Origin of the sequence: Vibrio sp. K4 (genome assembly GCF_051122595.1) — a bacterium.
Taxonomy (GTDB): Bacteria; Pseudomonadota; Gammaproteobacteria; order Enterobacterales; family Vibrionaceae; genus Vibrio; species Vibrio owensii.
The window spans coordinates 3,517,038-3,574,708 of the sequence record NZ_CP178577.1 but is presented as its reverse complement, the minus strand read 5'-3'; the positions used below and the strand labels follow the sequence as shown (position 1 = coordinate 3,574,708).

At 44.3% G+C, this 57,671-nt stretch carries 56 protein-coding genes and 2 pseudogenes (2 of these 58 cut by a window edge); 18 read left to right on the top strand and 40 right to left on the bottom strand.

The window, feature by feature from the left end; translation table 11 throughout:
• Positions 1 to 39: the beginning of a DEAD/DEAH box helicase gene (locus ACLIIY_RS16155; protein ID WP_011149151.1), read on the bottom strand. 1,344 nt of this gene lie to the left of the window's left edge; the window shows 39 of its 1,383 coding nt (coding positions 1–39); its start codon is at positions 37 to 39; the stop codon falls past the left edge of the window.
• A complete protein-coding gene (locus ACLIIY_RS16150) occupies positions 33 to 575 on the bottom strand; it encodes a hypothetical protein (protein WP_011149150.1) in 543 nt (180 codons plus the stop codon). Before ACLIIY_RS16150 ends, ACLIIY_RS16155 begins: the two co-directional genes overlap by 7 nt.
• Positions 576 to 667: 92 nt before the next feature.
• Between ACLIIY_RS16150 and ACLIIY_RS16145 the strand changes: the two genes are divergently transcribed.
• Positions 668 to 874 (top strand): helix-turn-helix domain-containing protein, encoded by a 207-nt coding sequence (locus ACLIIY_RS16145; RefSeq protein WP_011149149.1) that lies wholly within the window; start codon positions 668 to 670, stop codon positions 872 to 874.
• 526 nt (positions 875 to 1,400) lie between these two features.
• On the opposite strand, the gene ACLIIY_RS16140 is transcribed toward ACLIIY_RS16145, so the two are convergent.
• The 3 genes and pseudogenes from ACLIIY_RS16140 to ACLIIY_RS16130 all read right to left on the bottom strand — a co-directional run bounded on the left by ACLIIY_RS16140 (position 1,401) and on the right by ACLIIY_RS16130 (position 5,319).
• Entirely contained in the window at positions 1,401 to 3,221 is a 1,821-nt protein-coding gene (locus ACLIIY_RS16140; protein ID WP_039547163.1) for an ATP-binding protein, read from the bottom strand.
• 518 nt (positions 3,222 to 3,739) lie between these two features.
• Positions 3,740 to 4,336, bottom strand: a pseudogene (locus tag ACLIIY_RS16135) (tyrosine-type recombinase/integrase).
• Between the two features lie 302 nt (positions 4,337 to 4,638).
• Entirely contained in the window at positions 4,639 to 5,319 is a 681-nt protein-coding gene (locus ACLIIY_RS16130; RefSeq protein WP_011149146.1) for a potassium channel family protein, read from the bottom strand.
• A gap of 146 nt (positions 5,320 to 5,465) precedes the next feature.
• Here ACLIIY_RS16130 and ACLIIY_RS16125 point away from each other — a divergent pair, with 146 nt between their 5' ends.
• Genes ACLIIY_RS16125 through ACLIIY_RS16115 form a run of 3 tightly spaced genes read left to right on the top strand, consistent with a single transcriptional unit; the run spans position 5,466 to position 8,068 of the window.
• Positions 5,466 to 5,960, top strand: a complete 495-nt coding sequence (locus ACLIIY_RS16125) for a hypothetical protein (protein ID WP_017041459.1) — start codon at positions 5,466 to 5,468, stop codon at positions 5,958 to 5,960.
• Between the two features lie 19 nt (positions 5,961 to 5,979).
• Positions 5,980 to 7,086, top strand: a complete 1,107-nt coding sequence (locus ACLIIY_RS16120) for an HlyD family secretion protein (RefSeq protein ID WP_011149144.1) — start codon at positions 5,980 to 5,982, stop codon at positions 7,084 to 7,086.
• Positions 7,076 to 8,068, top strand: coding sequence for a DUF2955 domain-containing protein (locus tag ACLIIY_RS16115; RefSeq protein WP_039508941.1), 993 nt, complete (start codon positions 7,076 to 7,078; stop codon positions 8,066 to 8,068). The genes ACLIIY_RS16120 and ACLIIY_RS16115 overlap by 11 nt, the downstream gene beginning before the upstream one ends.
• Positions 8,069 to 8,212: 144 nt before the next feature.
• Here the strand turns inward: ACLIIY_RS16115 and ACLIIY_RS16110 are convergent.
• A pseudogene (locus ACLIIY_RS16110) lies at positions 8,213 to 8,809 on the bottom strand (tyrosine-type recombinase/integrase).
• Between the two features lie 376 nt (positions 8,810 to 9,185).
• On the opposite strand from ACLIIY_RS16110, the gene ACLIIY_RS16105 reads away from it, so the two are divergent.
• Both ACLIIY_RS16105 and ACLIIY_RS16100 read left to right on the top strand, forming a co-directional pair.
• A complete protein-coding gene (locus tag ACLIIY_RS16105) occupies positions 9,186 to 10,364 on the top strand; it encodes a MerR family transcriptional regulator (RefSeq protein WP_026130452.1) in 1,179 nt (392 codons plus the stop codon).
• Positions 10,365 to 10,374: 10 nt separating this feature from the next.
• The gene (locus ACLIIY_RS16100; protein WP_026130451.1) at positions 10,375 to 10,917 is read left to right on the top strand and encodes a GNAT family N-acetyltransferase; all 543 of its coding nucleotides are present in this window, start codon (positions 10,375 to 10,377) and stop codon (positions 10,915 to 10,917) included.
• Positions 10,918 to 11,143: 226 nt separating this feature from the next.
• On the opposite strand, the gene ACLIIY_RS16095 is transcribed toward ACLIIY_RS16100, so the two are convergent.
• From ACLIIY_RS16095 to ACLIIY_RS16080, 4 genes are read right to left on the bottom strand one after another with little or no spacing between them, the layout of a single operon-like run.
• The gene (locus ACLIIY_RS16095) at positions 11,144 to 11,689 is read right to left on the bottom strand and encodes a hypothetical protein (RefSeq protein WP_011149140.1); all 546 of its coding nucleotides are present in this window, start codon (positions 11,687 to 11,689) and stop codon (positions 11,144 to 11,146) included.
• A gap of 3 nt (positions 11,690 to 11,692) precedes the next feature.
• On the bottom strand, positions 11,693 to 13,870 hold the full coding sequence (locus tag ACLIIY_RS16090; protein ID WP_011149139.1) for an integrase: 2,178 nt from the start codon (positions 13,868 to 13,870) through the stop codon (positions 11,693 to 11,695).
• A gap of 11 nt (positions 13,871 to 13,881) precedes the next feature.
• On the bottom strand, positions 13,882 to 16,350 hold the full coding sequence (locus ACLIIY_RS16085; protein ID WP_011149138.1) for a hypothetical protein: 2,469 nt from the start codon (positions 16,348 to 16,350) through the stop codon (positions 13,882 to 13,884).
• Positions 16,351 to 16,354: 4 nt separating this feature from the next.
• On the bottom strand, positions 16,355 to 17,761 hold the full coding sequence (locus tag ACLIIY_RS16080; protein WP_011149137.1) for a tyrosine-type recombinase/integrase: 1,407 nt from the start codon (positions 17,759 to 17,761) through the stop codon (positions 16,355 to 16,357).
• A gap of 375 nt (positions 17,762 to 18,136) precedes the next feature.
• On the opposite strand from ACLIIY_RS16080, the gene trmA reads away from it, so the two are divergent.
• Positions 18,137 to 19,246: a tRNA (uridine(54)-C5)-methyltransferase TrmA gene (trmA, locus tag ACLIIY_RS16075; protein ID WP_005438477.1), complete on the top strand. Its 1,110-nt coding sequence runs from the start codon at positions 18,137 to 18,139 to the stop codon at positions 19,244 to 19,246.
• A 64-nt stretch (positions 19,247 to 19,310) separates the two neighbouring features.
• Here the strand turns inward: trmA and ACLIIY_RS16070 are convergent, their stop codons facing one another.
• Both ACLIIY_RS16070 and fabR read right to left on the bottom strand, forming a co-directional pair.
• Positions 19,311 to 19,676, bottom strand: coding sequence for a YijD family membrane protein (locus ACLIIY_RS16070; protein WP_434527907.1), 366 nt, complete (start codon positions 19,674 to 19,676; stop codon positions 19,311 to 19,313).
• Positions 19,676 to 20,317 (bottom strand): HTH-type transcriptional repressor FabR, encoded by a 642-nt coding sequence (fabR, locus tag ACLIIY_RS16065; RefSeq protein ID WP_005430912.1) that lies wholly within the window; start codon positions 20,315 to 20,317, stop codon positions 19,676 to 19,678. Before fabR ends, ACLIIY_RS16070 begins: the two co-directional genes overlap by 1 nt.
• A gap of 261 nt (positions 20,318 to 20,578) precedes the next feature.
• On the opposite strand from fabR, the gene sthA reads away from it, so the two are divergent.
• On the top strand, positions 20,579 to 22,009 hold the full coding sequence (sthA, locus tag ACLIIY_RS16060) for a Si-specific NAD(P)(+) transhydrogenase (protein ID WP_012126563.1): 1,431 nt from the start codon (positions 20,579 to 20,581) through the stop codon (positions 22,007 to 22,009).
• Positions 22,010 to 22,078: 69 nt separating this feature from the next.
• Here the strand turns inward: sthA and dinF are convergent, their stop codons facing one another.
• From dinF to lexA, 3 genes are all read right to left on the bottom strand, one after another.
• Positions 22,079 to 23,422, bottom strand: coding sequence for an MATE family efflux transporter DinF (dinF, locus tag ACLIIY_RS16055; RefSeq protein WP_434527906.1), 1,344 nt, complete (start codon positions 23,420 to 23,422; stop codon positions 22,079 to 22,081).
• Positions 23,423 to 23,477: 55 nt separating this feature from the next.
• Positions 23,478 to 24,272, bottom strand: a complete 795-nt coding sequence (locus ACLIIY_RS16050; RefSeq protein WP_434527905.1) for a class I SAM-dependent methyltransferase — start codon at positions 24,270 to 24,272, stop codon at positions 23,478 to 23,480.
• A 232-nt stretch (positions 24,273 to 24,504) separates the two neighbouring features.
• The gene (gene lexA, locus ACLIIY_RS16045) at positions 24,505 to 25,125 is read right to left on the bottom strand and encodes a transcriptional repressor LexA (protein WP_005438488.1); all 621 of its coding nucleotides are present in this window, start codon (positions 25,123 to 25,125) and stop codon (positions 24,505 to 24,507) included.
• Positions 25,126 to 25,493: 368 nt separating this feature from the next.
• On the opposite strand from lexA, the gene plsB reads away from it, so the two are divergent.
• Positions 25,494 to 27,920 carry a glycerol-3-phosphate 1-O-acyltransferase PlsB gene (gene plsB, locus ACLIIY_RS16040; protein WP_009705151.1) on the top strand — a complete coding sequence of 809 codons (2,427 nt, stop codon included), beginning with the start codon at positions 25,494 to 25,496 and terminating at the stop codon, positions 27,918 to 27,920.
• 89 nt (positions 27,921 to 28,009) lie between these two features.
• Here the strand turns inward: plsB and ubiA are convergent, their stop codons facing one another.
• Positions 28,010 to 28,864, bottom strand: a complete 855-nt coding sequence (gene ubiA, locus ACLIIY_RS16035; protein ID WP_005438493.1) for a 4-hydroxybenzoate octaprenyltransferase — start codon at positions 28,862 to 28,864, stop codon at positions 28,010 to 28,012.
• The gene (locus ACLIIY_RS16030; RefSeq protein WP_078608054.1) at positions 28,865 to 29,404 is read right to left on the bottom strand and encodes a chorismate lyase; all 540 of its coding nucleotides are present in this window, start codon (positions 29,402 to 29,404) and stop codon (positions 28,865 to 28,867) included.
• A 153-nt stretch (positions 29,405 to 29,557) separates the two neighbouring features.
• On the opposite strand from ACLIIY_RS16030, the gene ACLIIY_RS16025 reads away from it, so the two are divergent.
• Positions 29,558 to 29,968, top strand: a complete 411-nt coding sequence (locus ACLIIY_RS16025; RefSeq protein WP_005438495.1) for a flagellar basal body-associated protein FliL — start codon at positions 29,558 to 29,560, stop codon at positions 29,966 to 29,968.
• 104 nt (positions 29,969 to 30,072) lie between these two features.
• Here ACLIIY_RS16025 and glpG read toward each other — a convergent pair whose 3' ends face one another.
• From glpG to ftsY, 6 genes are all read right to left on the bottom strand, one after another.
• A complete protein-coding gene (gene glpG, locus ACLIIY_RS16020; RefSeq protein WP_434527904.1) occupies positions 30,073 to 30,915 on the bottom strand; it encodes a rhomboid family intramembrane serine protease GlpG in 843 nt (280 codons plus the stop codon).
• Positions 30,915 to 31,235, bottom strand: a complete 321-nt coding sequence (gene glpE, locus ACLIIY_RS16015; RefSeq protein WP_009701354.1) for a thiosulfate sulfurtransferase GlpE — start codon at positions 31,233 to 31,235, stop codon at positions 30,915 to 30,917. The genes glpG and glpE overlap by 1 nt, the downstream gene beginning before the upstream one ends.
• A gap of 412 nt (positions 31,236 to 31,647) precedes the next feature.
• A complete protein-coding gene (gene rpoH, locus ACLIIY_RS16010; protein ID WP_005438499.1) occupies positions 31,648 to 32,505 on the bottom strand; it encodes an RNA polymerase sigma factor RpoH in 858 nt (285 codons plus the stop codon).
• 175 nt (positions 32,506 to 32,680) lie between these two features.
• Positions 32,681 to 33,649, bottom strand: coding sequence for a permease-like cell division protein FtsX (gene ftsX / locus ACLIIY_RS16005; protein WP_009705153.1), 969 nt, complete (start codon positions 33,647 to 33,649; stop codon positions 32,681 to 32,683).
• Entirely contained in the window at positions 33,639 to 34,313 is a 675-nt protein-coding gene (ftsE, locus tag ACLIIY_RS16000) for a cell division ATP-binding protein FtsE (RefSeq protein ID WP_005438501.1), read from the bottom strand. The genes ftsX and ftsE overlap by 11 nt, the downstream gene beginning before the upstream one ends.
• 22 nt (positions 34,314 to 34,335) lie before the next feature.
• Entirely contained in the window at positions 34,336 to 35,556 is a 1,221-nt protein-coding gene (ftsY, locus tag ACLIIY_RS15995) for a signal recognition particle-docking protein FtsY (RefSeq protein ID WP_264403958.1), read from the bottom strand.
• Positions 35,557 to 35,779: 223 nt separating this feature from the next.
• Here ftsY and rsmD point away from each other — a divergent pair, with 223 nt between their 5' ends.
• Together rsmD and ACLIIY_RS15985 are read left to right on the top strand one after the other, a co-directional pair.
• Positions 35,780 to 36,379: a 16S rRNA (guanine(966)-N(2))-methyltransferase RsmD gene (rsmD, locus tag ACLIIY_RS15990; RefSeq protein ID WP_078608053.1), complete on the top strand. Its 600-nt coding sequence runs from the start codon at positions 35,780 to 35,782 to the stop codon at positions 36,377 to 36,379.
• A 25-nt stretch (positions 36,380 to 36,404) separates the two neighbouring features.
• Entirely contained in the window at positions 36,405 to 36,671 is a 267-nt protein-coding gene (locus tag ACLIIY_RS15985; RefSeq protein WP_005438504.1) for a DUF1145 domain-containing protein, read from the top strand.
• A gap of 57 nt (positions 36,672 to 36,728) precedes the next feature.
• Here ACLIIY_RS15985 and ACLIIY_RS15980 read toward each other — a convergent pair whose 3' ends face one another.
• From ACLIIY_RS15980 to ACLIIY_RS15965, 4 genes are all read right to left on the bottom strand, one after another.
• Positions 36,729 to 37,313 carry a YhgN family NAAT transporter gene (locus tag ACLIIY_RS15980; RefSeq protein ID WP_005438505.1) on the bottom strand — a complete coding sequence of 195 codons (585 nt, stop codon included), beginning with the start codon at positions 37,311 to 37,313 and terminating at the stop codon, positions 36,729 to 36,731.
• 109 nt (positions 37,314 to 37,422) lie between these two features.
• On the bottom strand, positions 37,423 to 37,644 hold the full coding sequence (locus ACLIIY_RS15975) for a YecH family metal-binding protein (protein ID WP_005438506.1): 222 nt from the start codon (positions 37,642 to 37,644) through the stop codon (positions 37,423 to 37,425).
• A gap of 69 nt (positions 37,645 to 37,713) precedes the next feature.
• Positions 37,714 to 38,334, bottom strand: coding sequence for a lysoplasmalogenase (locus ACLIIY_RS15970; protein ID WP_020197731.1), 621 nt, complete (start codon positions 38,332 to 38,334; stop codon positions 37,714 to 37,716).
• 1,020 nt (positions 38,335 to 39,354) lie between these two features.
• Positions 39,355 to 39,720 carry a hypothetical protein gene (locus tag ACLIIY_RS15965; RefSeq protein WP_005430355.1) on the bottom strand — a complete coding sequence of 122 codons (366 nt, stop codon included), beginning with the start codon at positions 39,718 to 39,720 and terminating at the stop codon, positions 39,355 to 39,357.
• A 240-nt stretch (positions 39,721 to 39,960) separates the two neighbouring features.
• Here ACLIIY_RS15965 and ACLIIY_RS15960 point away from each other — a divergent pair, with 240 nt between their 5' ends.
• Positions 39,961 to 40,290: a DUF2500 domain-containing protein gene (locus ACLIIY_RS15960; RefSeq protein ID WP_005438509.1), complete on the top strand. Its 330-nt coding sequence runs from the start codon at positions 39,961 to 39,963 to the stop codon at positions 40,288 to 40,290.
• Position 40,291: 1 nt separating this feature from the next.
• Here the strand turns inward: ACLIIY_RS15960 and ACLIIY_RS15955 are convergent, their stop codons facing one another.
• Positions 40,292 to 41,305, bottom strand: a complete 1,014-nt coding sequence (locus ACLIIY_RS15955; RefSeq protein ID WP_020197733.1) for an acyltransferase — start codon at positions 41,303 to 41,305, stop codon at positions 40,292 to 40,294.
• 250 nt (positions 41,306 to 41,555) lie between these two features.
• Here ACLIIY_RS15955 and ACLIIY_RS15950 point away from each other — a divergent pair, with 250 nt between their 5' ends.
• On the top strand, positions 41,556 to 41,936 hold the full coding sequence (locus tag ACLIIY_RS15950; protein WP_038896757.1) for a cystatin domain-containing protein: 381 nt from the start codon (positions 41,556 to 41,558) through the stop codon (positions 41,934 to 41,936).
• Positions 41,937 to 42,026: 90 nt separating this feature from the next.
• Here the strand turns inward: ACLIIY_RS15950 and arsJ are convergent, their stop codons facing one another.
• The 6 genes from arsJ to rhtB form a co-directional block, all read right to left on the bottom strand.
• Positions 42,027 to 43,244: an organoarsenical effux MFS transporter ArsJ gene (gene arsJ, locus ACLIIY_RS15945; RefSeq protein ID WP_020197735.1), complete on the bottom strand. Its 1,218-nt coding sequence runs from the start codon at positions 43,242 to 43,244 to the stop codon at positions 42,027 to 42,029.
• Between the two features lie 258 nt (positions 43,245 to 43,502).
• Positions 43,503 to 43,997, bottom strand: a complete 495-nt coding sequence (locus tag ACLIIY_RS15940; protein ID WP_038881516.1) for a cyclin-dependent kinase inhibitor 3 family protein — start codon at positions 43,995 to 43,997, stop codon at positions 43,503 to 43,505.
• 11 nt (positions 43,998 to 44,008) lie between these two features.
• Entirely contained in the window at positions 44,009 to 45,010 is a 1,002-nt protein-coding gene (locus ACLIIY_RS15935) for an ArsJ-associated glyceraldehyde-3-phosphate dehydrogenase (protein ID WP_434527903.1), read from the bottom strand.
• A gap of 27 nt (positions 45,011 to 45,037) precedes the next feature.
• Positions 45,038 to 45,373, bottom strand: a complete 336-nt coding sequence (locus ACLIIY_RS15930; RefSeq protein WP_009705162.1) for a metalloregulator ArsR/SmtB family transcription factor — start codon at positions 45,371 to 45,373, stop codon at positions 45,038 to 45,040.
• Between the two features lie 102 nt (positions 45,374 to 45,475).
• Positions 45,476 to 46,699, bottom strand: coding sequence for an EAL and HDOD domain-containing protein (locus ACLIIY_RS15925; protein ID WP_005438532.1), 1,224 nt, complete (start codon positions 46,697 to 46,699; stop codon positions 45,476 to 45,478).
• Between the two features lie 28 nt (positions 46,700 to 46,727).
• Positions 46,728 to 47,342 carry a homoserine/homoserine lactone efflux protein gene (gene rhtB, locus ACLIIY_RS15920; RefSeq protein ID WP_005430372.1) on the bottom strand — a complete coding sequence of 205 codons (615 nt, stop codon included), beginning with the start codon at positions 47,340 to 47,342 and terminating at the stop codon, positions 46,728 to 46,730.
• Positions 47,343 to 47,407: 65 nt separating this feature from the next.
• On the opposite strand from rhtB, the gene ACLIIY_RS15915 reads away from it, so the two are divergent.
• Positions 47,408 to 48,397, top strand: a complete 990-nt coding sequence (locus ACLIIY_RS15915) for an alpha/beta fold hydrolase (RefSeq protein ID WP_122068628.1) — start codon at positions 47,408 to 47,410, stop codon at positions 48,395 to 48,397.
• A gap of 171 nt (positions 48,398 to 48,568) precedes the next feature.
• A complete protein-coding gene (locus tag ACLIIY_RS15910) occupies positions 48,569 to 49,393 on the top strand; it encodes a Cof-type HAD-IIB family hydrolase (RefSeq protein WP_005438534.1) in 825 nt (274 codons plus the stop codon).
• A 70-nt stretch (positions 49,394 to 49,463) separates the two neighbouring features.
• Here ACLIIY_RS15910 and ACLIIY_RS15905 read toward each other — a convergent pair whose 3' ends face one another.
• Positions 49,464 to 49,934, bottom strand: a complete 471-nt coding sequence (locus ACLIIY_RS15905) for an EVE domain-containing protein (protein ID WP_033005830.1) — start codon at positions 49,932 to 49,934, stop codon at positions 49,464 to 49,466.
• Positions 49,935 to 49,975: 41 nt separating this feature from the next.
• Between ACLIIY_RS15905 and ACLIIY_RS15900 the strand changes: the two genes are divergently transcribed.
• Positions 49,976 to 51,526, top strand: coding sequence for a COG3650 family protein (locus ACLIIY_RS15900; RefSeq protein WP_434527902.1), 1,551 nt, complete (start codon positions 49,976 to 49,978; stop codon positions 51,524 to 51,526).
• Positions 51,526 to 52,122: a tRNA-uridine aminocarboxypropyltransferase gene (locus ACLIIY_RS15895; protein ID WP_434527901.1), complete on the top strand. Its 597-nt coding sequence runs from the start codon at positions 51,526 to 51,528 to the stop codon at positions 52,120 to 52,122. The genes ACLIIY_RS15900 and ACLIIY_RS15895 overlap by 1 nt, the downstream gene beginning before the upstream one ends.
• A 108-nt stretch (positions 52,123 to 52,230) precedes the next feature.
• Here ACLIIY_RS15895 and ACLIIY_RS15890 read toward each other — a convergent pair whose 3' ends face one another.
• The 5 genes from ACLIIY_RS15890 to dapF all read right to left on the bottom strand — a co-directional run.
• Positions 52,231 to 54,717, bottom strand: a complete 2,487-nt coding sequence (locus ACLIIY_RS15890) for an EAL domain-containing protein (RefSeq protein ID WP_434527900.1) — start codon at positions 54,715 to 54,717, stop codon at positions 52,231 to 52,233.
• 138 nt (positions 54,718 to 54,855) lie between these two features.
• Positions 54,856 to 55,572 (bottom strand): 5-amino-6-(5-phospho-D-ribitylamino)uracil phosphatase YigB, encoded by a 717-nt coding sequence (gene yigB / locus ACLIIY_RS15885; protein WP_434527899.1) that lies wholly within the window; start codon positions 55,570 to 55,572, stop codon positions 54,856 to 54,858.
• A 12-nt stretch (positions 55,573 to 55,584) separates the two neighbouring features.
• Positions 55,585 to 56,526, bottom strand: a complete 942-nt coding sequence (xerC, locus tag ACLIIY_RS15880; protein WP_434527898.1) for a tyrosine recombinase XerC — start codon at positions 56,524 to 56,526, stop codon at positions 55,585 to 55,587.
• A complete protein-coding gene (locus tag ACLIIY_RS15875) occupies positions 56,492 to 57,196 on the bottom strand; it encodes a DUF484 family protein (RefSeq protein ID WP_434528561.1) in 705 nt (234 codons plus the stop codon). The genes xerC and ACLIIY_RS15875 overlap by 35 nt, the downstream gene beginning before the upstream one ends.
• A 20-nt stretch (positions 57,197 to 57,216) precedes the next feature.
• Positions 57,217 to 57,671: the 3' portion of a diaminopimelate epimerase gene (gene dapF, locus ACLIIY_RS15870; protein WP_005438548.1), read on the bottom strand. 376 nt of this gene lie beyond the right edge of the window; only the last 455 of its 831 coding nucleotides appear in the window; the start codon falls outside the window, past its right edge; its stop codon occupies positions 57,217 to 57,219.

Below are 57,671 nucleotides of genomic sequence, written 5' to 3'. Positions count from 1 at the left end.
AGCCGATCCAACACACTCCTCTTGCCATAGTCTTAACATTTTACTTCCCCACAATTACTAAGCTTTAGGGCGTGATTAAGAACATTTATTTTGGCTAGATATCTAACAGAGCGTTCTCTAGTTTCTTCGGATAGTTTTAACAATGATGATTTCTGTAAAGGTAACCTTTCAGACAATAGTTGAAATTCTTCGATCTCAGCTAAAGCTATCGCAAGTTCAGCTTCATACTTTCGTCGTTCCAAAGTCAGCTCATCAAGGGTAAGTGCTTCATCCGAATTTTTTACGACTGTTTTTAGCTTTTGTTGCTTACGCTTTTTCGGTTTGAATACAGTTTCTTTAAACTGCTCTGATTTGTGGTATGTCCTTGTCCGCCCTTGGCCATTAGTCCAAAGTAGCCCTTTCTTTTCTAAAGGCAATAACTGACGATAAAGAAATTTACGCGCTTCCGTTATATCCTCAAATTCTCCCGTAATCGTTAGTAGTTCGTCCCTTAAGGCAGGAACCGTTAATCCATCAAGTCCTTTCTCGATGAATAAGGTAAAAATATATTCATTAATCGCTGTTTTCTTCGTCATAAGAGCTCAACTACGAATCAAAATGCGGATTATAGTCCGTGGCTATAAAATCCGCAATGAAGGATATTCTTTCATTTTGAGTACCATTAAAAATGAAAGACTTAGCGAAACGGTTTGGGGATAACTTACGTAGAGAGCGTAAGCTTAAAGGTATATCTCAGGATAAATTGGCTATTTCAGCAGACATCGACCGAAGCTATGTCGGTCGAATCGAAAGAGGAGAGGTCAACATCACTCTAGAAAAAGCGTACCAGTTGGCAAGTATACTTGGTTGCGATGTGCGTGATTTGCTGCCATAAGGGAAACCCTAACTATAAAATTTATAAACACCTATGGAAGTAAAATATTATTGGAGAAATCGAGAGATAAGGTTTTGCAAAACTACTGTCAGAGGACAATAAAATTTGATCGGAAACGTGCTTTTTCAAGCGATTCGTAGGCTATAAAAAACTAAAGTTTGATCATTTTTAAGGTACATTGCTACCCGAAACACGATGGAAATGACAATAAAGTCTGATCTATCCTCTAGCAAGGTTTTGGACAGAAATCATTTAGGGTCGATGGTCTAAATAACCCTCAATTCATTACTTTATGTATTCTGAACCAGCCAAGCCCACACTACATGTGAAAATCAGTAATGAATAAATACTAATAGGCAAGGTTCTATGTTTTGCCTTATTCTATTTAAGCTGCATCCCCCCTTCAGACAACAGTTCCGATATTTCCCCTCTACAGACGACGTAAAAAATAGCGCATTCTAGCATTGAGGCTATCTCTTTTACTCAAAGAATCAACTCTTTGATTCAATATGAGTCGGACTGACATCTATTCCAACACGACATGATGATCACGACTCGCATTACAAGCCAGCGTTACGCTGCGTGCTATTAACTCCCCTAAAGAGTCTAATTGTAAGGGCTTTGTTATTACTCCATTGGCACCAGCGTCCACGAATGCTATGGCTGTATCTTTGGTAACATCAGCGGTACATCCAAGAATAATACCCTGAAAAGCATGCTCATTTCGTATTAATTTTGTCGCTTCTATGCCCCCCATTTGTGGCATTTGATGATCCATCAAGATTACGTCAAAAGAACATTCGCGCACCCTTTTAACAGCTTCTATACCATTAGATGCAATATAGGTAGTAAACCCTAACTTTTGACACAATCGTTGAGCAACAAGCTGATTAACACGGTTATCCTCAACGATAAGGACTGACTTACCGGAAAAGTCTTTTTCGCCTGAGAGCGTTCTTTGATCTCGGAGGGTGGTTACTCTTGGGCTTATCACCTTTGCCACAAAGCAGCTTCCTGAACCTAACTCACTTGTAACAGTAATATCCCCCCCCATTGATAAGCATATTTTTTTCACGATGGATAAACCTAACCCTGTACCTCCAAAATCGTGCATCGTTCTAACATCTGCTTGTTCGAACGCATTAAAAATGCCTTTTAAACGATGGGATGGTATGCCAATTCCGGTATCAGATACCTGAATACAAAGCTCATTTTTATCACTTTCATATTTTAAAACAACCTTAACCTGTCCATCAGAGGTGAACTTGATGGCATTACCCACTAAATTGTAAATAACTTGACGTATACGAGTTTTATCACCAACTAAAATTAGATCTTCAGGCAAGCTATTGGTGTCGAATATAAGCTGAAGTTTTTTTTCAGAAGCCTGTGGTTGAAAAGAATTTTTTATAGGGACCAATAGTTTGCTTAGCTCAAATTCTTCCTGAACAAAAACTAAACTTCCTTGTTCTAGATTTGAAAAATCAAGAATTTCGTTTATGACCACCATTAGGTGTTCACCTGACTCCAATAGCGTATCTAAGTGCGTCTGAATACTTGGATCTTTATTATCCGATATGAGTAACTGTGTCATTCCTATAACACCATTCATTGGAGTTCTTATCTCATGACTCATTGTTGCTAAAAACATAGACTTAGCTAAGTTGGCTTCCTCTGCCTTATTTACAGCTACCTGTAATGCTAGCTTGGTCTTCTTCAACTCTATAATGTAATGATTGAGATAAAGAAAAACGGCAGAGAATATTAAAATAATGAATAGTATTAAAGTATAGACGGCTGCTTTACTGGTTAAGAAGATGTTATCCATCAAACGTTCATGAACATGTTCCGCTGCTTCATCCATCTCTTCTGAAAACACCTGCCTCTCTAATTCGATTAATGAAACCTCTGGTACTATCTGTTGTTTTGCTTTAAGCATTTTATCAAGAAATACCAACTGTTTATCCGCAGTTTTTACGTACTCCTCAACTACAGAAGGGAGGGGATTTCCTACCCAAATCATTTGAGGAAATCTAACGTTAATGTCGTTGCTAGCTTCTTTTAAAGTGTTTAACTCAGAGGTTAGCTTTTGTATTTCAGAAAGTAGTTTATTTATCTTGTGGTCACCATCTTCTCTCTGAGTTAAATGTATATAGCTTCTCATGTGGACAAGGCTTGCAGAATGAGCAACGATTGAGCTTTCAGTGGCCTCTAGAAGGGAGTTTTGAGTTTTAAATGAAAAGAAAAAACTGAGAGTTATGCCTATTGCTAGCGCAATTAAAGCTTCCATAACATTGAACTTTTGTGAGTATTTATAATTCACTTGAGTCCTCCAGATGAAATTCATGGATAACAGGTATAAAGCTTTCTTTTTCAATATAATAAAAAAAGCAAGCAACCATCAATAACCAAACAATTAATGTTACCCATACCAATACATTTGTTTTATTCACCTTCCAGCACCTCTTTTTCTCATATGCATAAAGTTTAGAAGAGGATAGCTTTAGTGGCTACTCAAGTTTCGTGACATAAGTCACCGGAGATAAAATGCTATATATGAGATACTTAGTTTTAAAAAGGGTAAAAAACCTAAAAGAGGTACAGCGAAAAGTTGAAGTTTAAAAATTGCTCCAACTACGTAGTAACACATCTCGGAGCACAAATGTTTAAAATAGTTGGAGTAATTCGCTTTTTCCCGAAGCGACCTTACCGATATAGAAAATCATTTTTGCTGCATGAGTCTTGTTGTCGGTACATGAGCATGATTTGGGTAAATTCCGGTTGTCTACGAACGTGAATGTTATAACCGAAAGTGATAATGGGGCACAGGCTTCTCAGAGGTATGAAAAACCTGTATCAGCCCTTCTAGCAGTCAGTTTGCTCTGAAAGCCTCAGAGCGTCTTCCAGTTCAACGCCTAGGTATCGAATAGTGTTATCTAGTTTCGAATGGCCAAGTAGGATTTGCACCGCCCTTATGTTTTTCGTTCTAGCGTAGATCAGAGTAGCTTTAGTACGGCGCATAGAATGCGTGCCGTAATAATCTGCATTCAAACCAAGCTTTGCGGCCCAGTTTCTGATAATCGTACGATAAAAGGAGTAGCTGATGGGTTGGCCTTTACGTCGACAACTTGGAAATAGAAAACTATTTGCCTCTAGGTGCGCTGAGTAGACCCACCGACTGATACTCTGTTGTGTTCTCGGAGTAATCTCGTAATGCACATCAGTACCTGTCTTTTGCTGAATGCATTGAACCCTCTAATAGATCACTCCTTGCGAGGAAACATCATATACATGCAGTTTTAGCAGATCACTCGCCCTTAACTTGCTATCAATAGCTAGGTTTAATAGTGCAAGCTGCATTAAATCGTTTTTAAGCTCTAGCCTAGTTCTAATTCGCCAAATCTCTTCAAGTTTGAATGGTCTTTTAATGCCACTGCATTTTCCCGAAGCTAACTTTCTCATATTGACCTCCTTCTCAAAGTTGTTGGTCAACATAGAGTCTGGCGATCAACTAGAACTGTTCCAGCAGCGATAACGTCCGGTCATCACATTCGGTCAGCATGAACCGAAACATTTGTGGACAGAAATCATTTAGAGCTAAAAAACCATACTGCTTTTTGGCATAACGTTTACTAATCCAAAACTCAAACGGCAAAACTGATTAGAAAGTAAGGTTCGGAACAGCCCTTTATTACATTGTGAAACAGTGTAAATATCGCAATTGTCATTAGCGATAACTTGACCACGCCTTAAGGGGATATCATTTATCTAGGCGTGTTTCTACCTAAATTCGAACTGACTAAACTAGACACCACTACTGCCATATAAAAAACACCAACAACCGACTCTAAATAGACTAACGTTTTCGCAATTGGAGTCACTGGACTGATATCCCCATAACCGAGAGTGGTTAAGGTCACGAAGCTAAAATAAGCGCTATTAGAAAAATTATCTTCCCAAGGAATTGCTTCTAACCCGCGAAATGCGAAAGGGTCTAGCTCAAGTAACAAAAGGTAAGCCACCGCCCACATTAAACCAAGCAATAAGAATAGGGCTACAGAACCAATAAGTTTGTTGGTGTCTATTTGGCCTGAAAACAAGATTTTTCTTACTAAAGATTGGAAAGTGCCATAGAAAAAGACAAAAGTCAGAGAAAGCATCAATATGCTCATTTCTTTGATATGAAAGAGGTGTTTCGCGGCAATAGCAGCTATCCAAACCACGGCTAAACCTCTTAAAAAATGCGTCCACTTTCGATCAAAGCGCAAACTTACAAAGCAAACAATAAAAATCACTACCATAATCCCCTGTATGACGTATTCGATCACATTGTCTTGTAGTAGTTGAACGAGGGCGGCGGCAATTAACAGCATGATTAAAGCTAACGTTAAGTAGATGAAGTTATTCTTCTCGCTAATATTTGACAACGCTTTATCGAGCTTCATGATTGACTCCTTTCCACAGTTATCATGGCGCACAAGTATGCTCTAGCCACAACAGTATCAAAAATGGTCATGTTTGATATGCATTTATTCGAACATTCTCGTTATAATCAGTAAGAGTTTATTGTACAACAGTGAAGGTGCTAGACGTGGATATCAAAGTGAAAGATTCATTGATTGGTGGCGTGATTAACGGCGTTATCAATGGTTATATTGCGAGCCACCATTTCAAAGGAATGGATAGCGTACCGATGTCGCTTAACGTGATCACTAATTCTGAAGTGACTGTGTGGGGACAAGCGGTATCTCTAACTTTTGGTTTAGGGATCATTTTGTCGTTGATCACATCCAAGCTATTTATTCATCAGCTCAACAAATCCCACCCACAACACATTAGTCAACTTCAGAGTGGTTTTTGGTCTCACCTTGTTCCTATTGCAGTCACCCATGCAGCAGCGCTATTTGGCTGGTTTGTGGCTATAGCTGTGATCTGGACTAAGTACGCTGGCGAAGTGATGGTTTCTTCTTCAAGTGCTGTTGCACTGGTTGGCCTATTTGCATTCATCATTACCATTGCCGTCGAAGTACGAACTAAGAAAAGTATCATTTATAAAAAGATAAATTTACTGGAACAACCTCAGTAAACGACAGTAGGAACAGAAAATGTCAGATAACAATGTCCAAACTAGTGCTGAACAAAGCGATAAAAAAATTAGCCAAGCTCGCTCTTTCACTTACTACATTTTTGCCTTAGTTGCTGCTCTTTGGCTTTACACCTTATGGGCGGACAGAATGACGCCAATGACAGATCAAGCTAGAGTAAATGGCCAATTGATCCGCATTAGCCCAGAAGTCTCTGGCCCTATTTCACAAGTACTTATTACTAACAATAGTATTGTCAAGGCAGGAGATGAACTCGTCACGATCGATCCGCGTCCTTTTGAATTAGCCGTTAAGGCCGCCAAATTTGATTTGCAACAAGCAGCTCAGTCTTATGAAGCGGATTCAGCAGCAATCAGTGTCGCTCAAGCAAATGAAGTCGCAGCTCGTGTTAAGGTCAATAATGCTAAGAAGAATGTGGAGCGTAATCGCGTACTTGCCAATAAAGGAACGATAAGTCAAGCGGTAATGGATAACATAATCGCCGAACTAGAGACGGCCCAAGCGGGGTTGGCTCAAGCGTCATCAGCACTAGAAAAAGCGAAACAAGAGTTTGGCCCGAGAGGAATTGATAACCCTGAAATCCAATCGGTATTAAACCGACAAGAGCAGGCTCTACTAAACCTCAATCACACCAAACTGACGGCACCTGCTAATGGTGTTATCACTAATATGGATGTTGCTGTTGGCGATTATGCTGCTGCTGGGCAACCACTTCTTACCTTTATCAATAACAACAACTTATGGCTGACGGCCATGGTGAGAGAGAATTCACTGGCTCATCTAAAGCCTGGCGATAAAGTCAAAATTGTTTTTGATGCAAACCCTGGCGAGGTCTATGAAGGAAAAATTTCTTCAATCGGTTGGGGAAGTAGCGGTAATGGTAGCCTTGCCCAAGATGCCAGTAATGGCCTTATGACGTCACCAACAAGCAGTTCAAAAGCACAGCGTTTCCCTGTCAATATCGAGTTCATGGAGTTGCCTGCCGATCTTAATCTGAGATACGGCGGTCGAGCTGTGGTGGGTTTCTACCCTGATGAAAGCTACCTAGGTGAGAGACTACAAGATTTGTGGATCTGGGCATGGAGTTATATCAGCTATGTATCATAGTGCCGCTAACCCAATTATAAGAGTTGCGGTATTCCCTGTACTTTTGCTGTTTTGGCAATACGTATATGGGACGGATTTGCCTTTACTCGCTCCAGCGATGTGTGCGGTTTTTCTCACTACAACTCATGAACCACCGCCTGTAATTATGGTGTTTGTTATGGGGGGCATTTTATTCATTACTGCTTGGTTTCAGGCACTAATGAGTGAACTATTGATTGATTACGTACATGTTTACTATCTGTTCTTGTTTGGAATTTTTTACTGGTGCATGGAGCGTACCAAGAAAAATCCGCAAGATGTATTTGCTATATTGCTGATTGTCTCAACCGCAATGATTGCTGTTTTTACGCAGCAAAAAGGGATTAGCGTTGAGCAAATCCCCATGGCTCTGCTAAAAAATATTTTTATCGCTGGCTTCACCGCCTATTTGGCCTACCTACTATTTCCACGAGGTGAGCCACTCGCGATAAGCATGCCACCTGTCAATTCGACAACGAAATATTTGCTTGATTGGCAAACCTTGCTCAAAGCGAGCATTGTCATGACCATGATGGTATGTACGATACAATTGGACTTAGAGCAAAGTACGATTATTACCATCATCGTCGCGTTAATGATTAAAGATCCTGATCCTAGTATTGGTAAAGATTATGGTTTAAGAAGGCTGCTTACAACATACGCGAGCGTGCTGTATGCCATTCCTCCTCTAATCATGAGTTTGCTGCAAGTCAATTTGGTAGGAACTGTGGGTGTTGCTGTAATCAGTGCTTTATTTATGGGGATTCATGCCGTTACAAAGAAAGCTAGCTATAACTCAATTCAACTGATGTATTCCAGTTATGTGGTTTTAGTATTCTATGGGATTACTTCAACAAGTATCAGTGCGATTTCAGATGACCTCGTGCGTTTTACTTCGGTTTTTGCCGCGGTATTAATCGGTATCATGAGTTTGATCACCTTATACCCTAGAACTAGAACTTAATGTCACAACAACCAAGCCTAGGTCTAACTCGGCTTGGTTGTCTTATTTGTGGATAAGTTGTACTGCGTGCAAGTAGCACCAATATGATGTAAAGAGTGGGGTACAGGCTTTTCAGACGCGAAGAAAAGCCTGTAGAGGTGCTTATCAGCAGTCTGTTTTCTCAGAAAGCCTCAGAGCGTCTTCTAGCTCAACGCCAAGGTATCGAATAGTGTTATCTACCTTCGAATGTCCAAGTAGAATCTGAACCGCCCTAATGTTTTTCGTTCTGGCATAGATCAAAGTAGCTTTAGTTCGACGCATGGAGTGAGTTCCATAATAGTCAGCATTCAGTCCCAGTTTTGCAGCCCAGTTTCTGATAATTGAGCGATAGAATGAGTAGCTGATAGGCTGCCCTGAGCGTCGGCTACTCGGAAATAGAAAACTACTTGCCTCTAGGGATGCTGAAAAGATCCATCGGCTAATACTTTGCTGTGTTCTCGGAGTAATCTAATAATGGACATCGGTCCCCGTTTTTTGTTGGATGCACTGAACCCTTTCATAGATAACTCCTTGCGAAGAAACATCGTAAACGTGTAGCTTTAGCAAGTCACTCGCTCTCAACTTGCTATCTATGGCTAAGTTCAATAGTGCAAGCTGCATTAGGTCGTTTTCAAGCTCTAGCCTAGTTCTAATTCGCCAAATTTCTTCCAACTTGAATGGTCGTTTAATGCCGCTGCATTTTCCCGAAGATAACTTTCTCATGTTGACCTCCTCTTCGATATTATTGGTCAACATAAAGTCTGGCTATAAACTGAAACTGTTCCAGCCTTGATAGCCATCGATCAAGCAGTCGTTCAGGGTGATCAGAATCATCCGTGGACAGGAGTTTGTTAGCTAGGACGCGCTGAGAACCCCCTGGATAAAACTGTTTTAGGAAGTTTGCTAATTTAGCTATTCATAAATAAGTTCTGGCATTGAAAACTGGCTACTAACTACCTACTAATAACTCAAAATAATCCACAGCCCTCACCTCACTTCCACCACTGTTGGCGAAAAATTCGAACAAGTCTACTTGACCTGTCTACTACTCTACAGTTCATACTATCCCAATACTAAAAACACTTGGGTCAAATCGCACATGTATTTGATTTCTGAACTGGCAGCGAAGGCGGGTATCTCTCGCACCACCTTACTCTATTACGAGAAGTTAGGGCTGATTAACGGTCAGCGTCTTGACAATGGATATCGCTATTACAGCGAAAACGATTTGCAGCGACTGTTATTGATTCAGCAACTTCAAAGCGCAGGACTCTCATTGAAGGAGTGCGAACAATGCTTGGACGCGAAGTTAAGTAGAAGCTTATTGGAAAATCGGCTAACGCAACTCAACCATGATATTGATAAAAAAATCCACGCTCGTGAGTTGCTACTGGCGTTACTTGGGGAACGTCCACAAAGAGAGTTACACCATTCTCTGAGTCAAAGTGCACCTAACGCTTACTTAAACTGGTTAAGTACGCAGGGTTACAGTGAAAAAGAAGCGCTCAGATTAAAGTGGTTATCAAAAGATATGAACGAACACGAGAGTTACATGAAAGACTTTATGACGGTCTTTGCAACATTAGAAAGATGGGGGCCAGGGAGTCACAAGGACTCTTTAAAAGCGATTTCATTAATGTCTCCTCAGACAATGACCGATATTTTAGACATTGGTTGTGGCACTGGCACCTCAACATTACTGCTAGCCGATAATAGTATCGCGCACATTACCGCCGTGGATAATGAGCCTATCGCCATCGAACAGCTCAATAAAAAAATCCAAAATGCACAGTTACATGAGCGGATTTCTCCTGTTTGTGCCTCCATGACGGAACTGCCATTTCAGGCAAAGAGCTTTGATGCCATTTGGGCGGAAGGCTGCGTCTACATTATGGGAATGGAGAACGCACTAAAACAATGGAAGCCTCTGTTAAAAGATAATGGCGTCTTGATGGTAAGTGACTTGGTTTGGCTCACTGACTCCCCCGACGAAGAGACAAAACAGTTTTGGCTGGCAGATTACCCAGATATTCAATCGATACCTAAACGACTCACTCTGTTCAAAAAGCATGGCTACGACGTGATCGAACACTTCTCATTAGGCGTCGATGCATGGCAAAACTACTGGCAACCGCTGCAAAGCCGAGTTGAGGAATTACAAGCTGTTATGCCTGCGTCCCAAGCGTTACTGGACATTAAGAAAGAGATTTCAGTTTACGAGCGCAGTGCCGCAAAAGACTTTACCTATCAGCACTTTATTTTAAAACTTGCAAACTAGAGATAGAGATATGAAATACGCATTGTACAAACAAGAACAAACTCAAGAAGTCATTACACTGTTCAAGGACACATTTTCGGATTCAGAAGGTAAAGAAGAAGGTGCATTAATTGCAAAACTCGTGGAAGACTTTCTCACTTTACCAACTAAAGATGAGGATCTTTATGTGTTTATTGCTCAAGATGAAAGTGAACGCATTGTCGGTAGCATCATTTTCTCTCGCCTATCGTTTCCAAATGGTGAAAACATCTTCCTTTTAGCCCCCGTGGCCGTTGCAACAGATTGTCATGGGCAAGGTGTAGGTCAAGGATTGATCAAATTTGGCTTAGCGACACTGAAAGAAAAAGGCGTCACCGTTGCCATTACTTACGGGGATATCAACTTTTACTCAAAAACAGGATTCGCTACAATCAGTCAGGACGTAATTCAAGCTCCGTTGGACTTGTCCTACCCTGAAGGTTGGATTGCACAATCTTTAGTCGGTGAAGCGGTCCCTCACGTTGTGTGCAAACCAACATGCTTGAAAGCGATAGATAACCCAAGTTATTGGTGACATTGAATCGCATTTACGCTCTGATGAGGATTACAATTTGTAGGGCAAAATCTGTTAACTAGTACTGTAGGAATTTTTACCCTAACGTGAAAAGGGGCAAAGGCGTGTTTGCTATAGTCGGTTCGCAACACCTCTGCCAAGTGAACTGACAGAGGAAAAGTGACAAACTTTATTGTAAATGATCAGACTTTATTGGACTCGTTCAAACTATATTGTCTTCTGACAACTAATCTAGTTTTTCACGCGTTTTAAAGTCTAAAACGTTACTGTTCATTCCCATATCTTGAACATCAATCATCAACTCAACATATTTTTTTTCATCAGGAATCTGCCCCCACATGGCAACATTCATTTGATGCATTCTTACTGCTTGCTCTTTTATACGCTCTTTATAGCTCTCTAACTTTGAGTTTTTCGACGTTAATTCTGCCTTGATCATTTTTATTTCAGCCTTAGCTTTATCTAGATCATTTTTAGCTTTAATGTATAAAGGATGCCTATGGATGTCTTCATCAGACACATCTTTTACAGGACCATATTTACGAGCAGCTTCAGCGCTCAGAATGTCTTCCTTTAGTTTTGGATAACGTTCAGGTTTAACTACACCATTCGATAATCCAGCTTCCTTCTCGACACTTGAAACAGTAATTTTCAACTTATTGGCTTTAAGCTTCTGTTTTAGCTCCCTGTGGATTGGCCTTTTGGCAACAAGGCGTGCTAATGCGTCTCTTAACTGCCTCTCGGTCGGGCTTAATCCAGTTTCATCTGTCATATCTTACGCCACCGTTTTTGTTGGTATAACCAAACTCAACACATCTTCTTCAAATTCGTACTTATCATGCTCGAACACTAAGTCATCCATTATTTCTTCAGCAGCTTTTACTTGCATATAGTATTTGGTTGCAGCGCTTGAATTTAACTCATTGTTTTCTTTTAAAAACTCAATATTTCTCATCGCATCCATACGGGACACTTCAGCGTAAACAGCATTTTCAATAAAGTCATACTCACAGTCAACACACTCAGTTAAATCAATATTGATACGCATTGAGCATTGAGTGTTAGTACAATACATACCAGGAGCCACAGCATGTAAATGAGCCTTACCGTTGGTCAACAGATCTATCCAGTACTCCTTTGACAGCTTACGTTTATTTACTCCATCTTCAAAATAGCTTTCACCTTCACGACTGATTGCTTGACCTTTACCCCCTGCAATACGTTCACGGTTTGCCATTTTTTGATATATACGAGCAAAGATCTTAGCCTGTTGCGTGACCCGCTCTTTTTGAATTTCGCTGTAAATTTTTTCAAATGAAAAGGCGTTACGAGCATACCAGCGTGTCATCGCCATCGACAAATGCGACAACTGTTGCTTCAAAGCCGGGAAAGAACACAACTCATAGCCAATTAGGTAATATGCAAGTGAACGTCGCAACTGATGACACGTAAAGTGAAATTTGTCACCCAGTTTAAAAGATGTCTGGGTTGGATCGGATGTTTGTAAATAGCCCATATCATCTAATGTCAGAATAAAATCAACGTTGTTTTTGTTAAAATTATTTATGACACCTTTACCCAACGCAGACTTTCCTACAGACTTGAAATAAGTAACCTTTTGCAAGTTTGCGAACATTCTATGACTGTCATTCCCTGCAAACCTGTTTCGATAAGGTGTATGAATGGCATTTAGCACATGAAAGGCTTTCCAACCAGTTTCAGTGGTAACAAAAACATCATTTTTGGTTTGACTATTGAGTGTAATTTTTGATTGGCGTGTCGTTAGAAAGTAAATTTGTTCCTTGCCGGTACCTGATTCATCGCCATTTTTATCAAACTTCTTTTCCTGCGCCCCATATACAGGACTGATTCGATACAACTCATCTATCCTCATCCCTGATAACGCCAAACATAACCACGAGGCCTTTGCACTGAGGCTAACTAAATACCGTCTAAATTCACCCCAGTCATAGAAAGTGTCACCGATATACACATTAAAACGGTGAAATTGTGAATCTTTTAAGAGAATACGAGTTTTAAGAGAGGTGAATATTTCCATCCATCGCGGATTTTTGCCTTTATCGACTAAAGCAACTCCCTCGTTTTCTAATGCTTGAGTGAATCGCTCCCAGTTTTTCTCATAACCCTTTATAGGTTTATATATCTCTCCATTTCTTATATCTAAAAGTCTCCTTTTTTCTTCATATTTATAAAAGAAAAGCATCTGCTCAACCGCTTGTTCGATTTCATCTCTTAACCCATAGGCTTTTGCAATCCCTTCGCTGTACTCCGTTAATGCCGCAAAATATATCCGCGGAGGAATAACCAATGTTCCTTCAGTGTCATCAGGTCTTGCGTTAAACATTTTATGCGTTAGGCGATTAAAATTAACCGTAAATGGCAGTAAACCTTTTAAAGCGGGAAGATAGTTTAACCCAGTAAACACTTTGGAGTTAGACATGTCAAAAAATCCATCTTCGACCAAAATGTCTAGATGCTCTTGGTTTAACTCTTCAAAAGAAGTAATACCACGCTTAAACAGTTTAACAATATAATTTCGCAAAAGACCTATCTTGCTTGAGAGAGAACCTAACTCAATATGTTGACCTGAAAACCACATATTCGCTACTGCGATACACTTCACTTGATTAACTAAATGACGTTCGTTTTGACGAAATACAATGACGTTCTCGCCTTGTTCTAACTCTATATTAAAATAAATATTTGACTTATTTTTCCCTTTATATGCAGACTGTGCAAACATCCAAGCATCTTCCCCAAACAAGATTGTCTTTCTCTCATCTTGATAAACCACCATTTTGTCCAACTCTTCCCAATTACCTCGCAGTAGCGCAGGGAAAAGCACTTGCTGCAAATAATCTTTTTGACCACCAATGGAGCGCATGGCATCTAAAGTTAATTCTAAATCTTGCGAATTATCAAAAGACAACATAAGTATGTTCCTTATAGGTATTGGGTAACAGAAGATAATGAGTTGAAAAGTAAATAACGCCCTTTTTCTTCAAACAAATCTTCAGCTTGTTCAATTGTTTCTAATGGTACGTCATCAAGGTGGACTTGAAAGCGTTCTATCTTCGATTGGATGATGGACGCTCGTTCTGGATATTGATCAATACCTTCACTTAGCGCATCGAGAAAACTCAGCAATTTATAAATAGCGTAGGGATCATCAACAAGCTTGGCGCTTTTGCAAAAGGGGCACAGATCGTATTGATAACAGGTGATATCCTGCCCTTCTTCAATAATCCCCTTTTCTTCTGCAAATTTACGCGCCGCATAATGCCAATCTTTTTCTGAACTCAGATCAACTTTACCGTCACAATCAACACCGTTAGGGTTAGTGGGTCGGTTACGTTTTTTCCAAATTTCGTATTCTAAAACAGGAATTTTTAGCTCTTGCTCAACTGTTTCTATAGCTTCATTGCGTGTCTTTCCCGCAGCGATGTGACTTAGCACCATCATTCCTTGCGATATTTGCTTACTATTTGAAACAGGATGCCCATTTCGGTATCGCCTATCAGCCGTTTCAATGCTGTGCTGCAAAATCTTTTGAGCAGTCAACCCACGCTCTTCTGGTTTGTACTCTAAGTCAGAGTGAGTAACTCGAATTCGACTTGAATTTATATTTAAAAAGTAGTCTCCATGGTCTATACCGCACAAATTCAACAAATATGAGCTTATAGGCACCTTTCCTTCGGACCACTGGTAAGTATGATTTTGCTTCCCCAAAGGCAGTAGAAAAGGAGGTTTGGTTCCACCACTACGCCGATTACTCAGACCAACTCGCGTTATACCAGGTATCGGGTTTCTCGTTGCTGCATAGCGCTCTACTAATTGAAGGAAACGGCGGTATTTAGAATCAACAGTAAAATCGCCTTTTGAGCCATCAAGATATTTAAAAGAAATCGTGATATTTCCATCTATATCTTTATCTGAGTATCTAAGTGGCATCAGTACGTTTCGAAGTGAAACATCCGTCATACATGAGATGGCAGCGTAAGCTATGGGAATTGCTCTTTGTGTTACAACTATTTTACCTAGTTCGATGACCTGCCTGTCCATTACCCATGCGTTATCTTCTCTCTGAACCCAGTTAAAAGTGGTCATCTTTTGATTTTCAACAATATCGGTATAGGTTTTAACTAGGTGATCGGCTAGCTCACCTCTGTCACTAGAAAGTAAATTTAAGTTCCTTGATAACGCCACTAGAGCCTGTGCCAGATCCGTCTTAGCTTTTTCGCCTTGGCTATTGAGACAATATATTAAGGTATCAAACGGGTCATCACTGAACGTTTTTGAGAGTAATTCAAAGGTCTGAAGAAATGTAATGCCATCGGCTTTACCGACACTGTCTCGTTTATTAATATTAGCTACAATAAACCCAGCACTTTTTTCACTAGCTTCGGGATGCAAGTTTTCTTCTGTACCTGAAAACAACGCCTTTACGTCTTTTGATGCGCGACCTTTATAAGCGCGAACTTGAGCTGTTTTCGATGTACGATTTTCTACCTTCGATACTACTACTTTAATAGGATGACGAACCTCTTTAATCGGTGTGTCATTAAATGCGGTGTAGTAGGCAAATAAGGTGTAAGCTGCGGCCATACATTGATTAAAAGGACTCCCAGCTCCATCTTTTACATCACCGCCTCCCAACTCAATTGTAATGTCACAACCATTTACCCTATCTACAACAATACCTTCTAAGCATCGAGGGGGAAGTACTTCAGGGTTCTCCTCTTTTAAAGCAATAAGTTGAGTTGCCAAAGAAAAAAAGAAAAGTTGAGTGCGTCGAACTAATCCATACCACTCACTTGATATATAAGGTTGTGTTGATGGTTCATCCTTCATAGTAGAAAAAGGTTTAAGCGTAGCTTGCCACTCAGATATATCAACACCAAGCACCGAAAGAAGATTATCGAGGAACATCTTTCTCCTACAAGCAGTGGATTCCAATATGCCAGCTTCTTCACCATCATAGTATTGAAAGCTATATTTTTTCTGCTCACACCCCTCATGAACTAAACGCCACAATTCACCAGCGTTCCCAACATAAGAAAGGTATCCAGCCTGACAAAAAGGGGAGTTCTTTTTAAAGTCACAAAAAACAAGGTACTGCTTTAAAATGGATAACCTAGCAAATATAGAACCTTCACTACTGTTATTTTTTTTCTCTTGATCAACCCAGTACCTTAGCTTTTGCATTATTTTCAAGCGAGATGGTTTTACTAATGGCCTTTGGGGATCGCACTGCTCATGACACCAATCAAGAAGATTGAATTGATAACCATACGCATTCTCTTTTCGATGTAATTTAAAACTCAAATCTAATGAAGTAACGTTATCTTTCGCTTTTGGTTGAGTAATGAGCTTTTTTTTATTTCTAGATGCGGCTAATCGACTTTTTGCCATATGCTCACCTCAACACTTCTTGTGCAAATTGATTTTTTCGCTGAGAGAATTCAAACCATGTTTTATCATCATTTAGATAGTTAATGTATTTTTGAGTAGTACCTGTATTTTCATGCCCCATCAAGTATGCTAGTTCGGAGATCAGTGCCTCAAAGGGCTTACCTGTTTCAATATGTCTCTTGTACAGCCAATCGGTCGCAAAAGTAGCTCTTAAATCATGCGTAACAAAATAAATATCAAGCCCGCTAAGAATCATATCATTGCGTACAGCTTCCACATGCTTTTGAATTGTGTTTGGTGCGTAAATACTGCCATTAGATTGAACGAATAAGTGATTATGGCGCAATAACCCACTGTCAATAGCTTCCTTCCTTGCCTTACTTAGCTTGTACTCGTACAAAAGATCCATAACGTAGTCTGGAATCTCGATCGTTCTCTCTTTTCTGTATTTGGTAAGACAACCATTGATGCGCTCACCAATTAGCACTTTCATAACTTTAGATTTTGGCCTATCTACGACAGAAGCAGGAAAAGTTATCAGTTCCTCAAGTCTCACCCCAACCTCAGTTGCCGTGTACAACATTAAGTCCTTAGTATCAGACGAATTTTCCACATCGATATATCGGTAAAAGGCTTGTTTTTCATCTTCACGCAAGGGACGTAGCTCGCGGATATCAGCATTTTGAGGCTTTTGTCTGTTCTTAAATGGCTTGGTGAGACCCGTCGTATACACGGTAATATCGCCGCGATAACTATTGAGATGTGAGAGCATGTCATGTTGCGCTCTCTTATTTTTGTTCTGTATACGAACTTTCTTGGCTGAAAACTCAAATGGGCGAAAAGTTTTGCTAAGTGGGACTATCCGTTGGCGATGAAGATAGGTGTAGTAAGCAACTACTTTTAGTACATAGCTAGAAGCCGTATTTGGAGAACCACCGATTTTCCCATTTTCATCTTCGGTATAAAGATTCTCTAATAAGTAATCACGATATCTAACGACTGGGCTTTCTTCTACTTTCTCTGTGCAGTCAAATATTGTTAATGGAAGCTTCTCTTCAATCAAGACACCTGTTCTTTTGTCAGTATGTTCTGGGATTTCCATACTCATCCAACGATAGAAGCTTAATAACGCATTTGCATGAGATTCAATTGTATCAACGGATGATATATCTGGATTTGACAATAGAGAGTGCAGGTATAAATTGACTGGCACTACATTAATGCCATCTGGGTCAACTAAAATCGGAAGTTTATAAATAAATGGTTTTGAATTGTCATTTACTTCGTGGATTATCTCACCACTATCAGGGGCTGCCCTACTGGTAAATGAAGGATATTTATCCGTATTGATCCACATAAGACAGTAATCAATACCATAGTCCTCTGGAAATACCTCACTCTGCTCAATCAAATCAGCACCAAATAATCAAACATTTATAGCACTACACTAAGCTAACAAACCCATTATGTCTAATTTTTTATAGTCACAACTTATTAACTTGCGTCGTCTAATAAAGATCCCAACCGTAGTTCTGGATTTCCACCAGATTCCCATTTCAGCCATCTAGATTGCTAGATAGCACCAGCTTGGGGCAAATACTATTAAGCTATTGATTATTTGTCCAGCCAATATTAGCCCTCACAATTGTAACGTTTTGGCTCATTTCGACCTCAACTGACACAGAACACACTATCTTTAAATCAATTGGGGCACAAAACTGGACATCCTATTGAGATTGAATAAAATCTGCGCTCTTAAATTGAATGCACCATAAAAGGTAAGATCATGGCTACTCTTGATGTAAATCCACAACGCTACCAAGAACAACTGGCTGAAAAAGTCGAACGTCTCACTGATATGTTCGCGCCATACAACGTGCCAGAACTGGAAGTGTTTGAATCACCAGAGCAGCACTACCGTATGCGTGCTGAGTTCCGTGTTTGGCATGAGGGTGAAGACCTTTACTACATCATGTTCAACCAAGAAACTCGTGAGAAATACCGCGTTGACCAATTCCCAGCAGCAAGCCGTCTGATCAACGACCTGATGCCACTATTGGTTGAAGCGATGAAAGACAACGAATCGCTACGTCGTAAACTGTTCCAAGTGGATTTCCTATCGACGTTAAGCGGTGAGATTCTGGTTTCACTGCTTTACCATCGCCAACTTGATGAAGAGTGGATTGAAAACGCGAAAGCCCTGAAGCAGCGTTTGAATGATGAAGGCTTCAACCTAAACATCATTGGTCGTGCTCGTAAAATGAAGATTGTCCTAGACCGCGACTACGTGATCGAGAAGCTAGACGTGAATGGCCAAAGCTACATCTACCAACAAGTTGAAAACAGCTTCACTCAACCGAACGGTAAAGTGGCAGAGAAAATGTTGGAATGGGCAGTCGACTGCACTCAAGAAAGCACTGGCGACCTACTAGAGCTTTACTGTGGCAACGGTAACTTCTCTCTGGCGTTGGCACAAAACTTCGACCGCGTTCTTGCAACTGAATTGGCGAAGCCATCTGTGGTTTCTGCGCAATACAACATCGCCGCGAACGAGATTGATAACGTACAAATCCTACGTCTATCAGCAGAAGAGTTTACTCAAGCAATCGAAGGTAAGCGTGAATTCCGCCGCCTACAAGATGCAGGTGTGGATCTGAAGAGCTACAACTGCAACACGATTTTTGTCGATCCACCACGTTCAGGTATGGATGTCGACACTTGTAAAATGGTGCAAGGCTACGAGCGCATCATGTACATCTCTTGTAACCCAGAGACTCTTAAAGAGAACTTGGACATTCTATGTGAAACCCACAACGTGACGCGTTTTGCACTGTTTGACCAATTCCCTTACACACACCACATGGAAGCAGGTGTACTGTTGGAACGCAAAGCGTAATCCACCAGCCTCAGGCATAAAAAAAGCGAGCTCAATGGCTCGCTTTTTGTTGGATTCGTTTTGCTTATTCAGCGGTGGTCTTCTTTTCCATGAAACCCAGTTTCTTACCGATCCACGCTAAGAGAATCATTGAAACCAGAATTGCGAAGAAGTTAGAACCTGCTTCTGGGTATTGCGCTTTAATAAACGCAGAGTGACCAAATGCACCAACGAAGAAACACGCCAGACCTACAAGTGGAATATCTTCTGATACTGGGTTGTTAAGGTATTCTTGGTACAGCGCCTGTACAGCTAGCACGAGTGCAATCAGAGGGAAGATTGAAAAAGACACTTCGTTCATGGTCAACCATGACAACAAAGCATCACCACACATACCTGCAACCAGTGCCAAAATCAGCGTTTTCTTTTCAGATTTATTTCCATTCGACATTATTCTATCCCGCCTTTTAATCGGTTACGTTCACGTTCTTTGCGATACCAATAGGCCCCTTTGGCTATCATTCGCAATTGCATGATCAATCGCTCGGCGAGTTCATCGCGCTCGCGTCGATCTAAATCTAAAGCTTCCGCACCAGAGCTAAACACCAAAGTAACCGACGCCTCTGCTTGAGTGAACGCCTCTTCTTTGGTCATACCGGTGCTCATTAAGTACTCAGTTAATTCTGCCGCAAAATGCTGAATTTCTCGAGCGACGGCAGTACGAAATTCAGAGGAAGTGCCGGAGCGCTCACGCAACAATAAGCGGAAAACGTTAGGACTACTTTCAATGAATTCCATGAAGGTTTCAACTGAAGTTCGAATCACACTGCCTTCTTTGACAATACGCTGACGCGCTTGACGCATCAGTTGTCGCAACAACAAACCACCTTCATCAACCATGGTTAAGCCCAGCTCATCCATGTCTTTGAAGTGACGATAAAAAGAAGTCGGTGCAATTCCTGCCTCTCGGGCAACCTCACGCAAGCTGAGATTGGAAAAGCTGCGATCCGCACTGAGTTGATTAAATGCCGCATCGATCAACGATCGACGTGTTTTTTCTTTTTGCTGCGCGCGGATTCCCATCGATTTCATTCTTTAACTTGCTCTTTTTCTGTTGGGTACGAGAGCTTCAATATAACGCATATCGCACCCACGTATAAAGCGACGTTATCTGCCGATAAGCGGCGAGCACGTTACTATTGCCATGCACCCAATTGCAATTGTCTCGCTTCAAATAGTAGACATACAGCATACCAATTAGTTCTTTTGGGCGATTCTGCGTGATCACTTCCACTCTCTAGCAGGCATTACGTGTTCCCAATAGAGTAAATGAGTTAAAATCCCGCTACAGCAATGTTAAGCAAATATAACAAGGAAGACATCATGGCGCATGCTAATCACTATGACGTGATCGTAATTGGTAGTGGCCCGGGCGGTGAAGGGGCGGCAATGGGATTGACCAAAGCCGGACTGAATGTTGCCATCGTAGAAAAGGAAAGCAGTGTTGGTGGTGGTTGTACGCACTGGGGAACCATACCATCCAAGGCATTGCGTCATGCGGTTAGTCGTATCATCGAATTCAATAGCAACCCATTATTCTGCCGTAACAACACCAGCCTTCATGCAACATTTTCTGACATTTTAGGTCATGCGAAATCGGTCATTGATAAGCAAACTCGACTTCGTCAGGGCTTTTATGATCGCAATTCATGCACACTGTTGTTTGGTACTGCGCGCTTTATCGATAACTACTCCATTGCCGTCATGCAAAGCGATGGTACGGAAGAAGTGTACTCAGCGGATAAATTTGTTATCGCTACGGGCTCTCGTCCATACCAACCAAATGACGTCGACTTCTTGCATGAACGCATCTACGACAGTGACTCCATCCTGAGCCTGAAGCACGACCCTCGCCACATCATCATTTACGGTGCGGGTGTGATTGGTTGTGAATACGCATCTATTTTCCGTGGTTTAGGCGTGAAGACTGATCTGATAAACACTCGCGACCGTCTGCTCTCTTTCTTAGATAACGAAGTATCAGACGCATTGTCTTACCACTTCTGGAACAGTGGCGTGGTGATTCGTAACGATGAAACATTCGAGAAAATCGAAGGCACTGAAGATGGTGTTATCGTGCATCTTCAATCTGGCAAGAAGATGAAAGCCGATTGCCTACTGTATGCTAATGGTCGAACGGGCAACACAGACAAACTCAACTTACCTGCGGTTGGACTTGAAGGTGATTCTCGCGGACAACTCAAAGTAGATGGTAACTACCGTACAGAAGTGGAACACATCTACGCCGTCGGTGATGTGATTGGCTACCCTAGCCTAGCGAGTGCAGCGTATGACCAAGGTCGTTTCGTGGCACAAGCCATCACTAAAGGACAAGCTGACGGCAATCTGATTGATGACATCCCAACGGGTATCTACACCATTCCAGAAATCAGTTCAGTGGGTAAAACCGAGCAAGAACTGACCGCAGCGAAAGTGCCTTACGAAGTGGGACGCTCTTCGTTCAAGCATCTCGCTCGTGCACAGATTGCAGGTAAAGACATCGGCAGCTTGAAAATCCTCTTCCATCGCGAAACCAAAGAGATTCTTGGTATTCACTGCTTTGGTGAGCGCGCTGCGGAAATCATCCACATCGGTCAGGCCATCATGGAACAAAAAGGTGAAGCCAATACGATTGAATACTTCGTCAATACCACCTTCAACTACCCGACGATGGCAGAAGCGTATCGCGTAGCAGCACTGAACGGGTTGAACCGATTATTCTAATTCAATTGGGTTGCCATGATCCAAAAGCAAAAACAGCAGGTTTCGACCTGCTGTTTTTTTTATGTGTAACTAGGCAAGAAAGCTTCCCTTGCGCCATTGATAGAAAAAGATAGCGCCGAGTCCAATCCCTCGCATTACCATGAAACTGGTCATCGCAAACCACAGCGCATGGTTTTGCCAGCCTGAGAACAAAAAGAAAATCGCAAAGAAACTACAAGTCGCTACGAACATACTGTTTCGCATGTCTTTACCTTTAGTGGCACCAACAAAAATACCATCAAACAGGAAGCACCACATCGACGCCAATGGCATGACCACCAGCCAAGGTAGATACACCGAAGCTTGCTGCTGCACCGCGTCAATCGAAGTGATCATGGCGATCAAGTGCGATCCCGCCAAACCAAATACCGCAGTCAAACCTAAGCAGATGATCAGACTCCAGAAGAAAGTACCAATCAATGATGCACTGAGCTGCGCTCGGTCTTTGGCACCAATCGCTTTGCCAACCATGGCTTCCATCGCGTAAGCAAAACCGTCCATGCCATAGGAAATCATCATCAAGAAGCTCATCAATACCGCATTGGCCGCAACCACATCATCACCAAAGCTCGCGCCTTGGAAAGTCATAAAGCTAAACGTAGCTTGTAAACATAGAGAGCGTAAGAAGATATCGCGATTGAGTTTTACGAACCGCCCTAGCCCATGTTGAGTATCGGTTAGCAGGCTCTTAGGAGATGGTAATTGACGGGCACGCCATGTTTTCCATACACACATCAAGCCAAACGCCATGCCTGAGTAATCAGCTATTACCGATGCCAGCGCTGCGCCTTCTACTTTCCAGCCTAAGCCAATAACAAACAGTAAATCGAGCGCAATATTGGTCACGTTGGTGATAATCACCATCCACATTGGGGCTTTGGAGTTTTGCGTGCCGAGCAGCCAGCCCAACAACACAAAGTTCATCAGCGCTGCGGGGGCGCTCCATACACGGATAGCAAAATACTGCATACCATAGTGCTTCACTTCCGCACTGGCATCACTCCAACCAAATATCAGATCCGCGATCGGGTTATGGGCAATAAGGAAGACTAACGCAAACAGCAATGCCATGAGTGAGCCTTGCATAAACACCAAGGCGAGTTGTTTTCGGTCTTCACCACCATAGGATTGCGCCGCTAATCCAGTAGTCGACATACGTAAAAAGCCAAGCAACCAAAACGTCACGCTGATCATGGTGCTGCCCAACGCAACACCACCCAAATACCAAGCGTGTTCAAGATGACCGATCACCGCAGCGTCAACCAAGCCCAAGAGTGGAACAGTAATATTCGACAGCACCATAGGGATAGCGAGCGCTAACACTTGGCGATGCACTTGAGGATTCGATAAAGGAGAGAAGATAGAGTTTGTCACAGGCACCTCGTTGTTTAGATCAGCGAGTGTACCTGAGTGTTTAATGCCTAGCCAATTACCACTTGATGTGAACGAGAACTGGCGTGAGACGATGCTTCAACATTGGGATCTTATTCAGCCAGCGTTGCCATGCTTTCCAGCGTGAGCAAAATCGGTCGAATGGCGAGAAGGCTTTGACCCATTGCGCCCATGGCAGCCAATGCAGTACTTGTTGTGCTGGTGCTTCAAAACCATGTGCATACGTATCTGAGCCGAGCTTCTGACCCCATTTACTTTCGGTTAAGTCACCTGCTAGTACCATGCACACTTCTGCCGATACAAAATGACGACCCAGAGTTTGGATGAAAGTCGCAACGCGCGATTCATCACAATCAAGTAAAGCCATCTCACATAGAATCAATACTGGTGCTTTTTCAGGGATGCGTAGTTCATCTAACCAACTCATGTCTTCTACGCTGCCGCAACGATGCTCGTAACGTTCGTTTTTATGGAACAATCGCTGACGCCAAACCAGATTCTCGGTGACATCCAGTTCAATCCAGTGACAACGACCATTGTCCAAACGGTAGAAGCGCGTATCTAAGCCCGCACCAACGTTAATGATCCAAGCGTCTGAGTGTTGTTGAAGAAAGTAGCTGACCTGCTGATCGCACAGTTGAGTTAAAGTCACATGCAGCAGCTGCTTCTGATCGACGTCGCCACTGATGCAATCTGGCGCCATCTTGCAGCTCAAGCACGCTTTTGCAGCGATCGGATCGTACACCAAGCCGTTATCGACCAAGCTTTCGCGGCTACGCAAAAACAACGGTTTCAACAGATGATTAGGTACGTGATGTTGAGGCTTGGACATGGGCATTTCCTTGCGCCGAAAAGAAAATGGTTAAATGGAATTAGATGATAATAAATCTCAATATCACTTGCAAGTTTTAACGCAACAACCAAACACTTTGAATCAGGCCGAGCGTAGCTATGCTCGGAAGAAAAGAAATATGCTTTGAAGACAATAAAAATGGAATAGAAAGTGCAGAAAACACAAAGCCCAGCAAAACGCTGGGCTTTATTAGAATGCTTGAGGTAAAAACCTACATCCAGTCGGTGTTACGGATGATGCCAACCGCCAGACCTTCAATCGTCAGATGTTGCGACGTTAGGTCAACTTGGATTGGTGAAAACTCTTCGTTCTCTGCATGCAGCAGAACCGTAGAACCTTTGCGCTCTAGACGCTTCACCGTCACATCATCATCAACACGTGCAACCACAACTTGACCGTCGCGCACGTCTTGGGTTTTGTGCACAGCCAGCAAGTCGCCGTCCATAATACCGATGTCTTTCATACTTTCGCCGTTTACGCGAAGTAAGAAGTCTGCTTTTGGTTTAAACATAGCAGGATCTACTTGGTAGTGAGATTCCACATGCTCTTGAGCCAAAATCGGCTCACCAGCAGCAACTTGACCAATTAATGGCAGGCCTTGATCGTCGTTTGCCGCATCTTCGAGTAGGATTCGGATCCCGCGAGATGCGCCTGGAATAATTTCAATCGCTTGTTTACGAGCAAGCGCTTTTAGGTGTTCTTCTGCGGCATTCGCAGAGCGGAAGCCAAGCTCACGCGCAATCTCTGCACGAGTTGGTGGCATTCCGGTGTCTTCGATTTTGCTTTTAATCAAATCGAAGACTTGTTGTTGGCGTGGCGTTAACGGCTTCATATGTCACCTGTCTTTTTATACAGTTAAATGTGAGTATATCCAGTAAATGGACAAATGAAAACCCAATTGGTTGTTTTTTAATTTATTTGCGCCAGTTTCAGATCCCATCCACAAACCTCAAGTGAGCATGCGTTTTAAACGCGCAATAAGCAATTCGTCTAATGAAAGCAACAACCTAGGGGTTCGACTAATTTCCGCTCAATAAAATTAAAAGGTTTGACCAGTTTCTGGTATCCTTGCTGCGCTTAAATTTTATCGCCTAGGCTTATTTCTATAGCCGTATCTATTACCTTCTCTTTAGAAGAAGGCAAAGCGGACACTGAAATAAGGTTAGGCTTGTTTGAATACCTATTGAGGCTGTGAACTTTATGTCTTCTGGACAATCATTTTCACGTTCATTACTAAAACTACCTTTATCGGTAATGGTAAAGGGCACCACAATCCCATCGAATCCGATTGATGATCTCAACATCGACCTCACTAAACCGATTGTGTATGCCTTGCCGTTCCGTTCGAACGTGGATTTGCTGACACTGCAAAAACAAGCTTTGAGTCTTGGTCTGCCTGACCCGCTCAGTCCATTGGAAATCAATGGAAAGACATTAACTCGTTACGTGTTTATCGCGTCTCGTCCAACCGTGATGAGCAACGATAACGATGTACCAAGCGAGTCAGTTTCTCTATTTACAGAGTTACTAGAACTGCACAAACTCGACAGCGAGTTAGACGTGCAAATGATCCCAGCAACCGTACTTTGGGGTCGTAAACCTGGTAAAGAAGAAAACCACAAGCCGTACCTGCAACCAATGAATGGTCCGCAAAAAGCAAAAGCGGTCATGGCAGCTGGTCGTGACTGTTTGGTGCGTTTTAGCCCAGTGGTTTCACTGCGTTACATGGCAGACTCTCACGGTACCGACAGCGCTATCGCACACAAGCTAGCGCGCGTTGCACGTATCCACTTCTCTCGCCAGAAGCTTGCGGCATCCGGTCCAAACCTGCCTCAACGCCAAGTGCTGTTTGCACGCTTAATGAAATCGCCAGCGATTGAAAAAGCAATTGAAGACGAAGCGCAAAGCAAAAACATTTCTATCGAGAAAGCACGCAAAGAAGCCCATGACATCATGGATGAGATTGCAGCGGACTTCTCGTATGGTTTGGTGAAAAACGGCGATCGTATTCTTGGCTGGTTGTGGACGAAGCTGTACCAAGGTCTGCACATCAACAACGCTTCGACCGTTCGTCGCCTAGCGCAAGATGGTCATGAGATCGTGTATGTGCCATGTCACCGCAGCCACATGGACTACCTACTGCTTTCTTACGTTCTATACCATGAAGGTATGGTGCCACCGCATATTGCTGCGGGTATTAACCTGAACTTCTTCCCTGCGGGTCCAATCTTCCGTCGTGGTGGTGCGTTCTTTATTCGTCGTAGCTTTAAAGGCAACAAGCTGTACTCAACTATTTTCCGTGAGTACCTATCAGAGCTGTTTGCTAAAGGTTACTCGGTTGAGTACTTCAGTGAAGGTGGTCGTTCACGTACTGGTCGTCTGCTTCAAGCAAAAACCGGTATGTTGGCAATGACAATTCAAGCCATGCTACGCGGTCTAAACCGTCCAGTAACGTTAGTGCCTGTTTACATCGGTTACGAGCACGTAATGGAAGTGGGTACTTACGCCAAAGAGCTTCGTGGCTCACGCAAAGAGAAAGAAAACGCAGGTCTTGTACTGCGTACTCTGCGTAAGCTGCGCAATTTTGGTCTTGGTTACGTGAACTTCGGTGAGCCAATTCAGCTAAACCAATACCTGAACGAACATGCGCCAGAATGGACGAAAGACATCGATCGCATGGGAGGCAGCAAACCGCAATGGATGAACCCTGTGGTGAACGGTCTGGCAAACAAGATGATGACGCACATTAACGACGCGGCAGCGACTAACGCGCTAACTCTATGTGCGACCGCGCTGTTGGCTTCTCGTCAGCGTGCATTATCTCGTGACTCTTTGATCAACCAGATAGAGTGCTACCTGAAGCTACTTAAGAACAACCCATACTCAAACACTTCAACGGTTCCAACAGAAACGGCTGAAGAGTTGGTAGATCACGCTATCTCACTTGATAAGTTTGTGATTGAAACCGACACAATGGGTGACATCATTTCGCTGGATCGTAGCCAGTCGATTCTGATGACTTACTACCGCAACAACATCATTCACCTGTTCGCCCTACCTTCATTGATTGCTCAGATGATTATTCGTCAACGCAACGTGACCGTAGAGAAGATTCAAGAAAACGTTGCTCAAATCTACCCATTCCTGAAAAAAGAGCTGTTCCTAAGCTACAAGGAAGAAGAGTTGAACGAGTTGGTCGTGAAGATTTTGAACGAGTTCATTGAGCAGAAGATGGTTTGCCAAGATGGTGACAAACTGGAAATTAACCAGTCAAACAACCAATCATTGGTTCTGTTGGGTCGTACTATCACAGAAACACTGCAACGCTACTCTATCGCAATGAACCTACTGGTGGCAGACCAAGAGCTGGGTAAATCTGACCTTGAGCAGAAGAGCCAAGATATTGCACAACGTTTGGGTCGTCTGCACGGCATCAACGCACCAGAGTTCTTCGATAAAGGCGTATTTACTGCAATGTTCAATACGCTGAAAGAGCAACAATATCTAGATAGCGACGGTAACTGTGACCTTGAGAAGACACAGCAATTTGCCAAACTGCTGTTTGCTCTGCTTTACCCAGAAGTGAAGTTGACCATCGAAGAGAGTATCCACCAGCTGCAAGCATAGTTCGCTTAAGCTCGATACTCATCTCGACAAAAACACAAAAGGCATCCAATCGGATGCCTTTTTTCTATCTGGATGTCTGTACTATGCCGTTACCAGAAAGCGATAACCAGACCGACCGCAATCACCATTCCCACATAGTTATTGTTAAGGAAGGCTCTGAAACACAAGTCGCGATCTCGATGGCGAATCAAATGTTGTTGGTACACAAACAATGAAGCAGCCACCAGAATCGTCCAGTAGTAGCTTTGGCCAAGTTCATAGTGCTGACCAAGCAACACCAACATCGCCAAGGTAATCAGCTGTAAAACGCCAATCACCAGTTTGTCGTGGCGACCAAACAAGATAGCCGTTGATTTAATGCCAATCTTTAAATCATCATCTCGGTCGACCATCGCGTATTGAGTGTCGTAGGCAATAGTCCACAAAGCATTAATCGCAAACACAAACCACACAATCAAAGGCAATTCGCCTGTTTGTGCTGCCCACGCCATCGGAATCGCCCAACTAAAAGCCAAACCTAAAAACAGCTGCGGCAAATGGGTGTAACGCTTCATAAATGGATAAATGAAAGCCAAAAAGATGCCCGCAAAGGAGAGCTTGATCGTCAGTGGGTTCATGGTCAGCACTAATAAGAAAGAACTGATACCCAAAACCAAAAACAGACCAATCGCTTCTTTCGAGGTCACTTTACCCGATGGTAAAGGGCGCTGTTTGGTGCGTTTCACATGCCCATCAACTTTACGGTCGGCAAAGTCGTTAATCACACAACCGGCGCTACGCATTAGGAACACGCCTAACACAAAAACGATGAGTACATTCCAACTTGGTATGCCTTGGGCGGCAATCACAAGTGCCCAAACCGTCGGCCACAATAACAAGAGTGAGCCAATTGGGCGGTCCATTCGCATCAGTTGCCAATATGCTTTGGCTTTGTCTGCGGACATTTACACCTTCTCCTTAGCGTAAACTGGTGAATTTGGTAAGAATAACTCAGCAACCAGCATGGGTTTGTGATTCATCCACAGTCTTGAGCGTCGCGCTAAAAAGCGCCCCTGTGGCAAACTAACCCATCCCATTTGCAGAGCATCGCGTTCAACGTTATCGGCGCTGAACACAGTTAAACCCAGCGGGATATCTCCTTGCTGAGCTAAGTCATATTGTTGATCGACCAAGGTTGAACGAGGAATGAGCGTGCGGCCAATGACCCAATCCGTATTGTCGCCACATAAAATCACCTCTCTCAGTAGGCAATCTTGCTCAGACAATAGCTGGCTCTCATCCTGTTTTAACGTCTTGGCTGTGACGATCTGATTGTGCAGCAATTCCACTGTTAAGCGTTGGCAATGCTGACCTAAACGACGTGACAAAGAGCCCTGTTCTTCAAGCCAATGCTTGGCGAATTCGCTAGGGAATTCAAAATCTTCGGGGTTTTGCCACTCTACTTCCAATAAAGAAGTAAGATAGAGTGATGTCGGCTGATTCATACTAGTATTCAATTGGAGGCTTTATGCGTACAATAAAGCAACAACTTACCGTCTTATTGAAACCGTAAGTTCCGTTATTTGTTTTAGACGGTCTATTGTATCAAGACTGAAGCGATTCGAATATCGCGATCCAGAGAAAGAAAAGTTAGAAATATGTACAAACGTTATGTAGCCCAAATTATTTTCGCGCTAAGTCTGCTTATTTCAGCACCAAGTTGGGCTGAATCAGAAGAAGCTGCACCTAAGTTAGCCTACTTCACGCTAGAACCCGATTTGACCACAAACTTCTACACCAAAGGCAACAAACTGGGTTATGTGCAAGTACGTATCGACATCATGGTAATGAGCCAACAAGACCTTGCGGTTGTAGAACATCATCAGCCATTGATCCGCGATGCGGTGATTGAGCTTCTAGGCAAGCAAACAGAAGATACGATCAAGTCTTTGTCTGGCCGTGAAGATCTGCGCAAAACTCTGGTGAAAGAGCTCAACGAGACCTTGCTGCCAGAGACTGGCAAAACCATCATTGCTGATTTGCTATTTACCAAATACCTTTATCAATAGTGTGAACCGCTAAAGCTGACGAGCTCATCTCTATAAGCGAAAGACAGAGAAACAAAAGACCGCCGATTGGCGGTCTTTTTTGTTGGTATCTATAAATCATTAACTCAGGAGGCTTGTTGATATTTCTGCTTACCGGAATCAAACAGCGCAATCGCCATCCCAGAAAGCAAACCCACCAAGTGTGCCGTATTAGCAATCGCCATAAATGGCTGAACAAAACCAAGCACTAGCCACACCAACATAAAGCCAATAATAGGTTTAGGCAGTGTTAAACCGAGATGTGGGCAGCGGTAACCAAGGATCCACAAGTAACCAAGCAGTGCATAAACCACACCAGATAAACCACCGAAGTTCGCCCCTTCCACATAAAACTGCCCAGCACCAGATAGTACCGCAGAGATAAAGAAGATTTGCAGTAACTTACCAGAACTCAAACGGCGCTCGATATCCCCGCCCAATTGCCACCACCACAAGAGGTTGAACACAATATGGGTAACAGAGAAGTGCAGCAGTGCATGACTAACCCAACGCCAGAGCTGCCACTGTTGTCCTTCGAAAGCTGGGAAATGGAGCAGAGCAAACACGCCATCACCAAAACCGAACATCTGCAAAAAGTAGATAACCGTACAAACAGCCATGATCAATAAGGTCACGGGGCCCGCTTTGGCTTTCACCATGCCCATGATGCTTGGGCTGGAATAATGGAATTTACTCTTACGAGTATCGGCAACGTCCCACGAGGCGGCGCTGTATTTCGAAGCAGAGGGGTTCGCTAAAAACTGCTTTAGTTCTGCTTCGACTTCAATTTCATGCTGTGCATCCGCCAGCCAAAGTGCAAACTGCCCTTCACCTTCTGGCATCATCTGGATATCTATCTTGCGCGATGCCATGTAATCAATGAAGGCTTGCGCCATACGTGGATTATTTAACGTTACCAATCTCTTCATTAACTTCTCACTATCGGTAGTTCTGCTCGTTGCCAGGCTTCAAAGCCACCATCCACACTGTACACCTGTTCGAAGCCTTGGTTAACCAAATATTGCGCCGCACCTTGGCTACTGATGCCGTGGTAGCACATCACTAGGATTGGTTGTTCGAATTCCACATCGTTCATGAAAGGAACGATCGAATCATTAGTCAGATGAAAAGCGGACTCGGCATGCGCCACAGCAAAAGATTGTGGGTCACGAATATCAACAAGCTTTGCTTCACCTTGTTCGAGCAATGCTTGAGCGCCTTGTACATCGATATGTTGAAACTGGTCCATTTACTTTCTCTATGTCGTTTTCGTTATTGACGCCATTGTAACCTATCCAAAGCCAAACTTAGACACAGAGATAGTCAGGGCATTAAACGCTGTACATATTCGCACCGTTTGTGGATAAATCTGTGAATTGCGTTGATAAAGTGTATTTGGATCATTTGATCCACAATATGTAGTAATGATCTTGATCTAACTGTGTGTATATTCACAACTATCCCCAAACCAAAAACTGCTTCAAAGCCTTATTTTGTCCGGCTTTCGAACAGTTGATGAATAATTACTTCACAGAGTTATACACAGGTAGCACAGATAAATTAGATCGCAAACGCTGTCTATTTTCGATCGAAAATAAAAAAGCCGAGATCACATGATCTCGGCTTTCTATGAAAATCTTACTTGAGATTAGAAGCGAAAGTTAGAACTCACCAACAGCAAGTTTCAATTTCTTCATCGCGTTCTTTTCTAGCTGACGAATACGCTCAGCAGAAACACCAAACTCATCGGCAAGGTCTTGCAAAGTTGCTTTCTCGTCATCTAACCAACGAGAACGAACAATACGCTGGCTGCGCTCATCCAGGCTTGCAAGTGCATGACCTAGACGATTATTGGTGTGTGTTTCCCAGTTTGCAGCTTCAATGTTATCGGCAACATCCGAAGACTTATCTTCTAGGTACACCATTGGTGCTGTGTACGAGTTTGCACTGTCGTCATCGTCCATTGGCATATCAAACGTCGAGTCGACAGCCGCTAGACGAGATTCCATTTCGCGAACTTCAGAAGGCTCTACACCTAGCTCACGTGCAACAGTTTCTACTTCACCGTTGTTGAACCAACCTAGACGCTTTTTCGACTTACGTAGATTGAAGAACAACTTACGCTGTGCCTTGGTTGTCGCGATCTTAACGATACGCCAGTTACGCAGTACATATTCATGGATCTCAGCTTTGATCCAGTGAACAGCGAAAGACACCAAACGCACACCCACTTCTGGGTTGAAGCGCTTAACAGCCTTCATAAGGCCGATGTTGCCCTCTTGCACTAGGTCTGCCATTGGCAAGCCATAGCCTGAGTAGCCACGAGCAACGTGAACAACGAATCGTAGGTGTGACAAGATCAGGCCTTTCGCCGCATCTATCTCACCGTTGTAGTGTAATCTTTCTGCCAGCCCACGCTCTTCTTCTGGTGTCAGCATTGGGTAGCTGTTTACAGAACGGATATAGCTATCAAGGCTATCTTGCGTGACTAGAGCCATCGGATACGCTTCTTTTGTCATTCAATTCCTCATCAATCTCTGATCTGGAGCATTACATTGCAATTTAGCTTGGCCATCTTGAACTCAAAATGAACAAGTTTCAAGAAGGGCGAGTAATTATCCATAAACAAATAGTCTATACAAGGGGTAAAAATTAGCTTGTGCTAATAAATTCCAAGTATAAGACCTTTATCACCTAAACTGGTTCAATTTCTTTCAGGTGACGCTGCGCAGATACTCGAGCGGCAATACAACCTAAAAGACTACCAGTCATGATTAGTAGCAGAGATTCATCCCAGCTCAAGCCAATCAAGCGGAATTGACTGTCGTAAAGCGAGGCTAATTGCTCAACCGCATTGTTCATAACAACCGTAATCAATGCCGTGACTAGCCACGCAATACTTGCCCCAAGCACACCGAACCACATGCCAGTGTATAAGTAAGGGCGCAGAATGAAACTGTCGGTTGCACCAATCAGCTTCATGGTTTGAATCTCTTCTTTGTTCGCCAGCACATTAAAGCGCAATGTATTGCCGACGATTAAAAATACAGCACCCAACATCAGCACTGTCAGGGTGATGACAATAATGCTAGCAAGGGTTTTTATCGCATCAAGGCGCGCTAGCCAGTCTTCATCGAGCCTAACGTCGGTAACGTCTTGTTGCTCACGAACTTCTTTAGCAAGCGACTGAATATCACTTTTTTGTTCTGAATCTGGCGTAATCACCAACACACCAGGGAGCGCATAACCACTCAATAAGCTCAACGCTTGGTCAAAGCCAGCATATTGGCTTAAATCAGATAGACCTTGTTGCGGCGAAATATATTCCACCTCTTTTACCAAAGGCCAAGTTTCAATCTGATCTTTTAGCACCATCACACGCGCATCAGGCATGCCTTCGACTAAGTAAGCACTCACTTGGGATGGCGACGCGACGTCTTGCGCAGCACTCGCCACGTTTTTACCCAGCAAATACAAGCAAGCCGGCATCGCTAACGCTACTGAGATGACGGCTAAGGTAAGAATGTTACCTAATGGACGACGCCATAATGCTCCAAAAGAAGATTTTGCTTGTTTTACATGGACAGAGAAAAAACCATCGGTATTTGCACGCTTGGCACTGCGACCTTTCCCTTTTTTCTGGGTGCGCTTGTTACCTACCATAGTCTTCTACCTCACTTAGGAAGCCTTGGTTCAATTCAAAATGGCGATATTGTGGGCGAGTGTTTACTAACCCGATATCGTGCGTCGCAAGAAGGATCGTTACGCCAGCACGGTTAAATTCTTCGAATAGTCGTAACACACGGTTAGACAATTCTGGATCGAGGTTACCAGTTGGCTCATCCGCCACCAGTAAGGTTGGTCGATTCACGACAGCGCGTGCGATACCAACACGTTGTTGTTCACCACCCGAGAGCTGGCTTGGCAAACAACGGGCTTTATCAAGCAAGCCCGTTTTATCCAACGCCGCAGAAACACGGCGTTTGATTTCGTTTTCAGAAATCGACTCGATGCGCATTGGCAGCGCGACATTGTCGAAGACGCTGCGATCCATCAATAAGCGGTGATCTTGGAAAACAATCCCGATGTTGCGACGCAAGAACGGAATGTCTTTGTTTGGGATACGCGTGATGTCGTGGCCATTAAAATGGACTTTGCCATCGGTTGGACGCTCTATAGCACATATCAGTTTCAACAAGGTACTTTTACCTGCTCCGGAATGTCCGCCTAAAAACGCCATTTCTCCGCGTCGAAGGTGAAAGTCGACTTTCTGCAAGGCTTGTCGACCACCTCGGTAAGCTTTGCTCACTTGCTGAAATTTGATCACCGTTGATTTCCTCTAACTCTTGTTATTCTTCGCGACTAAACAGAGCGTCAATGAACTCTTGAGTTTCAAATGGACGCAAGTCTTCAATGCCTTCGCCTACACCAATGTAGCGAATTGGAATTTCGAACTGATCAGCAATGGCAAAGATAACGCCACCTTTCGCCGTACCATCCAGCTTAGTCAATGTAATCCCGGTTAGAGGGGCAACATCACTGAAAAGTTTCGCTTGGCTAATCGCATTTTGACCTGTACCTGCGTCTAGCGTCAGCATGATCTCGTGTGGTGCAGAGTCATCAATCTTCTTCATCACACGCACGATCTTACGCAGCTCTTCCATTAGGTTGGCTTTGTTTTGTAGACGGCCTGCCGTATCGGCAATAACGACATCCACACCGCGTGCTTTTGCTGCTTCAATTGCATCGTAGATAACGGAAGCACTGTCAGCACCTGTGTGCTGAGCAATGACAGGAACGTTATTACGCTCACCCCAAACTTGTAGTTGCTCTACAGCTGCAGCGCGGAAAGTATCGCCCGCTGCAAGCATGACTTTTTTACCTTGGCTTTGGAATTGCTTCGCTAGCTTACCGATTGTCGTTGTCTTACCAACACCATTCACACCGACCATTAAGATAACGTAAGGCGTTTTGTTGGTATCGATCTCAAGCGGTTGCTCTACTTTAGATAGGATTTCGGCCATCTCTTCTTTTAGCAAGCCGTAAAGCGCTTCGCCATCTTTCAAATCACCGCGAGAGGCTTTCTCTGTCAGGTTATTGATGATTTTCGTGGTGGTATTCATACCCACGTCGGCGATAAGCAACTGTTCTTCTAATTCTTCGAAAAGGTCTTCATCGATTTTTTTACCGCTGAACAAGCCGAAGAAACCCGCACCAATGTTTGCCTTAGTGCGACTTAGGCTGCGCTTAAGGCGAGCAAAGAAGCTTTCGGTTGGCTTTTCTTGTTCTTGGACACGAGGCGCAACCGGCACTTGTGGCTCTTCTGCTTCTGCTTCTGCTTCTGCTTCTGCTTCTGCTTCTGCTAGGACAGCCTCAACATTCTCTGGTTCTTGTTCAACCGTTGTTTTTTCTTCTGCTTGCTCGGCAACGTCTTCTGTTGGTTGTTGCTCGGCGGCAGGTGCTTCCACTGCTTCTTCTTTTACTGATTCTTCAGTTGTCGGTTTTTGGCTTTGCTCTTCATCACCAAAACCTAGCCACGAAAGTAATCCGCGCTTCTTTTTTTCCGTCATCTGGGGCTATCCTAGATTGTCTTCTTATCTATTAATGACTCTTTTCTGACAAGATTATTATCTTTACTGAAAAGGCGAATGACAAAGTTATGAAAACTTTCCAATTAGGTGAATCTAATCTTATTAGTGTTACACTCTGTCATCTTGAATATTCTGGGCTGTATCCAAGCTCAAAGCTTGGGCGATTGGATATAGTATCACTTTATTAGCGGTCAAAAAATCTATGGTAAGACGTCGCCAGCAAAACTCATCACAAAAAAAGCCAACAACAGGCTTTGTGCGCATTATTAGTGGCTTATGGAGAGGCAGAAAGCTCCCTGTTCATGATGCAGAAGGCTTACGCCCAACCACGGATCGCGTAAAAGAAACTCTGTTTAACTGGTTGGCTCAAGATGTCCCACAAGCGAAGTGTCTTGATTTGTTCGCTGGCTCTGGTGGCCTTGGCTTCGAATCCGCTTCTCGCCAAGCCGAACTTGTGACTATGATTGAGCTAAACCCTCAAGCATTTCAGCAACTGCAAAAAAATGTGTCCTCTTTGAATGCCAATAACATTCACGTTGTGAACACCGACGCTCTCAGCTTTTTGAAGCAACCGGGGACACCGCACCACGTAGTATTCATCGATCCGCCGTTCCGCAAAGGATTATTGGATGAAACCGTGACCTTGCTGGAGCAAAACGGCTGGCTTGCTGAAGATGCGATGATTTATATTGAAACGGAAAAAGAGCTAAGCATTGCTGGGCTGCCAGAAAGCTGGCGCTTGCACCGTGAAAAAACAGCAGGCCAAGTGAGTTATCGTTTATACGAACGCTCACCAGCGTAAAGCCTCGATTTAAAAGGATAGTTAAATGAAAGCACTATTGATACTGGCTAAAGCGGCCATCGCCTTCGTATGGTTCGTGTTAATCCTCAACTTCTTTATGCCATTCCCTGGTAAAGCGGCGATTGCGTTGTACATCATGACCGCTTTCTTGTTCATCATGCACGGTCTGCAAATGGCCATCTTTATTGGTGCATTTGGTGACAAGATTAAGATGAGCGCATGGGAAAAGTATTCGATTTTGATTTTTGGCATCTTTGCTCTGCTCGACATTCGTCGCAAGCATATGATGTAAAAGCCTCAGATAAACAAAAGCCGCTCACAAGAGCGGCTTTTTTGTATTTGTTTGGCGCTAGCCTAGGTAGCTTTTCACACCATCAAGGAACATTTGGGTAGAAATCATGACCAACAGCAAGCCCATCAATCGCTCGACGGCTTTTAAGCCACGTTCACCCAAAATACGGTGGAAGAAACTGTAGAACATCAAGATAAAGAACGTCGCCCCCCACGCAATCAATACCGCGGCGGAAAGCTCCATAATTTTGTCTGGGTGTTGAGAGGAAAGCAAAAGCAACGCTGCAATCACAGACGGCCCCGCAATCATCGGAATCGCCATCGGCACAATAAACGGCTCTTCGCCCGCCGCAAGCCCGGTAATGCTGCCTGCGCTTGGGAAAATCATCTTAATCGCGATGATAAACAGGATGATACCGCCAGAAATACTCAAGGTTTCAGGCTGAACATGAAGGAAGCTCATGATGCTTTGTCCTGCGAACAAGAACAGCATCAAAATCATCAAAGCGAACAGCAACTCTCGGATCAATACTTTTCTGCGACGCTTCGCATCAAGGTGTTTAAGAATGGAGAGCACAATCGGCAAGTTACCGAGCGGATCCATAATAAGAAACAGCATGGTCGCTGCAGAAAGAATGTCCATGTTCTGACCTCGACGGAAAAATTGGCGGCCAGTATAACAAAGTGATTGAGTGAATATATGGTTGAAGGCGAAATGAATGTATCGCCTTCATTGATGATGGGTGAGCCGCCTAGTGATTACAAACGCGCGCCATATTGACGACAAACTTACCTTCCAGTTCGCGTACTTTTTCACGCTTTAGTAAAAACTCTAGCAATGCATCTAAGTCTAGATCATTCAGCTTGCAGGTATGAAAACGCACTTCACTACCGAAGTGAGCCGCTAGCTCATCACGATTCATTGGGGTTTCACGAAGTAAGTTCAGTAAGTTGTGAGCATGAATTTCAGTCATTATCGACTCCAGTCATTAAATGGAATCCACTCAGTTTACTCAAAACGTAGCCGCTGACTTTGACCTAAGTTAGTAAATGATAGAGGCAACAATAAGTGCATGAGCCAAAAAGTAACTGCCACTCACCCAAACATACGCCCGCTTCATCGGTTTACGATATCCATGTATCGCGTAGGCTAAGGCGGAATAAATCATGACTAGAGTGCCACTAAAGCCGAGAGCGTTGGCAAAACTCGGCACTTGTAACCACACCTCTCCTGCTGCCCAAGCTAGCTGAACCAACATGATCCCCATGATAACAACAGGAAAGACCATAGAATCCAGTTGAGGGAGCAACAAGAAGAAGGCCACGATACTCGCTGCAAGAAGCAAAGCTAACAGCCACCAAACGATGTCACCATTGAGCTGAACCCAGAACGATTTGCTGTAACAGATTTGTGCCAATAGATAACCGGCAAAATAGAGAGGTTTACGAGATTTAAACGAATGGAGGGTATCGGCGAACATTGATACCAATAAGCCACCAGCAATCCAGTAGGTGTGAGGTGCCGAAGCCCCCTCCGTGAGCGCCAGAACCAGCAGCAATAGCAGAGTAAAGATTTTAAATGCCAGAGACTGTGTCGGATTGGCCTGCTTTGCCCCCAACACGGAATATACTCCTGATAGCCCTATCGCTAACCAACTCCACATGCCGATACACCTTTCACGTAATCTCGCCGCTAGTCTAGGTAGACCAATCTTGATGTAAAGACACAATCAGTGAAAGTTGGATCTCGATAGCGAATCACGACGTTTTGTAAACGGATCTTACTCAATTAGTGATTATCGTTTTTCTCACAATTATTGAGCCCAACTATCTGACTTTGAATGTTATGGATAATTTCATCAAAAGACCTAACCTTCAGAAATTGAAAAACAAACCGCCAATCTGTTCGCCATACAACCGTTATGAGCAAATAACCGACACAAAAGCCAGATCTACCACCTCTGACCACTCAGAAAGGTAAAAACACCGTCCCATAACAAGATAAACAACTATTGGCTCAACAATTGTGTAGAGTAAAAATTCAAACAATCACACTTAACTACCTGATATAACAAAGCATAATCCAGAAAAACAATAAAAACCCAACCTTAGCTATTGTGGATTAAAGCTAAACCCTTTTGGTGCTGAGATTTTCTCATTGAATAGGAAAAAGCGAACAAGATGGACGTCCATAAATGTGAGCCTCATTAGCATAAAAGCGAATTTTCTCAACTTTTGAGAAATTCAGTAAAAATAGCCAACCAACCTCCCCACTGACACAAGAAACACTATTTCATCATAAGATTACTCATATTTAACACATAAAAATCATACACTTAAAAGACAAAAGAAGATAAAAACAACAAGTCGAACACTTAAAGAACAGCACAAAAAACACAGTTTTATTAGTCAATTCAGGGTAAAAACACTTAAGTTAAGTGCGAGTTTTGAAAACTTTTCCGCTTTGAAGTTGATCAAAGCTCAAAAACAGTGCTATATTATTTACATCGAGTTCATCAATGATTTTAGGGGTAGTGTTATGATTTCTTCTTCTCAAAAACAAGGGCTGGTAATGATTGCAGTGGTTGTTGGTTTAATGACACTGCCAATGATGTACTAAGTTACTGTTTCCAATAGAAAAGGGACGCTTTCGCGTCCCTTTTTTATTATTCAAATTTTACTGTCTACAAATGCTTAACTAGAATGTCCCAATGCATGTAGTAAAAACCGAGCGCAGCAAGCGTTATCAAGGCCATTAACAAAATCGCCGCTCGCCAAATAAAGCGTGAACTTCTCGGTGTCAGCTCTTTTTCGCATGCATCACATGCCGCTAAAAAGCCTTTTCGATCGTCCAGTTTATAATCCTCTTCGTGAACAACCTTATTCCGCACTGTTGCGATAAAACGCAGCTTTGCTACCACATCATGTGGTAAGCGCTCCTCGCAGCTAGTGATCAATTGATGTAGCCCTTTCCCTTCTGCATGGTATTGCGTGCGCAGAAGTTTTTCGATCGTTCGGGTACGCATGACTACTTTCTCAATATCTGACATCGTAACCCTCCTTACTGACCTTTCCTTTGTCCGTCATTTCATTCTTCTATAAATTTAGAGCTTTTTCGAGCGGTTAGGTGCAAATTTCCTTTTAAATTGTGCTCTTGCACGCATATAAAATGTGAAGTGCGCCGAATAAAATCTACGACACTTTTACTAGATCACGAATAATTTATCTCAACTCATAGTTTAATCAGGGAGTTCTGTAAAATAGGCACCAATGAAACATTGGAGGTTATCATGCCAATCTCACTTATTTTGGCTCTGTTCGCCCTGATCGCACTCGGTGCATGGGCATTTTTCCGCTTCTATAGCAAACATTACTTTGGTGAAGACGCGCCAGAACAAAGCGCGCAAGTGACCATCTTAGACAAGCAAGCCATAGAAGTTCCGGATGCCGAGTTAGGTCAAGACGACCAAGAATATTGGATCTACGTTCAACGTGGCGCTATTGGCCCTAAGCGCGAATTCCAAATCGGTGTGCACTATTACCACGCGCTGAATCCTGGTGATAAAGGCACACTGACCTACCGTGGCGACAAGTTTTTACACTTCGCCCTAAAACGCTAGCCTACGGCAACAGCCAACGAGTCTTGGCGGATTTCGAGAATAGATAACTCATCCCCAAGGCTCCTGCACCACTCAAAACAATCCACACCGGAATCACCCATGCAGGGTGACCTTCATACCAACCAAACGCTTTCATCGGCCACAAGAAGATTGGGTGTAACAAATAAATCCCTAAGCTATGCTGACTAATAAAGCTCACTACTTTTTGTGTCTTCGGAGCCAAACCTTCACCGAAGTAGCGACATAACATAAAGATCATTGATGCCGCTAAAATCACATTCAATGTTTTGTAAGAGAACCAGCGCCCTACGGTGTACTTATCCAATTCCAAACTGTTGGTCACCACCATGGTGAAAGTCACGGCCAAAGCGACTAACCCTAAGCCAGTAAAGATCGAAACGGTAGAACGACTGAGAGGCATCTTTTTAAATAGCACATAGCCGAGCGGCAAATACCCCATGTAAAGCCAGTATTGATTGCTCCAAGGACCATCAATCTTAAACAGGAACAAAGTGCTGGTCAGCAGCCAAACAGCAAGATACGCATAGAGGACGTTATCATCGCAATTGCGGACCACCCATTGGAATAACGGAATAACAAAATAGAGCGGGATAAAGTAGTAGAAGAATCCAAGGTGGTAGTAAGTCGCATGATGTGGGCTATTACCAACGACTTCTTTGACGGTCTCGAAATCAAAACCTTGCGCTGTCCAACCGGATAGATAGGCGTAGAACATCGACCAAACTAAGAAAGGTACCAACACTTTACCCAAACGCCGTTTAACGTAGTACTTGGCATCAAAAGGACGCGTATCACTGAGCATCAGCGCACCAGTGATCAAAATGAATACGGGCACCGCCCAGCGAGTCACACTGTTTACGCCTACCGCTGTCAACCATTGGTCAAATGGAATCACTCCCAACTCATTACGATATGGCGCTAACACATGAATGGCAATCACCGCGACCGCAGCGACACAACGTAATAAGTCGAAAAACAGAACCCTTTCTCTCATACCCTTACCTACTTTGATTGGCTTTACGTCTATAGCATAGGGTAATTTTCATCCAGTTAAATAGTTAACAATCTGTTTTTGCTTATTTTTAACTCAGCGATGACGCACCAATATCATTGATTTGCACAATGGTTAGCGATAAATCCTATTGTACAAATAGGATCAGCACCCCTAAGCTTTCTCGGATATGAAACAGATTTAACCGTTTTATTCCATTAGGATGCTGGACAGATTATTAAGAGAGGTCTTTATGAAGAAAACATTATTAGCGTCACTGGTTTGTGTAGTGGCTTTAGCTGGATGTAATCAAAAGGAAGAGACCGTGGCACCAACACAATCGCAACCGGAAGCGAACCCTATCTGCAGCGCTGAAAACCTTGCTGGCGGCTGGTCACAAGGTGAAGTAACACCTGAAGCTCAGCAAGCACTCGACTTTGTACTTGGTCAGATGAATACCGCGGCTAAGCTAAAAGAGATCTTAAGCGTACGAACTCAAGTAGTGAATGGTCTTAACTACGCCATTGAATTCGAAATGGACAATGGTGAAGTATGGAACACCATCGTTTACCGCTCACTGAAAGGTGATATGGAAATGACGCAACCTGCACAACAAGGTCGTCTTTGCCCATAAACAAAACTCGCTGATTTGCGATACTGAATCGTAAAAACAAAAATGGCTCCCAATATGGAGCCATTTTTTATTTCTAACTCGTAAGCCGATTTAAGCCGTAGCCACTTTGGCCTTTGGTAGCTTGATAGAAATTAGCGTTGTTAGTGCTAAGAAAGCAAATGACACCCACAAACATGCCGCTAGACCCGCTTCTTGGTAAATCCAACCAGACAGAACCGTACCGATCAAACGTCCCATTGCATTCGCCATATAGTAGAAGCCGACATCCAGTGATACTCCATCGCCTTTCGCATAACTAACGATCAGGTAAGAGTGCAGAGATGAGTTCACCGCAAACACAGCGCCGAAAATCATCAAGCCCACCACAATAACAAGCTCTGGTTGCCAACCGATTTGCACGCCATAAGCAATCGCACCAGTGATGACAGCAAGGATACCTGCCCAAATTAATGCCGCGCTGCCATCTGGCACTCGACCTTGCGCTTTACCGGTAATACGAGGCGCAAAACCTTGAACGAATCCGTAAGCAATCACCCAAGCCGCCAAGAAGCCCCCCACCATCAGGTGATCCCAACCAAACACGCTGCCAAGATAAATCGGGAGTGCAACAACAAACCACACATCACGAGCGCCAAATAGGAACATACGTGCAGCGGAAAGAATGTTCACCGATTCTGACTTAGAGAAAATCTGACGGAACTTAGGTTTGCTCTTCGCCTTACCCATATCCGCTTCTAGCCAGATCAAGCTGCATACAAACACAACAGCCAGCACACTGGCCATGATGACCATCGAAGTTTGGAAACCAAACGCCGACAACAGCAAACCACCAACGAAGAAGCCCGCACCTTTCAGCGCATTCTTCGAGCCCGTTAAGATCGCAACCCACTTATAAAGTGCACCTTGCTGCTCGTCTGGCACCAAAGTTTTGATCGCGCTCTTGGCACTCATCTTATTTAAGTCTTTGGCAATGCCTGAAATTGCCTGCGCCGCCATTACCCAAGGAATGGTCAACCAAGCATTGGGCACTGCCAACATCAGCAAGGCAAAAATCTGCATCCCTAAGCCGACGTTCATGGTTTTGTTCAAACCAAGTCGAGCACCTAGCCAGCCACCAACCAAGTTGGTCACTACGCCAAAAAATTCATAGAAAAGGAACAGCGAAGCAATGGCTAAGCTTGAGTAGCCTAAGTCATGGAAGTAAAGCACCACCAGCATACGGAGTGCACCATCCGTCACAGTGAAGTTCCAATAGTTGAACGTCACCAGCATATACTGACGGATACTTTTACTTAGTTTTGAAATCATAACGACCTCAGATGTACAGCGTTTAGAGCATTTAGATCATGATGTTCCAAATGCTCTATGACCTGAACACCAGCATTGAGCCATCTCAGTACTGGCGCTAAATTGTGAAACAAGAACTGATGAGGAATTTAAATATTATTTATTAATAAACAATAATTTAAATACAAAACCAATAAACAAGAATCACATAAATTGGTAAGCCATTACGGCATAAAGAGAGCTTTTAGATCATGATGTTCCAAAAGCCCGATAAGCTGATCAAGCGTTTTGAGCCACACGCTCGATGTACTCAACTTGTACTGGCTTTGTGAAAGCACCAGGACGCAGCGCTTGCACTTCACGTACGATGTCTTCTAGCGCCCAATCTTTCTCTAGCAGTAGGTGCGCAGCGAACAAACCTGTGCGACCAGAGCCACCCATACAGTGCATTGCAACCTTGCCACCTTGAGCAAGAATCGCGTGCAGTTCAGGACTCGCTTGTGACCATTTTGCCGCGAACTCTTCGCCCGGAGCACAGTCATCTTCAATCTCAATTTGGAACCATTTCATGCCCAGTTGTTGAGTCAATTCACCCAACGCAGACACGTCTTTTGCTGCTAATTCAGCGTTATCAAGTGCAGTAACAATCGCTTCTACGCCTTGTGCTTTTAGCTGCTCTAACGAAGCTTGCAGTTCAACACCTTTGGTACCAGGACATGGAGTCAGTACTAAAGCGCCCGTTTCTAAATCTAATTGCCATGTAGGATGAGACATCTTAAAACTCCTTATGCCATACCAACGTTACGAACCAATTCTGCAGTACGCGTCGCGTAACCCATTTCGTTATCGTACCAAGCGTAAATCTTCACCATACGAGAACCCACAACCATGGTTGATTGCGCATCAACGATCGTTGAACGTTGGTCGCCTTTGTAATCGATAGAAACCAACGGACGCTCTTCAAAACCAAGGATGCCTTTTAGCTCGCCTTCAGAAGCTTCTTTCAGTAGTGCGTTAACCTCTTCAACCGTGGTGTCACGTTTCACATCAAAAATGATGTCAGTAAGTGAGGCGTTTGCTAGAGGAACACGAACCGCGTGACCGTTAATCTTGTCTTTCAACTCAGGGAAGATTTCAACAATCGCTTTTGCACTGCCCGTTGTGGTCGGGATTAGGCTCATGCCACATGCACGTGCACGACGTAGGTCTTTGTGCGGCGCATCCAGAATCGTTTGTGTGTTAGTTAAATCGTGAATCGTTGTGAATGACGATTGTTCAATGCCCAGTTTCTCGTGAATCACTTTCACTACTGGTGCAATACAGTTCGTTGTACAAGACGCTGCGGTTACGATGCGGTGCTGCGCTGGGTCGAAGATGTGGTCGTTCACACCCACGACGATGTTAGCTACGCCGTCTTCTTTTACTGGTGCGCTAACAACAACACGTTTTACGCCTTGTTCTAGGTATTTGTTTAGGAATGAGGTTTTGCGATGAACGCCCGTTGCTTCAATCACAACATCACATTGACCCCAGTTCACAGCATCGATATCACGCTCTTGTGAAGTCGTGATGCGCTTACCGTTGATCACCATGTCTGTGCCTTCAACTTGCACTTCATGGTTCCAACGACCTTGAACTGAATCGAACTCAAGTAAGTGGCCAAGCGTCGCTGCATCACCCGCTACATCGTTGATGTGTACGAACTCTAGCTCTGGCCAATCAAACGCTGCGCGTAATGCCAAACGACCAATTCGACCGAAACCGTTAATACCTACTTTAATCGTCATAATCTTCTACCTTTAAGCTTTCGCTGGTTAACAGCACGCTGCACGAGCTTTGTCTTGCAAACGTGAAATATCGTCTTGGTACTCTTGCTTTAAGCAGTTCGAGGCCACCAAGTCATCAATCAATTTTTGCATCCATCCCGGTAATTGATCTGACAGCTCGTAGTACACCCATTGCCCCTGGCGTTTATCAACTAAAATACCATTTGATCTTAGCTGAGCCAGATGGCGAGAAATCTTTGGTTGGCTTTCTTGTAGCGCATGAGCTAAATCACCAACACAGGTTTCCCCTTCACGAACCACCAGCATTAAGCAACGCACACGAGTCTCGTCGGAAAGAAGTTTGAAGAACTGATGTGGAAGCATACTTACATACCTATATATGGATATGCGTATATGGTTATTTAAAAATAGGATGCCGTCAAGCGATCGTGCTCGACTGTAATAAAAGTTTAATATTTGATCAGATTAGGCGCCAGAAAAGGTCTGACTCCAGCGAACGGCTTCGCCAAGTTCAGACTTCACGTCATCGACAGAAAGACCGAGTTGCTGGGAGAATTGCTCCACGCCTGCCCAGTCTGCACGCTCGTAGCACTCTTCAATTGCCAGTAACGCGCCGTATTCACCTTGGCGATGCAACAAAGCTTGCTGCACGGAAGGACTTAACGGTAACTGGCCAACTAAAGATTCGACAGACAAATCGAGCATGGCATCGAGAATCGACAACAAGCCAACCATAAAACCCTGCTCGTTGAGATGCGAAAGAGGTTGATAGCGCGACATGGCTTCGCAGAATTGAGCGCGCTGCAAAGATAAGTTGTACAACTCACGCGGCTTCTTACTGGAGATATAAGACGCCACCACCAGCGAGACAAACATTTTGAGCTTCTCTTGCCCAAGGTAAATCAAAGCTTGGCGGAATGAAGTAATGGTCACTTCTAGCGTGGTCGATTGCGTGTTTACAAAACGCAGTAACTTGTAAGACAGCGTGACATCTTGAGTAATGATGTTTTCAATCCGATCGAAGTCAGGATCGGGAACACACACTTCTCTAAATAACTTAAGCGCCAGTACTTGCTCGGGGCTCACGTATTTAGTCTGCATCACTTCCGGCTTACTGAAGAAGTAGCCTTGGAAGAATTTAAAGCCCGCCTCTTTGGTCGCTTCAAACTCAGCTTCGGTTTCGACCCGCTCAGCCAAGAAGTGGTATTTGGTGCGCTTTTTGGTGTGCTTCTTAACTAAATCGCACGCATTTTTCAGCCCCATCGCCATGATGTCGAGTTTCACGATATGAACATAAGGCAGAAAACGACGCCATTCGTCAGTCAAAGTGAAATCATCGAGCGCGATCAAGTAGCCTTCACGGTACAGTTCACGAATGGCTTCAAGCAGTTCATCGGTTGGTTGGCAGGTTTCGAGTACCTCAACCACGATTTTGTTTTTCGGCAAGCTTCTTGGCAGCCGACGCAACAAACTTTGGTGAGGAAAATTGATGAAGCATCGCGAAGATGCAATCAGAGGGTTGGTTCCGACAGAGAGAAAGTTCTCTACTATCAATCGGTATGTCGCCCTGTTTGAATCGATGTGTGCAGGATAGGCATTACTTTCACCATCACGGAACAACAACTCATATCCCAGCGTCTGTCTTTTTCGATTAAAGATAGGCTGGCGGGCGACATACGCATTTTTCATTCGAAATTATTGTGCTTTTTATAATTTGTTACTTAGCTGCCGCTAATAATGCACCACATCCCATGAACATTGAACCGAATACTTTATTAATTTTGCCCATGATCTTATCTGAGCGAATAAAGCGCCCCATTTGTGCAGCCAAACTGGTGTAACCCAGCATCACAAACGCATCAATGGTTACTGTGGTCACACCCAATACCAATAGCTGCGTCAACTGGTCTTTCGCCGGGTCGATAAACTGTGGAAACAGTGCCACCAAGAAGACGATCGATTTTGGGTTTGTCAGGTTAATAAGAATGGCTTTGTACAACAGAGAAGTACCTGACATGGCTTTGTGGCTCTCGGTTGCAACCAAGCCGGACGTATCACGCCACTTTTGAATGCCAAGCCACACAAGGTAAGCCGCACCCACCCACTTGATCACGGTAAATGCCGTTGCCGATTGCGCGACCAACGCACCGATACCAGCACCAACCAGAGCAATATGAATCGCCAAACCGATTTGTAAACCAACGATAGCACCCAATGACTTGCGCGTACCGTAACTCAAACCATTGCTGATTGAGTTGACGGTACCAGATCCCGGAGCCAGACTAAAAACGATTGCTGTTACCACATAGGCTAACCAAACGTGGGTATCCATTGCATTTCCTCAATAATTCTTCGATGATACATCGCGTAAACAACGTATCTTCAGGTAATCGACTAATGGCTATTAACCATTCACCTTTGACTTATACTCAAGAGACTTTATTTGAGCAAGCAATAGGTGGTCCGATCGCAGCACTTTGGCAAGAACGCCAAGAAGGCTTTGTAAAAGGGACAGAGAAAAAGAAAATCTACTGGTGCAAACTCACCAATCCTGAGCACACAAAAGCCGTGCTGATCGTTAACGGTCGCATTGAAGCTTCCTGGAAATACCAAGAACTGTTCTACGACCTGTACCGACAGGGTTATGACGTGTATTCGTTTGACCACCGAGGACAAGGTTTATCAGATCGCCTAATTCCAGACTCAGACATGGGTCACGTCTATGACTTTAATGATTACATTGAAGATATGGAATTGGTGCTGCAGCAACTTGATTTAAGCGGATACCAACAGCGCTTTATCATTGCCCACTCTATGGGCGGCGCGATCGCCACACGCTACCTGCAAACGCATCCAGAACATAACTTTAATGGTTTGATTCTGAGTTCCCCAATGTTTGGTATTAACCTACCGTGGTATCTCAGCCCTATCGCGATTCCGGTCAGCCAAATCTTAGCGGCAGTTTCGACAAAACCTAGCTATGCTCCGGGACATAAGGCGTATTACACAAAACCGTTTGAAGATAACCCCCTTAGCCAAAGCTACGATCGTTATCATTGGTTCCGTGGTTTATACAACGACAAACCCGAACTACAAGTCGGTGGGCCAAGCACTCGCTGGGTTTGGCAAGGTTTAATGGCTGCTAAGCAATGTATTTTGCTGACACGCCAAATTAAAGTTCCGGTTTTATTGGTTCAGTCAGGTAACGATCGCATTGTGAGTAACGCCGCGCAGCAACGCTTTATCGATAAGCTAAGTAAGACCAACCCCAATGCCAGCCTAGTTTCGATAGCTGGTGCAGAGCACGAAATTTTGTTCGAAAAAGACCAGTATCGTAACCAAGCTCTGGACGCTGTCTTTTCCTTTATGCGTGCTCAAAGCGCATAAAATGAATTAAAGAGGAAATACGAGGTCTGCGATTTACCCTCTTTTTCCTCCTTATTTTGGCGTAAACTTCATCATGTTCCCCGCACTCGGAGCAGTACGACCTAGTCAATCTACTGCGCTCCGTGTGCAATCAACCTGTTCTACTCTATCCGAACCGTTTACGAGGGCTTCATGAGCACATCGCTACCTTGCAAAGAGATCACTAAAATCGTTGCCTCAGATCTGGATGGCACTTTACTCGCACCAAACCACCAGCTAAGCGCTTACTCGAAAGAGACGCTCAAAGCGCTGCATGAACAAGGCTACACATTTGTCTTTGCAACGGGTCGCCACCACGTAGACGTCGCAAGCATTCGTCGCACGGTAGGTATTCCGGCTTACATGATCACTTCAAACGGCGCTCGTGTGCATGACCAGAATGATCAAGAGATGTACAGCCAGAACGTACCGGAAGATTTGGTGCAGCCAGTGATCGACACGATCAAAACGGATCCTGAAATACTTATCCACATGTACCAAAACGACGACTGGTTGCTGAACAAAGACGACGAACAACTGCGTGATTTCCACGAAGAGTTCACTTACAAGTTGTACGACCAAGACAATGCGCCAACAGACGGCATTGCAAAAGTTTTCTTCACCCACCCAGCGCAAGACCATGAGCATCTTGTTACCTTCGAAACGAAGCTGCGTGAACAGTTTGGCGATCGACTAAACATCGCATTCTCAACACCTTGGTGTCTGGAAGTAATGAGTGCGGGTGTTTCTAAAGGTGATGCTCTAAAAGCAGTGGCAGAATCAATTGGTTTGACGCTAGAAAACACCATTGCGTTTGGTGACGGCATGAACGACGTAGAAATGCTATCGATGGCGGGTAAAGGTTTGGTAATGGGCACCTCTCACGAGAAAGTGATGAAAGCACTACCAAACAATGAAGTGATCGGCAGCAACGCCGACGATGCGGTTGCACACTACCTGCAAGATCATCTGCTATAACCTGTATTGGCTACCAACAGCAGGTTATCGGCAAAATCACAAAGGGCTGCACTATGCAGCCCTTTTTCTTTTATCGTTGACTCGGCAGTTTCTCTTTGCCGAGGATTGCTTGCCACTCTTCTTCGCTCACCGGCATGATCGATAAGCGATTGCCGCGTTTCACTAATGGCATGTTTTCTAACTCTGGCATCGCCTTCATAACCGATAACGGAATTAAGCGTTCAGTTTTACGTACAAACTCAATATCCACCATGATCCAACGCGGATTGTCTGGGTCGGATTTCGGATCGTAGTAATCGCTCTCAAGGTCAAACTGGAAATGATCGGGATACGCTTCACGGGTCACTTTGGCAATACCAGCCACACCTACGTTCTTACAAGAAGAGTGGTAAATCAGCACCAAGTCGCCCAATTTGACTTGGTCACGCATCATATTACGCGCCTGATAATTACGAACTCCCTCCCAACATGAAACCTTTTGGGTTCGAAGCGTGTCAATAGAAAAGGTATCTGGTTCTGTTTTAAATAACCAATATGCCATAATGCCATCCGATGCAGATTGAGTAATGAGGAAGATATAACATGAAGGCTTTGAAAAACCCAGTGGCATTAGCCACACTGCTGGTGCTGCAAGCATGTAGCATGCAACCACAGCAGTCCGATGCAGACGCCCCAACGACTCCGCCTGCGTCCTTAGATAAGCCAGAAACCATCTTACCTCAAACCTTTATGCTGCGTGGTGAAGTCGTGATTGGGCATGAAAGCCAGTACATCACACCTTGTGGCAGCGACAAACAATACTGGCTGCAACTGTCACCACAACAGGTGCAACGAGCCATCGCATTAACCAATCAGCCTTATCAAACCATGTATGGAGAAGTGATTGGTCACCTCAATCCTCCTGGTGTTGATGGTTTCTCTGCAGATTTCGACGCGAACTTCGTGGTAGAACAAGTGAACTTCCTCACCACAGAAAACCCACAACGCTGCAAACAAACCAGTAAACCAACACGAGTTTTCGGTAACGAGCCATCATGGTCAGCCAGCTTTGAAGGCAACACACTCAAGTTCCAGCAAATGGGCAAGTCGACACAAACGCTCGAAATCGACAGCAGCAAACTGCAACCTCGCCAACGTACCTACCAACTTAACGATGGTGAACTGCGCATGACCGAGAACTTGTGTTCAGATACCATGAGCAACTCTCTCTACGGCTGGAAAGCGACACTAGAGCATGACGATAAAACCTACCAAGGTTGCGGTATGGCGGCCAACGTAGATTCAACACTCGAGTGGGTGAACACTTACGTGGCAACATCAACCCAATCGCAAGGGTTCGAAGTGCAGATGACACTCAACAGCGACCACAGTGCCATCACCAAATACAGCTATTCAGACGGGCAACCGCCATTGATTGAACGCGGCTACTGGCAACAACTGAGCCCATCGCAAGTACAAGTATTGATGACTCACCACCAGCAACAACGCTTAATGACCGAGCGCCTATTTACTCGCGAAGGCAACCAGCTGAAAGCAGTCAAAGAGAAAGTGGGCAATTTGGTTTATCCTATTGCCGATGGCGGCTTAGTGCTATACCCAGCAACAGTGCGTAACTCAGGTATTGAACAAGCGGCTCCTGAACGCGGTAGTGCGCCAATTGCAGCTGCGGACATTCCATCCAGTGCCGAATTTAATTCAAAAGTGGATGCGGCGGTACGTAACTACTTTTTCATTAATCAAACCAACCCAAGCAATAACCAATACCGTTGGCTGACCTATGATCTGAATGGCGATGGTGATGAAGAATTACTGGTGCAACTTGATTGGTGTGGTTCTGGCGGTTGTACTCTACTCGTCTTCGAAAACTACGAAAAAGAGTGGCGTTTCAACAGCCGTATGACGCTAGTACAAAGCCCAATTATGCTTGGTCAACAAACCTCGCACGGCTGGCGTGACCTGATTTTCAATGTCAGCGGCGGTGGTGCAACACCGGGACAACACGTGATGCAATACACAGGCGTGAGCTACCCAATCAACCCAAGCTTGGCGCCAAAAGCGAGCAAAGAGCAAGTCAGCGGCGTGCGTCTGTTCTCAGATGGTATCAGCCCTGTTCGTGATGGAGTGCGCTTGTAATGGCGCTACCTTGTCCACATTGTGGCTTCCAGTTCAACTGCATCTGTTCATTGCTGCCTAAGTTAAACAGTGAACATACGCTGATGCTGTTGATGCACCCCAATGAACTGACGCGCGATACCAACACTGGCAAACTGCTCGCTCAGTGCCAACTGAATGTCACTCAAGTCGTTTGGGATCGTAAAACGCCACCAACAGAGTTGTTAGAAACACTAGCGAATCCAAGCCTGCTGCCAGTACTGCTATTCCCAAGTGAAGAAAGCCTAACGCTTGAACAAGTGCAGCAACAAAGTACCGAGCAAGACAGACAACCGTTGTACATCATTCTTGATGCGACTTGGCAAGAAGCACGCAAGATGATCAATAAAAGCCGTTGGCTAGAAGGCGTCGCGATGATGGGCTTAACCACTCAAGCCGATTCCCAATATCAACTGCGCCGCAACCAACAAGAAGGCAACTTATGTACCTTTGAAGTAGCTGCGCAATTGCTGGGGCAACTCGGTGAAGAGCAAAACCAGCAACAGATGCAGGACTTCTTCGAGCAATACCTTCCTCGTTTCCAAGCCGAGAAAAGTGGTCATGAGTTCAAAGCCTAGCGCTCTTAAGAATCAAAAAACGCAGCTTTAACGCTGCGTTTTTTATTGGCTGCTGTTTCACGTGAAACAAAACTCCAGGGCACTTAAGCATAATTAGAGCAAAGCACATTAAAACAAACGTGTCGGCTCACCTAAGTAATAACCTTGCAGATAGTCCACACCCATGTCCTGCGCAATGTCGCACACCTCTTTATTGTGCACGAACTCCGCGACGGTCTTGGCATTAAACACCTGACACAAACGCACTAACTGCGAAGCAATCTTGCGCTGTTTTTGGTCTTTGTCGATGTAGCGAATCAAGCTGCCATCGAGCTTAATCACTTCAGGCTCTAACTTGAGAATCTCATCAATATTGGAGTAACCCGAACCAAAGTCATCAACAATAATGCGAGCCCCTAAATTTCTAAAGTGGCTGCACACCTCAATCATTCGGCCGTAGTCTTTAATCTGTTCCGACTCCAACACTTCCAAACCAATCCGTCTTGGGTCGTTCAGTTGGGTAATTGCATGTTCAAGCAACATCAAGGTTTTATCGCTGAGTAAATCCTGAGGTGACAAATTAATTGAGAAGTCGCCTTGTTTGTCCCTCATGTAGTTGAGCGTCGAGCGAATCATGTGACGACTCAAACGCGTGTACAAATGCGTATCAGAAATGATGGGTAAGAAACGCCCCGGCGCAATGATGCTGCCATCCTCTTCCATGATGCGTACCAAACACTCTTGGCTCGCAGGACGATGGTTATAAGCGTGCACAATTGGCTGGCTGTAGGTAATAATGTTCTGCTTGAGAATGGCGCGGCTCACACAGCTTAGCCAACCCAACTGCTCTTTTCGCACATCTTCATTGACCTCAATATCTTTGGCATTACAGATGTGAGTATTACTGCGCACCCCAGCTCTTCGCGCCTCGATGCCTTTGAGGAGCAATTCATCTGGCGATGCCGTTGGAAAATCACGACGGCTAACTAAGCCACCACACAATGAAATCGAAAGGTAATCAATGTCTCGTAGGCCACTTGGCTCAAAGTTGGTTTGCTCAACCGCATCAGCAAAGCGAGTGAAGTGTTGCTTAATCATTTCACTGCTTCCGTCAGCTTTGAATAAGAACGCCCACTCACCGACACCAATGCTATAAAGTTGCAGCGCGGCCGGTTTACCAAGACGTTTGCGCAGGCGATTGCTAAAGTGCATCGACAAGTCTTTCAGCAGTTGGTCGCCAACGCGATAACCGTACTTTTCGTTGATATGGCTAAAGTTAAGCAGTTTGAGCGTCAGTAAATGCTCATCGGTATCAATGCTGATCAAACGCTCTTGCAGCGCAACACGATTTTGTAATCCTGTGCGGCTATCTCGGCGGAAGCTCTGTTCTAGTTTTTTCGCTTGGCGATCGAGTTGATACCCCATATGAGCGTTCATGTTATTTAGGTCGCCAATCGCATTGCGGATCAGGCTAAACAAGGGAGAGATTGAAGTGCTCACTTCTTGCTGTGGCATGTTAAGCGCAGTAACTTCATCCCCTTCACGCATCGCTAAGTAAGTCAGGCTATGGTGCAGAATTTCTTGTTGGTGATTCTCGCCATACAACTCACCCATGCAGTAACTACCCGACGTGTGGGAAATGTCCGTGAAGGCACGAACTTCATCACTGCTATCAATAAAATCAAGTCGCGATGCGCAGTTATAAATCATCACAGCTTCAGGCTGATGCATGGAAAGCTCCACCACCCCATGGCGAACTTGCTCAAGCGTTAACGAAGGATGGTTGTAACAGAACTGCACTTCATCACCCAAGCACCAAGGGCGATCGAAGCTCATGCTGCCGTCGGGATGGATTTCCGTCACGGCACACACCTCTTTGCGCCCAATGGATTCGCGATAAAGTGGAAAATTCAGCAGTTGACTAAGCGTCAGGTCGTGCCCGTCAGCAAGATAGTGCTTGTAGACTTCCAACGCTTTTCGCTCTCCTAGACGATACAAACGCGTCCCTTTGGCGTGAGTAACCTTGTGCGGCATACCAATTGGGTTCCACTCAGAATATGCACTCGTCCATGTTTTCAAGGTATCGCTGTGCAAGGCAACCGCGACAACCGCTTCGTCATAAACTTGGTCTTGATGCAGAACCCAACAACCGTCATCTATGGTTTGAGCCAAACCGCCAGAAACCTTCGGACCGTCGGCATCAAATACGCGATACACCGGATAATCACGGCGTTCGATTTGGACAGAAAAGCTAATAATGGCTTTGGAGTTATCTTGCAGTTGTAAAGCTTGCTTGAGATCGTAGCCATCGATATCTGGCGAGAAGGAATAATGCTGAACCGCAGACGTGAGTGTGGTTTGTTCAAACTCCATCACACACACTAAGCAGCCATGGTTGATGATTTCACCTTCCAAGATAACGTGACGGGTGCTGTGACCGATGATATGCGTGTTGGGTAATCTTTCGAGTATTGCCCGTGCGAGCGAGACGGCGGAGTCGCGTGATTGGGTGGATAAGAGTTGCACCAGATAACGTTTATCTGCACAACACTGAAAAGTGACTAAAAAGTCATTAAGCTGATCCACATTTTGAACCAGTTGAGAGAATGCTCGCATTTACCCTACCACTGCCGTCATCAAGCCACACCACATGAAAGTGGTCTTATTATTTTACTTTGATGAGAGTAATTTACGTGGCTTTAGGCGGCTTTTCTAGGGTCAGAATTAAGATTGCATGGATTAATGCGAAAGCGATTACAAAAGCGCGAGTAACGACTGCAAGTTATTGATTTCAATGTCAGGTAACGTTCGCGTTTTTGCCTGAGTAATGACATTTTTATTCATATCATTGAACCAACATGCGGCAAAACCCGCGAGTTTCGCGCCTTGAACGTCTGTTACTAAGTGGTCACCGACATGAAGAATATTCTCACTTGGCAAATCCAAAAACTGCTGCGCTTTGGTGAACATATCCGACGCAGGTTTCGCGCTGCCATCCGGCCCTGCTTTCAGTACTTGCTGGAAATAAGGCGTAAGACCAATTCTATCTAAATCCACATTGCCATTGGTGATTGCTACCAGCGGGATTTCTTGCCCGAGTTCAGCAAGTACATCGAGGCTTTGCTGTGGTACTTCAAAACGGTTACGCCAATCTAAAGCAACCTCTACTGCGGCTTGCGCAGCGGTATGCGCCGCTTCGTTATCGTACCCAACTTGAGAGAAAGCTTGCTTGAGCTGCACTAAACGCCACAAAGTGACATCACCCTTCAGCTCAGGTTGCTGCTGAACGACACGTTGCTTGAGTGCAAACCAATCGGTTTTATCCATGTGAGCGACCGCCGGATGATGGTGTTTAAGCCAAGATAACAACTCACGCTCCATACGAACTATCACTGGGTAGTTGTCATAGAGTGTGTCATCAAGGTCAAACGTCATCGCCTTTACAGGCGCAATACGGCGGTAGAATTTCATGGGATTCCTTGGTTAATCCGACTTGTCGTCGTTTCTCTTACGCGCTCTTGGATGCGCCTGATCATAAGCTTGCGCTAAATGTTGGAAATCCAAGTGGGTATAGATTTGGGTGGTGGAGATGTTTTCATGCCCCAATAACTCTTGCACCGCACGTAAGTTATTGCTCGACTCCAGCATGTGCGTTGCAAACGAGTGACGCAATTTGTGCGGGCTAATGTGGCTCGCAACGGACTGTTTCTGCCCCCACTCCGCCATGCGCTTTTGCACACTGCGATGTGAGATTCGTGTACCCAGCTTGGAAACAAACAGTGCAGGTTCACTCGGCGCGGCTAGATCACCACGCACACGCAACCATTTACCAACCCATTCAGTTGCCATACCAGAGAACGGCACTTTACGTTCTTTGTCGCCTTTACCAATCACTCGTAGTTCACCACTGCGTAGCTGAACATCACGCACATCAACGCTAACCAGTTCTGCCAAACGCAGACCAGCACCGTACATTAGCTCCATCATGGCACGATCGCGCACCGCTAACGGGTCGTCCTCATTCACTTCGAGCAATTGGTTTACTTCATCCACATCGAGGTTCTTTGGTAGTGGACGTTTCTTACGTGGCGCCGAAACCCCTTTGGCTGGGTTCGCTGACATTTCTCCACGTAGGATCAGGAAATCGAAAAAGCTGCGTAGAGAAGATAAGCGCGTCGCTAAGCTGCTAGCTTTCATGCCTTCACGCATGCCTTTACCTGCCAATTGACGCACCCAACCCGCATCGACTTGCGACCAATCTTTCAAACCCATCTCAGCCAAGTGGTGAGCCATGGTTTCCAATTGTTGTTTGTAGTTGCGTTGGGTGTGCAGGCTAAGCCCCTTTTCGCTTCGCAGGAATTCGTAGAAGCGTTCAAGAGGCTTTTGAAGACTATTTGGCAGAGGAGTGTTGGGAGTTGTCGTCATCGTGACTTTGCCATACCAATGTTTGAGCGAGATGTGCCACTACTAAGGATAGGTGACGCAAAAACAAGGTATCCATATCTGGTTGGAAATGACCGCCATCCTCGCTAGAAAATGCCAGTACGCCAAGCGTCTGTTTTTTCACAAGCGGTAACACCACATAGGAACCCATTTCTGGAACGTCCATATCCCCAAACAACGCTTCACGATCCACTTTACGCAGACGACCTAAGTACGCCTCTTTGCCGTTTAAGTGGTTGGTAGCAAAACGTTGGTAGCTTTCCTTACTCAATTGAGTCGCAGCATCACACTGGCTCAATAGACGCACATACGCCTTCAAACCAAGGTCTTTGGCTTTGAGTTCAATGGCGTTGATGACTTGCTTGAAGTCACCACACTTAAGGATTTGCCCTTGCAGATCCATGAACTCGTAGAAGGTGCGATCGTTGTTCGCGGCCAAAGACATCAGAGTCGTGATTTCTTCTTCTAGCTCTTCTATACGCTGGCGCTGGCGGTTCATTTGAATGTGAACCAAAGAAACCGTACCTAAATCTGTGTGTGGCAAAGATAGGCGATCGACCAACTCTGGACGCTGAACAAAAAAGTCTGGGTGGTCTTTTAAATATTGCGCCACCACTTCTGCAGTCAGCGCATCCGCTTCACCTTCTGAGATTTGGCTTTCTTGCTCTTCAACTAGCACGACAATTGACCATCAAATACGTGAGTTGCAGGGCCAGTCATAAACAGCGGTTTGCCTGGACCTTGCCAAGAGATGCGTAGGTCACCACCAGGAAGTGAAACTTTCACGTTTTCATCCAATAGACCTTGCAGGATGCCGACCGCAACTGCACCACAGGCACCGCTGCCGCAAGCTTGCGTTTCACCCGCGCCACGCTCATACACGCGCAGGCGGATGTGATTGCGATTCACAACTTGCATAAAGCCCGCATTCACACGCTCAGGGAAGCGCTCATGTGATTCTAGTAGCGGGCCAAGTGTTTCCACTTCTGCCGTATCCACATCGTCAACCACGGTCACCACGTGCGGGTTACCCATGCTCACTGCGCCACAGAACAGGGTCTTATCACCTGCACGCATGATGTAGGTTTTCTCTTTCTGCTTCGCTTTGAAAGGGATCTTGTTCGGTT

Coding starts and splice junctions, on each gene's coding strand:
- yigB (WP_434527899.1), bottom strand. CDS start 55,572: ATGAAATTCTACCGCCGTATTGCGCCTGTAAAGGCGATGACGTTTGAC.
- ACLIIY_RS15895 (WP_434527901.1), top strand. CDS start 51,526: ATGGCGCTACCTTGTCCACATTGTGGCTTCCAGTTCAACTGCATCTGT.
- ACLIIY_RS15980 (WP_005438505.1), bottom strand. CDS start 37,313: ATGGACATTCTTTCTGCAGCGACCATGCTGTTTCTTATTATGGATCCG.
- ACLIIY_RS15915 (WP_122068628.1), top strand. CDS start 47,408: ATGGCTATTAACCATTCACCTTTGACTTATACTCAAGAGACTTTATTT.
- xerC (WP_434527898.1), bottom strand. CDS start 56,526: ATGACGACAACTCCCAACACTCCTCTGCCAAATAGTCTTCAAAAGCCT.
- ACLIIY_RS15940 (WP_038881516.1), bottom strand. CDS start 43,997: ATGTCTCATCCTACATGGCAATTAGATTTAGAAACGGGCGCTTTAGTA.
- ACLIIY_RS16095 (WP_011149140.1), bottom strand. CDS start 11,689: ATGACAGATGAAACTGGATTAAGCCCGACCGAGAGGCAGTTAAGAGAC.
- ACLIIY_RS16150 (WP_011149150.1), bottom strand. CDS start 575: ATGACGAAGAAAACAGCGATTAATGAATATATTTTTACCTTATTCATC.
- ACLIIY_RS15955 (WP_020197733.1), bottom strand. CDS start 41,305: ATGAGAGAAAGGGTTCTGTTTTTCGACTTATTACGTTGTGTCGCTGCG.
- ACLIIY_RS15950 (WP_038896757.1), top strand. CDS start 41,556: ATGAAGAAAACATTATTAGCGTCACTGGTTTGTGTAGTGGCTTTAGCT.
- ACLIIY_RS15985 (WP_005438504.1), top strand. CDS start 36,405: ATGAAAGCACTATTGATACTGGCTAAAGCGGCCATCGCCTTCGTATGG.
- ftsY (WP_264403958.1), bottom strand. CDS start 35,556: ATGACGGAAAAAAAGAAGCGCGGATTACTTTCGTGGCTAGGTTTTGGT.
- ACLIIY_RS15910 (WP_005438534.1), top strand. CDS start 48,569: ATGAGCACATCGCTACCTTGCAAAGAGATCACTAAAATCGTTGCCTCA.
- lexA (WP_005438488.1), bottom strand. CDS start 25,125: ATGAAGCCGTTAACGCCACGCCAACAACAAGTCTTCGATTTGATTAAA.
- fabR (WP_005430912.1), bottom strand. CDS start 20,317: ATGAAATCGATGGGAATCCGCGCGCAGCAAAAAGAAAAAACACGTCGA.
- ACLIIY_RS15975 (WP_005438506.1), bottom strand. CDS start 37,644: ATGACTGAAATTCATGCTCACAACTTACTGAACTTACTTCGTGAAACC.
- ACLIIY_RS15905 (WP_033005830.1), bottom strand. CDS start 49,934: ATGGCATATTGGTTATTTAAAACAGAACCAGATACCTTTTCTATTGAC.
- ACLIIY_RS15930 (WP_009705162.1), bottom strand. CDS start 45,373: ATGCTTCCACATCAGTTCTTCAAACTTCTTTCCGACGAGACTCGTGTG.
- ftsX (WP_009705153.1), bottom strand. CDS start 33,649: ATGGTAGGTAACAAGCGCACCCAGAAAAAAGGGAAAGGTCGCAGTGCC.
- ACLIIY_RS15965 (WP_005430355.1), bottom strand. CDS start 39,720: ATGTCAGATATTGAGAAAGTAGTCATGCGTACCCGAACGATCGAAAAA.
- rhtB (WP_005430372.1), bottom strand. CDS start 47,342: ATGGATACCCACGTTTGGTTAGCCTATGTGGTAACAGCAATCGTTTTT.
- ACLIIY_RS16105 (WP_026130452.1), top strand. CDS start 9,186: ATGTATTTGATTTCTGAACTGGCAGCGAAGGCGGGTATCTCTCGCACC.
- glpG (WP_434527904.1), bottom strand. CDS start 30,915: ATGAAGAGATTGGTAACGTTAAATAATCCACGTATGGCGCAAGCCTTC.
- arsJ (WP_020197735.1), bottom strand. CDS start 43,244: ATGATTTCAAAACTAAGTAAAAGTATCCGTCAGTATATGCTGGTGACG.
- ACLIIY_RS16115 (WP_039508941.1), top strand. CDS start 7,076: ATGTATCATAGTGCCGCTAACCCAATTATAAGAGTTGCGGTATTCCCT.
- ACLIIY_RS16085 (WP_011149138.1), bottom strand. CDS start 16,350: ATGGCAAAAAGTCGATTAGCCGCATCTAGAAATAAAAAAAAGCTCATT.
- ACLIIY_RS15900 (WP_434527902.1), top strand. CDS start 49,976: ATGAAGGCTTTGAAAAACCCAGTGGCATTAGCCACACTGCTGGTGCTG.
- ubiA (WP_005438493.1), bottom strand. CDS start 28,864: ATGTCCGCAGACAAAGCCAAAGCATATTGGCAACTGATGCGAATGGAC.
- ACLIIY_RS16030 (WP_078608054.1), bottom strand. CDS start 29,404: ATGAATCAGCCGACATCACTCTATCTTACTTCTTTATTGGAAGTAGAG.
- ACLIIY_RS15970 (WP_020197731.1), bottom strand. CDS start 38,334: ATGTGGAGTTGGTTAGCGATAGGGCTATCAGGAGTATATTCCGTGTTG.
- ACLIIY_RS16050 (WP_434527905.1), bottom strand. CDS start 24,272: ATGTCCAAGCCTCAACATCACGTACCTAATCATCTGTTGAAACCGTTG.
- ACLIIY_RS16130 (WP_011149146.1), bottom strand. CDS start 5,319: ATGAAGCTCGATAAAGCGTTGTCAAATATTAGCGAGAAGAATAACTTC.
- ACLIIY_RS16145 (WP_011149149.1), top strand. CDS start 668: ATGAAAGACTTAGCGAAACGGTTTGGGGATAACTTACGTAGAGAGCGT.
- ACLIIY_RS16025 (WP_005438495.1), top strand. CDS start 29,558: ATGTACAAACGTTATGTAGCCCAAATTATTTTCGCGCTAAGTCTGCTT.
- rpoH (WP_005438499.1), bottom strand. CDS start 32,505: ATGACAAAAGAAGCGTATCCGATGGCTCTAGTCACGCAAGATAGCCTT.
- ACLIIY_RS16100 (WP_026130451.1), top strand. CDS start 10,375: ATGAAATACGCATTGTACAAACAAGAACAAACTCAAGAAGTCATTACA.
- ACLIIY_RS16090 (WP_011149139.1), bottom strand. CDS start 13,870: ATGTTGTCTTTTGATAATTCGCAAGATTTAGAATTAACTTTAGATGCC.
- ACLIIY_RS15890 (WP_434527900.1), bottom strand. CDS start 54,717: ATGCGAGCATTCTCTCAACTGGTTCAAAATGTGGATCAGCTTAATGAC.
- trmA (WP_005438477.1), top strand. CDS start 18,137: ATGGCTACTCTTGATGTAAATCCACAACGCTACCAAGAACAACTGGCT.
- ACLIIY_RS16120 (WP_011149144.1), top strand. CDS start 5,980: ATGTCAGATAACAATGTCCAAACTAGTGCTGAACAAAGCGATAAAAAA.
- ACLIIY_RS15935 (WP_434527903.1), bottom strand. CDS start 45,010: ATGACGATTAAAGTAGGTATTAACGGTTTCGGTCGAATTGGTCGTTTG.
- ACLIIY_RS15960 (WP_005438509.1), top strand. CDS start 39,961: ATGCCAATCTCACTTATTTTGGCTCTGTTCGCCCTGATCGCACTCGGT.
- ACLIIY_RS16070 (WP_434527907.1), bottom strand. CDS start 19,676: ATGTCGAATGGAAATAAATCTGAAAAGAAAACGCTGATTTTGGCACTG.
- rsmD (WP_078608053.1), top strand. CDS start 35,780: ATGGTAAGACGTCGCCAGCAAAACTCATCACAAAAAAAGCCAACAACA.
- plsB (WP_009705151.1), top strand. CDS start 25,494: ATGTCTTCTGGACAATCATTTTCACGTTCATTACTAAAACTACCTTTA.
- ACLIIY_RS15925 (WP_005438532.1), bottom strand. CDS start 46,699: ATGAAAAATGCGTATGTCGCCCGCCAGCCTATCTTTAATCGAAAAAGA.
- ACLIIY_RS16140 (WP_039547163.1), bottom strand. CDS start 3,221: ATGAATTTCATCTGGAGGACTCAAGTGAATTATAAATACTCACAAAAG.
- sthA (WP_012126563.1), top strand. CDS start 20,579: ATGTTAAGCAAATATAACAAGGAAGACATCATGGCGCATGCTAATCAC.
- glpE (WP_009701354.1), bottom strand. CDS start 31,235: ATGGACCAGTTTCAACATATCGATGTACAAGGCGCTCAAGCATTGCTC.